The sequence below is a fragment of the Streptomyces sp. NPDC039430 genome, from assembly GCF_055639435.1.
Genome location: NZ_JBVKAK010000024.1, coordinates 1 through 57671 on the forward strand (window position 1 = coordinate 1; position 57671 = coordinate 57671).

Consider the following 57671-nt stretch of genomic DNA (forward strand, 5'->3'; position numbering starts at 1 on the left):
GAAACCAGACAACTACCTGGCCTTTCTCGGCCTTGCATCCGCTCTCTGCTGCTACAAACGGCTCCTCAAACTGACCATGTAGGACACGGTCTTAGACCACGGATTGACGGCGGGCTGGGGTGTCGGCGTCTCCACCGGGGCGGGGTGCTCGGCGGTGTGTCTTCCACGGGCGGGCAGCAGCAGCCGCAGCACCCACACCAGGGCACGGGCGATAACATCGCGCATACGTCGTTCAGCTCCTCAGAAAGCTGTTCGGTCGGAGCCCCGGCGGACCGGTCCTAAGCGGTCTGTCGGGGCGTTTCACGTTCGATGGTGATGAGAAGCCCCGCCCATGCGCCGGGGGTGACGCACGGACGGGGCCGCTGCCGGGGATGCTCAGGCAGAGCCCGCCTCCATCCCCCGCCCGTGCTGGCCGCCGTCCGTCCCCGTTGGAAGGGGGCGATCAGCACGGGGTTGTACCGTTCCCGCCGGGAAGCGCGAGGGCTGGGGCCCTGGTTCGGTTTTCAGCGGGAACGGAGTTCACGGGGTGTAGCCGGGGGCATTCACCACCACGCCCAATGCTCGGCAAGGGGCCCTGCGACGGGGAGCTTGTCGTGTTGCGGGTGTCGGCGGAGCAATCCCACGCAGTCGGTGACTGTGGTCTGGTCCCGAGATTCTTCGGCGGCCTTCTTCCTGGCTGTTAGTTCCGCGCACTTCGCGCACTCTCCGTCGCTCACTCTTCCCGGCCCTTTTTCGGTGGTGGACAGCCGAAGACGCTCTCGTAGAACGCCGCATCGTCCAGCTTCTGAAGATCAGTAAGAAGCAGTCGGGTATGCAACGGCTGTTGCTCTGCGAGTGCCTTCTCAATAGCTGTTTGCAGGGCACCGCAGCGCCGCTCAACTACTGCAAACTCTCTGACAGGATCGAATGGAGGTTTTCCGGTCACGACCAACGTCCCCCGTTGGCCTGGTGATTCTGCCTCTCCAGAAGGGGACGAAGGCGTTCCATGGTGGGACTGTTCGACCTGTCGTCGACACGTTCCGGCTCGTGGTCGCTCGTTCTCACCTGCGGTCGCTCGGCGCACGCGTCCCACGGACACTCACACGGAGGCCACTTGAGCGCCGACACGATCGGCGGGTTGCCGCCCTCAGGTACATCATGAGAACTCAGCATTCCTCACCGATCTCCGGCACAAGGCGATCAACAACGTTGTCGCAAGCCGTCGCAGTGGAAACCTCGCTGGCGTCGTAGAACCACCACGGGGCCCATGCCGCAGCGAGCCTCCAGAAGCCGCCGACCGCTATCAGCGCACACAACTCGTCGGCAACGCTCGTGGGTGCCCTTACTGGTGTCCCCTGGTGGTTCATGACCGCCCCGCCTCCTGAAGTGAGCTCGGCACGCTCTAGGCAACTTGACGACTACTCACAGCGCTACGCTTGTCACGGCGCGAAGACATAAGAGCCATAAGACCGGCTGTGAGGGGATGGGAACAGTGAGGGCACTGGAGCCGAACACAGCACTTGAACGGCTGTACCGCGAGAGCGGGTGGAGCATGCGCCAACTCGCCCAAGAGGTCAACCGCATCGGAACCGAACGCGGAACTCCTCTCAAGTACCAACAGCCGTCAGTCAGTCAGTGGCTGAAGGGACAGTTACCCAAGGAGGCGACGCGACCGATCATCTTGGAGGCGTTCGCCCGGAGGCTGCTCCGCCCGATCACACACGCCGAGGCAGGGTTTCCCGCGCCCCCGAAAGAGTCGAACGCCCATCCGGGTACGGTGGAAGGGCTGATCGACTTGGGGAGGCATGACGTGGATCCGTCCCGCCGTAGCGTTGTCGGAGCAACCCTATTCTCTGTCGCACTTACCGTCCCCAACTGGCCGGACGTTGTCGGTCGAATGGAAGCTGCCCAGACCGGAAAGACGCAACGCATAGGAATGGCCGAGGTTCAAATGGTTATCGCTATGACGGAGCGCGTATCCGAACTAGACGACCAATTCGGAGGTCGACATGCGCGGCCGATGGCAGCGGCATTCCTCTTGAACACGGTCGCGCCATACCTCAAAGCCGACGCCCCGGAGGAAGTGCGCAAAGCGATGATGTCGGCCGCCTCCGACTTGTGTTATCTCACGGGATACATGGCTGTTGATGAGGGGGTTCACGGGCTTGCCCAGCAGTACTATTTGAAGGCACTAGAGCTAGCTGGAGCGTCTGAGGACCATCTCACTTATTGCACCACACTGCGCGGAATGAGCGTCCAGGCTGTTGACCTAGGACACGGAAAGGCCGCAATGCGGCTCGCCAATGCTGCCGCAGCAGCTTCCCCGAAGGCCGGTCCACGAATGCGCGCGTTCCTTGCTGGGCAACAGGCTCATGCATCAGCGAAAGTCGGAGACCGCACTAACGCTCTTACGTATCTTCGGGAAGCCGAAGTGGCCATGGAGAAGGCCGAGTCACAAGCGACGACCTTCGGCTCTTACAATCCATCGTCGCTTACCTATCACGCCGGACAGGTCCGCTATGAACTAGGTGATATTCGCGGTTCGATCGAAGCGTTGCATGAGTCCGATAGACTACGACACCACTCCTTCAAGAGGAATCGCATTCGCTATCTTTCGATGCTCGCCGAACGCCAGCTCAAATTGGGTCATCTTGAGAACGCGTGCGAAACGTGGATAAAGGCTGTGGAAATCTATCCACAAGTACAGTCGGGACAATGCGATCAAAGCATCTCCAAAATGCATGCACACATTCGTCCATATCTCAAGAATCAGGCTGCCCGCAGCCTATATGAGCGCGCGCGCCTGGTTGCCCCCGCTTCGGTAACAGCCTAAAAACCAAGAAATCCCCCGTACCCGCCGCCCCGGTCAAGGGAGACGAGCACGGGGGCCCTGTGGAGCGGTCAGCCGTTCAGGACTCCGGTAAGGCGCGCGGCAGCCTTACCGCCGAACATGGCGAGTCCACAATAGAAATCAATCCGGGTTCGATAGACCGGCTTTTCGTGAGCCTCACCCAAATTGGTTGCCTGAATCCCGCCGTTGGTGAGACCGGTTACCCCGGTGTCCGCTTCGGAAGCGCCGAAACGGACGGCGTACATGTCGCTGGTCTCCTTACCGTCCTCACCAGTCGTAAGCGGGATCACTTCCGTACCGTCGAGATTCTGGCCGGCGTCCAGGAGGGGAATCCCGTTCCATGTGGGAGCAAGCTTTCCCCCGATCTCGCTCATGAGGAGTTCACTGCCGCCCAGTCGCCGGAATCCAGACTTGATCTTGGCGATTATCTCGCTGTTGGTATAGATGGCTCCGTTTGCTCCGCTGAGTCCGCGAACCCGACCGATCAGGGAATCCAGCGCATCAAAGAAGGCGTATCCATCCGCCACAGGGGACGTCCTCTCGGCGTCTATCACCTGTGATCCGATCAGTCTCTTTCGGAGACCGTCAAAACCCTTCGGGTTGACCATGATGTCACCGTTGAAGAACTGATCGGAGAAGTGAATTGATGCAGCCTTGATCTTCATGTGCGTGTGAATGGCGCGTTGCTCATTGAGATTGCTTCGCGTCTGGACAATGAACTTGTCGACATCCGCATCACCGCCGAGGATGGCAAGGGTTTCAATGCGCTGATTAACCGCGCCAACACTCTCCGGGTATGCCTCGTTCACAGCCCGGAAGGCAACACCCGGCAACTTGGACTCTTCGTTGTACCTGTACGCGCTCCCCTGAACGTCGATAAGCGGCAGCCGATCAAGGATCGGCGATTCCTGAATGAACATTTCGATTACGCCAAGCTTGAGCATGTCCTGAGTGAGCTTGGCTGATTCAGCGAGCGTAAGAGCCATAATTGATTCTCCTAGTTGTCTTCAATGTGGTTGACGAGTCGGTGATCAATCCCAGATATCCGAATCATCATCATCGGATTCCGGTGCTGTAATAGCGGCTCGCGCGCTCGGCGAAAGACCAAACTCCCGGATGTACCGGGCAAGCTGCGTCCGGTACTGCGCCGCAATTGTGGCTGCTCCGTTCTTCACCGTTCCGCGCTCTGCGGTCACCATGAGCCCGCGTTCCGAAAGGTCTCGCTCCGCCTGGTCGATACGGGCAACGCAGACGCACGTGTCCTTCACCGTGGTGTGGTCCACTTCGCCGATAGCGCCCACCGCTTCGAGGACGGGGACGATGCGGCGCCATTCCTGCGAGGCCACATCACGGCAGCGGACGTTTGCTGATTCGACAGCGGTATCGGGTGAAAATGGGAAGACTTCAACCCAGTCCGGTTCGGCCAGGATGGCGTGGGGAGCAACTACCCCTTCCGAGATACCTGCCTTTGAAGGATTCCCTTCGCGTGCCCACTGGATAGCGGGTCTTGGTCTGTATCTGTCGGCCATGCAATCTCTCTTTCTGGTCTTTCAGCGTTTCCAAAAATGGCCGCAGCTCCGGCGCGAGTTTTTTGCCTCCCCCACGTGCAATCTCAGGAGGGGAAGGGGGCACCCGCCCTGGTCAGAAAGGCGGACGCCGCTCGCCGGATTCACGACGGGAACGCGCTTCCGCAGCAAATCCGCCAGGTTGTTTGCGTGCGGTCTCGCGGTTATGGCACGACGTGCACAGCGGACGCAGATGTTTCGCAGCATCCGGATTTACAACTCCCTGCGCGATCAACTGCTTTCGCGACAGTGGGAAATGGTCGGCAACGGACGCGCCACGACCGCACAGCACACACCACGGGTTCGCGTACAGGTACGCGCGGCGGATACGCGGCCACAGGCGCCCGTACGCGCTCGTCCCCGGTGTCACACGCTGGCCGGTCGCTTCCCGCTCATGGGCCGCACACCGGCCTTCAGTGGTCAGCTCGGGGCACCCGGGGACACTGCAAGGGGGACGGGGTTTGCGTGGCATGGGGGCCACCTTCTGTCGAGCGGGAAAGTAAAACGCCGCACATTCGCCGTAGTTCGCCGATGGCAGTGCTCTGGCGAACGCGTCACGGCATCTGTAGGAATGACTGCTATGGCCCAGAGCGCAGAAACCAGAGAACCCCCGCAGTTCGAACTCCGCTGTGGCGGACTGCACTTGACGATCCAGCGCTTCCCCGTATGGATGGTCGCGCTCGTGACAACAAGCGTCGGAGCAGGCACCGCCTGGTGGACAAGCCGCTAGCCCGTCGCCCCAAACTCCGTGCCCGTCTTGAGCTGGTGGCAGTCGTGACACAGCACTTGCACATTGCTGTCTACGTCCTCGCCACCGAGGGCGAGCGGGCGCACGTGGTCCACGCCCACCCCGTCCGCGGGGAAGTCGCCCAAGCACCAGTCGCACCAGGCCGAGCCCCGTTCCTACACTCGCCGGCGGAGCCTCGCAGCAGTGTCCCGGCGGTTCGCCCCTCGCCTACCCTGTGCGCGTCGGGAACGGACACTCGGTCGCCCCTCGTACGCCCCGTGGTGAGCCTCGCAGCGGCCCCGATGGGTTGCGGGCTCGGTGCAGTCGATACAGCGCATGTGCGTCCCCCTGGTGGGTCGTTGTGGTGTGCCCGCCCCGAGACTCGAACTCGGGAACTCTGCGGAGTGCGTACGGATCACCCCGAGGGGGCCGGTACCGCGCATCTCTAGCCGTTGGGTCAGCGGGCTTGCACGTCCTCGCCGACACGGGGCCGGTCCGGACACGGTGGGGACCGCACGCGCTGACAACCCCTTTCGGCGCCCCCGGTCAAGGGGTGGTTACTGATGGGCGGTGCGGTCCCCGCGCGTTGCCTCACGACCTCAGCGGCCACCCGAGCAACGGGGGTGCGTGGTGCACGGGCAACGCTGAGAGAGCGCGGGTACTCAGTCCGCCGGTGTCTCCCTCGGGTGGGTGCGCGGTAATCCCGCTCTCGGTCCATGTGGAGAGCGAAGGTTTCCCGCGCCCTTTCGGACGGTCGGACCGTTCTCGCTCTCGGTATTAAGGGAGGGCGGAGGTTTCCCGAGCCCCGAGGGGCTTTGCGGGGCCGTCTCTGGTCCCCCTTCCACTCTGTACGGGAGAGCGAGGGTTTCCCGGAGTGCTAAGCCGTGGCGTTGTGCCGAACGGTGGCCCGGTCTCTCTTCTCTTATATTTTTTCTACGTGTTCTAAAAAAGTGGTGTAAACCGTCACTCCATCACCTCTCGCCCCGCTGTTGGTCAGTCGGCCGAGGGCGACCGGCGGGGCCCGGAGGGCAAGCAGCAGAGAGCCCCGGGCGGTCGTGGGACGTTCCGGGGCTGTCTCGGGCCGCACAGGGCTGTTACGCGGATTGCTCGAACTCGTCCGCGTGGGGCTCGGTCTCTCCTTGGTGCCCCAGTAGTGGGGACCGAAGGTTTCCCGAGGGGTGTCGGGGTGACGACAGAGACCCCGGTTTCTCTTCTCTATTGGTTTTTCTTGCTTTCCCTAAAAAGTGTCGAAGTTCGACACCCTCAACACCCTTTCGTTCCTCGCTGTGAAGCAGCCTCGTCCTACTGCGAGCCAGCAAGGGGCCCGGTACGGCGTGCTGCGGGCAGCAGAGAGCCCCGGTGATCACGGGGACGTTCCGGGGCTGTCTCGGGCCGCACAGGGCTGTTACGCGGCTTGCCCGAACTCGTCTGCGTCGGGCTCGGCGCCCTCGGGGGTTGCCCACACGATGGTCACGCGCTCGTAACCGTCGAACTTGCCACCCTGCTTGGGGGACTTGGTCACGGTCACGCTGTCGATGGCGAGGGCCAGGAGGTCTTGCCTCATACCGGGGTCAGCTGCCTCCCACACCTTCAAGGCGTGACCGTTGACGACGAACGAGACGTCGACCCGGGTGTCTCCGGTGAGTTCGCGGATGCGTTCCTCGGCAGCATCGAGGCGCTTTTCCGCAGCGACCTTGTGAGGGATGCGGTACCGCGCAGAGCGGCCGGTGTAGAAGTCTGCGGCATCGTCCGCATGGAAGGCGTCGAGTTTGGCTTGCGCGGCCTTGAGTTCCGCCCGCGCGTCCTTGATCTCCTGCGTCTCTTCGGGGCGGGTGAGTGCCTGCCAGCGTTCGGCAACGGCGATCATCAGTTCGTCGTCATCGTCCGCGCCGTGGAGACGTGCGGCCCACGCCTCAACGATGTACCGCTCCAACGGGGGACGGGAAGCAGACGCAGGCTTGTTGCAGGCTCCGCCACCCGAGTAGTACTGGCACTCGTAGGACCCGCCGCCGTACGACATTGCGTGCCCGCAGTCCGCGCACCGCAGCAGCCCGGTGAGCGGGTGGACCCGGCGCCCTGTCTGGGGCTCGGCGGTGTTGAACATCTGATGTCCGCTCACGAGCCGGCGGGCGCGTGCGGCGAGATCGGCGGGAATCATCTGCGGCAGGACATCGTCTGTGACGCAGCGGACCCGCTCGCCCATGCTGTTGAGGTAGTGCGCCGGGATCTTCCCCGCGTTCGTGAGGGTGAGCCACCCTTCGTAGACGGGGTGCACGAGGATGGCCCGGATGGTGGCACCGGTCCATGCCTTACCCGTGGCGGACACGATCCCTTCGGCGTTGAACGCACGGGATACGGCTCGCGCCGACATGCCCTCGGCGATCCCGTTGTAGATGCGCACGACTACCTGCCACGGCGTGATTTCCCGCTTCCTCTTGACCAGGCAGATGTAGGGGGTGTGGTCCGGGGAGAGCTTGCGCGTGGCGGGGTCGGCGACCAGGCCGAACGGGGCCCGCGCGAGCCAGCGTCCCTCGTTGCGCTGCTTGGCCTTGGTGCTGCGGACGTTGTGTGACAGACGCTGCGAGTACTCACGCGCGTTCTCCGCACGGTCGATGATCCATCGGCGGTCCCGCTCGTCCATGGAGTCAAGACGTTCGTAGTCGAAGATGACGCGGGCCTTGCCGAGGATCGGTACGACCGCTTCGGCGCCCTTGCGGCTGAACCTGTCGAGCGCGTACACCCACAGGGCCGGAACCTCACCGTTGAGTACGGCGTCCATGGCCGCGTCGTACTTCGGGCGCTTCACGTCCGACCAGGCAGACAGGTTTTCCTTCCACACCTTGCGGACCCGGTACCCGTTCTCGTCGGCCCATGCACGGCCCCGTTCTTCCTGTGCGCGGATGGAGAGGGCCCGTTCCCCCTCACGGACGACCTTGGACTTTCTGAGCAATAGGTCCACATGGGGCTGGTTGTCGAGTGTGCTCGGTACGTTGTCCATACCCTTACGGGAGAGCGAAGGTTTCCCGGTGCGCACCGCTGTAAGCATGTAGAACCCCTGTGACCTGCGGAAACGGTCCGCTACCCGAGCAAGTCCCAGAGTGTTGGACCTACTGGGGGAGGGGTCCCCGGGGAAGCTCCCTTGTTCCCGGGGACCGTTCCCGGCTTATTGGCCGGTGGGTGGTCTGCGCGGCAGTGGTGTGGGGTGGCCCGGCCTCGGCTCAGCGAGCCAGTGTGAGTGGGTGGTTGGGGGCGCATGCCCCGCTGGTGAGGACCCGTTGTCGGCTGCTCCTGTAGCCCAAGGCGGACGAGAGGGCCACTCGCCCCCTATGCCCCAGTTTGGCGGGCCTTTTGGAGGCTCCTTGGTCCGGTGAGGCGCCCTGTGTCCACTTAACCTGGCTCCACGACACATCACGGTCTCTCAGAGGCCCACTCACCGCCTCCCCCGTCACACCCGCCCCACCACCCACACATCGTCACCAGCGGGGCATGCGCCCCAACTACCCGCCCGCATCAGCTCGCTGAGCCGGGGCCGGGCCGCCCCACACCACTGCTGCGCAGCCCCGCAGGGCCCACCGAGCGGCGGTCGGCAACCGGACCCCCGCCACAAGGGAGCCTCCCCGGGGACCCCTCCCCCGGGCCGCCCCCCTCAAAGCTGCACTTGCGGTGGAGGGGCGGGAGTCAAGGGTGGGCGCAGCCCATCGGCTTGCCGACGCGACAAAGGAGCGCCCTTGACGCCCGACCCGGAGCCGCGACACTGAAACCTCAGGGGCGGCCCCCACCCGCCATCAAGCGCACCGGGTGAGCCCGGCTACCCCTCGGTCCTCACCCGCCGCCGAAGCCCACCCCCACCAGCGGGGCATGCGCCCCAACTACCCACCCGCATCAGCTCGCTGAGCCGGGACCGGGCCGCCCCACTCCACTGCCGCGCAGGTCGACGCCCCGCAGGATCTGGGGCCAGGAGACATGCTCGCCTTCGCCGGGGACGCGCCGCACTTCTACCGGACCGGCGCCGGCGAAGTGGACATCACCGTTGTCTTCGCGTCCCCCATCAGCACCTGAGACCAAGGAAGACCGCTCATGAGCGCCACCCTCGCCATCACCCCCGCCAGCCGTTCCTTCATGAGCGACAACATGGCCGGGGCGTCCCCGCGGATAGTCCAGGCCGTCACCGACGCGGCCACCGGGCAGGTCCCGCCGTACGGCAACGATCCCTTCACCGACAGCGCCCGCCGCAGACTGAGCGAGGTCTTCGAACGGGACGTCGATGTCTTCCCGGTCTCCACGGGGTCCGCCGCCAACGGCCTGAGCCTGGCAGCCCTCACCCCGCCGTGGGGCAGCGTGCTCTCCCACCCCGACAGCCACATCAACCACGACGAATGCGGCGCTCCGGAGTTCTTCACCGGCGGCGCCAAGCTCGTCGGTGTCCCGGGCCCCGACAGCAAGATCGCTCCCGAAGAGCTGCGGATGGCGGTACGCCGCCGGGCCGGTGACGTGCACAGCGTGCAGCCGTCCGTGGTGAGCGTCAGCCAGGCCACCGAGAGCGGCAGCGTCTACACGCTGGAGGAGATCCGCGGCCTGTCCGCCATCGCCAAGGACGCGGGACTGCGTGTCCACATGGACGGTGCGCGCTTCGCGAACGCCCTGGACCATCTCGGCGCCACCCCGGCCGAGATGACCTGGAAGGCCGGCGTCGACGTCCTGTCCTTCGGCGCCACCAAGAACGGCGCGATGACCGCCGACGCCATCGTCTCCTTCGACCCCGCGCTCGCCACCGAACTCGCCTTCCGCGCCAAGCGCGCCGGTCAGCTCGCCTCCAAGATGCGCTTCCACGCGGCCCAGATCGACGCGTACCTCACCGACGGCCTGTGGCTGCGCAACGCCCGCCAGGCCAACGCGATGGCCACCCGGCTCGGCGACGGCCTCAAGGCCATCCCCGGCGCCGGACTTCTGGCCACGCCGCAGGCCAACATTCTCTTCTGCCGCCTGTCCCAGCAGGTCACCGAAGGACTTCTCGCCGAGGGCTACGCCTTCTATCACGACCGCTGGGAGCCGGGGATCGTCCGGTTCGTCACGGCCTTCTCGCACAGCGCCGACGACATCGACCAGCTCCTCGACGCGGTCCGCCGCCACACCCGCTGAACGGCGGCCGGCGGAAACGTCTCGGTCGCATCGCGGCCTGGTCCGAGGCGTCTTCGAGGCGTCACCTTGGACCGGTCATACGAACTGGCCGTCCGGGCCGATCTGTGCGGGCGGGGATGGCAGGCTTGGTGGATGCGTTCGCTTCCGCCTCACCCCGGCCCGCGCGTTTCCGGTGCCGCCGCCACCGCCGGTGCCCTCGCCGCCCTACTGCTGACGACGGCCTCAGCGGTGGTGCTCGGGCCCGCCGCCACCCCCGCCGCGGCGGCCGACGGGGCGCCCGACCAGAGCTTCACGATCAAGGACCCGAGGATCACCGAGTCCAGCGGTCTGGCCGCCAGCCGGGCCCACCCCGGCGTCTACTGGACACACAACGACAGTGGCTATGGGCCCCAGATCTATGCCGTGGACTCCAGGACCGGTGAGACGGTCGCGACGCTCACCCTCGAAGGCGTCGGCAAGCCCCGGGATGTAGAGGCCGTCTCTATGGGGCCCGATGGGAATGTGTATGTCGGCGATATCGGCGACAACCTGAACGGCACCTGGGATCACGTGTGGATCTACCGCTTTCCCGAGCCCGAACAGCTCAAGGACGCGACGGTGCGCGCCACGCAGTTCACCGTGAAGTACGCCGACGGGCCGCGTGACGCCGAGTCGATGATGGTCGACCCCAGGACAGGGCGGGTCTACATCGCCTCGAAGAACGAGAACGGCGGCGGCCTGTACGAGGGCCCGGCCGAGCTGACCTCGTCCGGGACGAACACCTTCCGGCGGATCGACGACGTGCCGTGGGTGACGGACGGGGCGTTCTCGCCGGACGGCAAGGAGGTGGTGCTGCGTTCGTACTTCGGCGCGCGTGCCTACGCGTGGCAGAACGGTCGGCTGGGTACGGAGCGCCGGATCAGCGCGCCGTTCCAGCGGCAGGCCGAGTCGGTGACCTACACGGCGGACGGCAAGGCGCTGATGTTCGGCACCGAGGGCGAGCAGAGCGGGGTGGTGCGGGTGGAGCTGGCCAAGGACACCGGCGACGGCCCGGCGTCCGGCGGCAACTCGTCTTCCGGTGGCGGGAGTTCCTCGTCAGGCGGGGGAGGGGACGGCGGGACCGCCGGCGGTGCGGGCGACGGCGGTAAGCAGGGGAATGCCACCCTCGGCGCGATCATCGTCATCGGTGGGGCCGCGCTGGTCTTCGCCTTCAAGCGCATGCGCCGGAAGGGCTGAGGCGGAGCGCCGGCCGTCTCGCGGCGCCCGTCGTCGCACATCGGCGGGCCGCCCCGCGTCGGCCGGCCGGTGTGAGCCGGCCGTCCCGGTTCGCGTCATCCCGCCGTGCCCTGCTCCGCCCTGCCCGGCCGCGTCGTGCCCGACTCTGCCGCGCGCCGCTCGACCAGCACCTCCAAGCCGTCGAGGATCCGCTGGAGCCCGAAGGCGAAGTGATCGAACTCGGGGCCGAACGCCTCCTCGGACAGCGAGGCCATGACCGGATACACCCCGCTGATCATGGCCTTCGACAGAACGGGCTCCTGCGCCTGCCAGAACTCCGGGTCGGTGATGCCCGACTTCTTCTCCGCCTCGACGGCATGGACGTGCGAACGGGCGACCCCGGTGACATAGCCCTCGATCATGATGATCACTGAGATCAGCTCCGGGTCGGTCAATCCCATGCCTTTGATGGCGGCGAGCTTCCGCTCCAGCCCGCTGACCGAGTTCGGGCCGAGGACCGGCCTGGCCTGGTTCACCGAGAGCAGCCAGGGGTGGCGCTGATGGAGCGCGAGCGCGGCGTGCGCCATCGCCTCGGTGGCGGCGCGCCAGCCGGTGTCGGCGGCGGAGGCGGGGACGGTGCCGGTGTCTGAACCGGACTCTGAGCCGGACTCTGAGCCGGGGGTGGGGCTTTCGGCCGGCGCGGCCGTCTCGCCCTGTACCTGGTTCAGCATCAGGTCGATCAGCTCGGCCTTGCCCGGCACGTACCGGTAGAGGGACATGGTGCCCGTGCCCAGCTCGGTGGAGAGCCGGCGCATCGAGACCGCGTCGAGCCCCTCGGCGTCGGCGAGCGCGACGGCGGTCGTGACTATCCGGTCGAGCGTGAGGCCGGGTTTGGGGCCACGGCTGGGGCGTTCGCCCGATCCCCAGAGGAGTTCGAGACTGCGCGTGACATTGCCGCTGCCGGTTGATTCCGTCGGTGTCATGGGCTCAGCGTAATCCCCTGGAAAGAAAATGGGTACGGTGTACTCTCCTGTGGGTACGCTGTACTCAATTGATCGATGGCTTGCCTTGGAGGGGCTGTGAGCGACCATGCCGTGTTGGCGGAGGCGATCCAGAAGAGGTACGGGGAGCGGGGAGGGAAGTGCGCGCTCGACGGCTTCGATCTCGCCGTGCGCAGAGGCACCGTGCACGGACTGCTCGGGCCCAATGGCGCGGGCAAGACCACCGCGGTCCGCGTTCTGGCGACCCTGCTGCGGTTCGACGGAGGGCGGGCGGAGGTGGCGGGCGTCGATGTGGCGCGTGATCCCCGGGGGGTACGGAGCAGGGTGGGTCTCGCCGGGCAGTACGCGGCGGTCGACGAGATCCTGACGGGCCGGCAGAACCTGGAGATGTTCGGCCGTCTCTTCCATCTGGGCGGGCGGCGGGCGGCGCTGCGCGCCGGTGAGCTGCTGGAGCAGTTCGATCTGGTGGAGGCGGGCGGCAAGGGGGCCGGCGAGTACAGCGGCGGGATGAGGCGCCGTCTGGACCTGGCCGCGTCGATGATCCTCGCCCCGCAGGTCCTCTTTCTCGACGAGCCGACGACGGGTCTCGATCCGCGCGGCCGCGGTGAGGTCTGGGACGCGGTCCGGGCTCTGGTGGCGGGGGGTACGACCGTACTGCTCACCACGCAGTATCTGGACGAGGCGGACAAGCTCGCCTCGCGTATCACGGTCATCGACCAGGGGCGGGCGATAGCTGACGACAGCCCGGCGGAGCTGAAGAACACCGTGGGCGGTGACCGGATCGAGGTCGTGGTGGCGGAGGCCGCGGACATACCGGCGGCGGTCGAGGTGCTGGCGCGGGTGGCCGACGCGGCGGTGGAGACGGATGACGCGGCCCGCCGGGTGCACGCGGTGGTGAGCGACCGGGTGGCCGCGCTGACGGAGGTGGCGCGCACGCTCCAGGACCGGGGGACGGCGGTGGAGGACATCGGGCTGCGCAGGCCGAGCCTCGACGATGTGTTCCTCCGGCTGACAGGGCGCCGTACGGACGCGGACGGGGGCCCCGACGCGAAGGGGGCCGGGGACAAGGGCCGGGACGTGGCCGCGGGTGTGAAGGAGGGGATGGCGGCATGAGTGTCGCGTTGGATCTGGAGACCGGGAGCGACTACGGAAACAGCCATGGCCGCGCGTACTGGGCGGTGGCCGACTGCTGGAACGTCGTACGGCGAGGGCTCACGCACTACCAGCGCCAGCCGGTCTACATCCTCTGGCAGCTGGGCTTCCCGATCGTCTCCGTGCTGCTGTACGGATATGTCTTCGGCAGCGCCATGAAGGTGCCGGGCGGGGGCGATTACCGGGAGTTCCTGATGCCCGGGATGTTCGCGATGACGATGGCCTTCGGCTTCATGAACACGGCGGCGTCGGTGGCCACCGACAGCAGCAAGGGGGTCATCGACCGGTTCAGGTCGATGCCGATGGCCCCGTCGGCGGTGGTCACGGGCCGGGGGGTCGGCGATCTGCTCACGGCCGTCGCGGAGCTGCTGATCCTGGCCGTGACGGCGTTCGTGATCGGCTGGCGGTGGGACAGCGGGTTCCTGGGCGCGCTCGGGGCCTTCGGACTGCTGCTGCTCCTGCGCTTCTCGCTGATATGGGTGGGGGTCTGGCTGGGGCTGCTGGTGCCCGGCCCGGAGGCGGCGGGGAATCTCTTCGTGGTCGCCTTCCCGCTCACGATGATCTCCAGCGTCTTCGTGGCGCCCTCGCTGATGCCGGACTGGCTGGGCACCGTGGCCGCGTGGAACCCGGTGTCGTCGACGGTGACGGCGACGCGGGAGCTGTTCGGCAATCCGGTGGCGAGCGGCGGCAGCTGGCCCGAGGAGCACGCCCTGCTGCTGTCGGTGGCCTGGCCGGTGGCGCTGACGGCGGTGTTCGTACCGCTGGCGGTACGGCGGTTCCAGCGGCTGAGCAGATGACGCGGAGGGGCCGGCGGCCGGGCGGATGAGGCGAGGCCGGGGGCGCATGCGACGGGCCCCGGCGCGGTGTGCGTGCGCCGGGGCCCGGGAAGCGAAGCCGCGGATCGTCGGATACGAACCGTCAGGGACGGCTCAGGGACGGCTCCGGGGCGGCAGGGTCGTCAGAGGCGTTCGATCACGTAGTCGATGCACTCCGTCAGCGCCGTGATGTCCGCCGGGTCGATCGCCGGGAACATCGCCACGCGCAGCTGGTTGCGGCCCAGCTTGCGGTAGGGCTCGGTGTCGACGATGCCGTTGGCGCGCAGCGTCTTGGCGACGGCCGCCGCGTCGATCTCGTCCGCGAAGTCGATCGTGCCGATGACCTGCGAGCGCTTCGCCGGGTCGACGACGAACGGCGTCGCGTACTTGGAGGCGTCGGCCCATCCGTAGAGCGTGCGCGAGGAGGTGGCGGTACGGCGCACCGACCAGTCAAGGCCGCCCTGGGAGTTGAGCCAGGTGAGCTGCTCGTTGAGGAGGAAGAGGGTGGCCAGCGCGGGGGTGTTGTACGTCTGGTTCTTCAGCGAGTTGTCGATCGCCGTCGGCAGCGAGAAGAACTCGGGGACATGGCGTCCTGAGGCGTGGACGCGTGCGGCGCGCTCCAGCGCGGCCGGCGAGAAGACGCCGATCCACAGGCCGCCGTCGGAGGCGAAGGACTTCTGCGGGGCGAAGTAGTAGACGTCCGTCTCGGCGATGTCGACCGGCAGGCCGCCCGCGCCGGAGGTCGCGTCGACCAGGACGAGCGACCCTTCGTCGGCGCCCGCGACGCGCTTGACCGGGGCCGCGACACCGGTGGAGGTCTCGTTGTGGGTGAACGCGTAGACGTCGACGCCCGCCTCGGCCTGCGGGTCCGGGTGCGAGCCGGGGTCGGCGGAGATGACGGTCGGGTCGGCCAGCCACGGCGCGAGCTTCGCCGCCTTGGCGAACTTGGAGGAGAACTCACCGAAGGAGAGGTGCTGAGACTTGTTCTCGATCAGTCCGTGCGTCGCGATGTCCCAGAAGGCGGTGGAGCCGCCGTTACCCAGGATCACCTCGTAGCCCTCGGGAAGCTCGAAGAGGCTCCGTACGCCCTCGCGCACCGCGCCGACCAGGTTCTTGACCGGGGCCTGGCGGTGGGACGTGCCGAGGAGCGAGGTACCGGTGGCGGCCAGCGCGTCCACCGCCTCCGTCCGCACCTTGGAGGGGCCTGCGCCGAAACGGCCGTCGGCGGGCTTGATGTCAGCGGGAATCTGGATATCGGCCACGGGCCGGAGCGTAGTCCCTTACGTCACACGGCCGAAAACCGTGTCCGTCGGGTGAGACACCCGCGCGGGCTGCGGGGAGGCGGTGGGAAGGGGGTCACGGCGGCCCCGCGCGTGTCGCCGCACCCCCCGGTCTCCCGCCCCGGAGCTTCACCCGTACGGAGTATGACGGTCCTCAGGGAGACACCTCCGGGGCCGCCGCTCTCTTCTCGGACGCTCTCTTCTCGGCCGCTCTCTTCTCGGACAGGGCGTGGAGGTACTCGACGAGCGTGATCAGTACGTACTTGCTGGAGGAGCGGTCCCGCGCGTCGCACTCCACGAGCGGCACGTCCGGCGTCAGTACGAGCGCCGCGCGGATCTCCTCTTCGGTGTGGACGGGCCCGCCGAAGTCGTTGCAGGCCACCATGAAAGGGATGCCGTGGTGCTCCAGCCGGTCGATCGCGTACCAGGAGTCGGAGAGACGGCGGGTGTCGACGAGTACGACCGCGCCGAGTGTGCCGGAGAAGAGCCGGTCCCAGAGATACCAGAAACGTTCCTGCCCAGGGGCCCCGAAGAGATAGAGCACCGAGCGCGCGTCGAGGGAGATCCGCCCGAAGTCGAAGGCGACGGTGGTCGTGCTCTTCCGCTGGAGCCCGTCGAGCCCCGCGAGTTCGCCGATGTCCTGGCCCCCGCGCGTCATCGCCTCCTCGGTGTTGAGGGGACGGATCTCGCTGACGGAACGGACCATGGTCGTCTTGCCGACACCGAAGCCGCCGACGATGACGATCTTCAGGCCGTTGTCGGCGGTACTGGCCAGGTTCGGCCAGGCCGTTGACGGGTCGGTGGCCCGTTCGGAGGTTACGGAGTCCAACGCGCACCTGCTCCAGGATGTGGGGATCGGGAAGGCGGTCGGCCGCCCGGGCCGTCCGGGGATGAGGGGCGCGGGCGCTGTTGGATAGTGCTCAAACGGTGGCCACTATATGAGAATTGACGATCAGTTTGGGAGGTTCCTGTTTCCTTTCTTCGCTGTTCCGGGAGCGCCGAACCAGGAAAAACCGGGACGGTGAGTGCGACGGGGGCATGCTGGATTCATGGCTGAGCGCAAAACGCGGAATATGCGGGATACACGCAACGCACGAAAAGCGACGGCACGGACGAGAGGCGCGGCACCGGCCACCGAAGTGGCCGCGGCGCTGACGGCGGCCATGCGCGGCGAGGTGGACTTCGGCGCGGCGGCCAGAGCGCTGACGACCATGGACGCGTCCAACTACCGGCGGGTACCGGTCGGCGTCGTCGCCCCGTACGACGCGGCGGACGTGGCGGCGGCGCTGGCGGTCTGCCGTACGTACGGGGTGCCGGTGGTGCCGCGCGGTGCCGGGACCTCGATCGCGGGGAACGCCACGGGCCTGGGGGTGGTGCTCGACCTCACCCGCCATCTGCGGTCGATCGTGTCGGTGGACGCGGCGGCGCGCACGGCGGTCGTCCAGCCCGGCGTCGTCCTGGACGAGCTGCGCGAGGCCGTACGGCCCCATGGGCTGACGTTCGGCCCAGATCCGTCCACGCACAGCCGGTGCACGCTCGGCGGGATGATCGGCAACAACTCGTGCGGAGCGCACTCGGTGGCCTGGGGCACGACGGCCGACAACGTCCACGAGCTGTCGGTGACCACCTACGGCGGTGCGGCACTGCGCCTCGGCAGGGGCTGGGACGGCGCGCCCGCCGGGGTGCGCGAGCTGGTCGAGGGCAATCTCGCGCCGCTGCGCACGGGCTTCCCCGCCGGGCTGCCCCGGCGGATCTCCGGCTACGCGCTGGACGCGCTGCTGCCCGAGGCCGGCCCCGATCTGGCCCGCGCCTTCTGCGGCAGCGAGGGCACGCTCGGGGTCGTCACCGAAGCGACGGTACGGCTCGTCGAGTCGCCCCCGGCCCGCGCCCTGGCCGTCCTCGGCTACCCGGACGAGAGCGCCGCGGCCGAAGCCGCCGCCGGGCTGCTCCCGTACGGTCCGCTGACGGTCGAGGGCATGTCCGAGGACCTCGTACGGGTACGGGGCGACGGCGGGCACGGACTGCCGCGCGGCGGGGCCTGGCTGTTCGTGGAGACCGGCGGCGCGACGCCCGGCGAGGCGCGGGCCGCCGCCGCCACGGTCCTGCGCGCGGCCGACGCGCTGGACGGGGCGGTCGTCGCCGACCCGGCCGGACAGCGGGCGCTGTGGCGCGTACGGGAGGACGCCGCCGGGACCGCGACCCGGATGCCCGACGACACGGAGGCGTGGCCCGGCTGGGAGGACTGCGCGGTGCCGCCCGCCCGGCTCGGCGCGTATCTGCGCGACTTCCGCGCGCTGCTCGCGGAACACGGCCTGCGCGGCACGCCCTACGGGCACTTCGGCGACGGCTGCATCCATGTCCGTATCGACTTCGATCTGCTGACGGACGACGGCGTGCGGCGCTTCCGGGGCTTCTCGGAGGAGGTGGCGTCGCTGGTCGTCGCGCACGGCGGCTCACTCTCGGGCGAGCACGGCGACGGACTGGCGCGCTCGGAGCTGCTGCCGAGGATGTACGGGGACGAGCTGGTCGGGCTCTTCGGCCGGTTCAAGGACCTGTGGGACCCGGCGGGCGGGATGAACCCGGGCGTGCTGGCCCGCCCGGCACGGCTCGACGGGAATCTGCGCTTCGCGGTGCTGCCGCGCGAGCGCGTCGAGGTCGCGTTCGGCTATCCGCACGACGGGCCGGGAGGCGGGGACTTCTCGGCGGCCGTGCGCAGGTGTGTGGGCGTGGCCAAGTGCCGGGTGGGCGGGCCTGGTCCGGGAGCGGCAGCGGCAGCGGCTGCGGGTTCCGGGCAGGGTTCGGGGGCGGCTGCCGGTTCGGGGGCGGCTTCCGGATCGGGTTCCGGCGCGGCTTCCGCGGCGGGATCCGGATCGGGTTCGGGGGCGGGGGTGATGTGTCCGTCGTTCCGCGCGACGGGCGAGGAACAGCACTCCACGCGCGGGCGCGCCCGGCTGCTCCACGAGATGCTCGCGGGCGAGGTGGTGACGGACGGCTGGCGCTCGACGGAGGTCCGGGACGCGCTGGACCTCTGTCTGTCCTGCAAGGGCTGCCGCAGCGACTGCCCGGTGGGCGTGGACATGGCCACGTACAAGGCGGAGTTCCTGCACCACCATTACGCGGGCCGGATGCGGCCCGCCGCGCACTACGCGATGGGCCTGCTGCCGCGCTGGCTGCGGCTGGCGGCGCCGTTCGCGCGGGTGCTGAACGCGGCGGCGCGGGTGCACCCGCTGGCGGCGCTCGCCAAGAGGCTGGGGGGCATCGCCCCGGAGCGTACGATTCCGCGGCTGGCGCCCGAACCCTTCGGGCGGTGGCTGGGGCGGCATCTGAAGTCCCGTACGGAGGTCTTCGCGCGGAGCCGTTCCGCGATCCTGTGGCCGGACACCTTCACCGAGTATCTGACGCCGGCGGTGGGCCGGGCGGCGGTACGGGTGTTCGAGTCGGCCGGGATCGGTGTCGTGGCGCCGCCGCAGGGGGGCCGGATCTGCTGCGGGCTGACGTATGTCTCGACGGGCCAGCTCGACCGCGCGCGTACGGTCATGCGCCGCACGCTGGACCTGATGGAACCGCTGCTGGACGCCGGCCTGCCGGTCGTCGTCCTGGAACCGAGCTGCGCGGGCGCGCTCACCACGGACCTGCCGGAGCTGCTCGGCGACGACCCGCGCGCGGCGCGGCTTGCCGCGTCCGTAAGGACCTTCGCCCAGGCCCTGGAGGAGTGCGCGCCGTGGTGGCGGCCGCCCAGGCTCGACCGTCAGGTCACCGGCCAGACGCACTGCCACCAGCACGCGGTCCTGGGCGACGAGGCGGACCGCAGGCTGCGTGAACGCGCGGGCCTGACCGGCGAACTGAGCGGTGGCTGCTGCGGACTGGCGGGCAACTTCGGCTTCGAACGCGGCCATTACGACGTCTCGGTGGCCTGCGCGGAGGACCAGCTGCTGCCGTCGGTGCGGGCGGCCGGAAAGGGGACGGAGATCCTGGCGGACGGCTTCTCGTGCCGTACCCAGCTGGCGCAGCTGGGCGGCCACCGGGCACGGCATCTGGCGGAGGTGCTCGCGGAGGCGCTGGAGGAGGCGGAGCCGACGGAAGGGCCGGCCGAGGGGCGGTGACGGTGACGGGGGGGCGGTGACGGCGCCTTCGCGCCGTGAACCGTCCGGACCCGTCAGCCGGACCCGTCAGCCGGACCCGTCTCAACCGGACCCCTCGGCCGGATTCGGTGCTCCTGTGCGTGCTCCCGTGCCCCCGTGCTCCCGCGCTCGCGCTCCCGCGCCGCGGGTCAGCTCGCGGTGGGCCGGCGCCTGCGGGTCGCGGAGACCAGGCTCGCCCCCGCGATGACGGCGGCTCCGGCGACCCCGACGACGACTGACGGGGTGGGGCCCGTGGCGGCCAGCGTTCCGTCGGGCTCACCGCCCGCCGCCCGGGACCGGGCGGCATCGAGGATCAGGTCGGTGACGGCCCTGGGGTTGGCGAGCATGGCGAGGTGCGGGGCATTGATCTCGACGGTATGAGACCCGGCCCGCCTGGCCTCGAAGCGCTCCAGCTCGGGGGAGATGGTCTTGTCCTGGGTGGAGACGAGCGCCCAGGAGGGGATGGTCTTCCAGGCGGCCGGGCCGGCCGTGTCGGCGAACGCCTGGGCGGCGATGGGGCGCTGCGTCGCCGCCAGTACCGCTGTGGTGGCCTCCGGCAGCGAGGCGGCGAACACCGGCCTGAACCGCTCGGGCTTGATGTAGAGGTCGGTGGCGGTGGATCCGTCCGGCTGTGTGAACGGTACGGAGTTCGTGGCCGTACCGAGTTCGCTGCCCGGGAACTTCGCCGACAGGACGGAGAGGACCTCGCCCTTGTCGGGCATCAGCGCGTTGATGTAGACGAGCGCCTTGACGTGCGGATTGCCGACCGCGGCGCCGCTGATCACCGCGCCGGCGTAGGAGTGGGCGACCAGGACGATGGGGCCCTTGATGCTTCTGAGGACGCTGGCTATGTATGCCGCGTCGCCGTGCAGACCCCGCAACGGATTGGCGGGGGCCATGACGCGGTAGCCGTCGTTCTGGAGGTTCGGGACGACCTCGCCCCAGCTCGACGCGTCGGCGAAGGCGCCGTGCACCAGCACGATCGTCGGTTTGGCGGCGGTGACGCCGCGGCTTGCCGAGTGGTCGGCGGCAGCGGCTGCGTCGGCGGCGGGTATCGCGTTGACGAGCGCCGTCGCGGTGAACATCGCGGCGAGGGCGCACGCGTGGTGCGAACGTATCCGGGGGCCGGAACGTGAACCTCTCCTCGGGCCGGGACGCGAACGTGTCCGCCGCCCGCGAGTGGATGGCATGCCCATGTCTCTCTCTCCTCTGCTGAAACGGGTGAGGGCGAGTCGACATCAGTGTGTTCACCCCCTGTCGAGGGGGCGCGCGGTGGCGGGCATGCGGGTGAACGGGGCACGGGCGGGCGCGAACAGGCCCCGGTTGAACGCGGTCGGACGTGGCCGCGCTCGGTCACGCGCCCGAGGCCAGTTCGTGGGCCAGGGCCGCGAGATGGGGGATCGCGGGATGCGCGGCGCCCTCGCGCCGGACCAGGAAGACCTGGAGCGGCGGGGCGTCGGGCAAGGGGCGGTAGGCGACCCCGGGGTGGGGGTGCACGGCGGCCGTCGAGGCGCCTGTGACGCCGATGCCGCGCGCCGCGGCGATGGTCGTCAGCCAGTCGTCGGTGTTGGTGACCGTGACGGTGGCCGAGGGACCCGCGCCCGGCGGCCAGAGCGCCGGACTCGTCGTGCCCGAGACCCGGTTGACGATCAGCGGTTCCGCCACCAGGTCCGCGAGCGTCAGGGACGTACGCGCGGCCAGCGGTCCGTCGGCCGGGACCGCCGCGATCCGGGCCTCGGTGAAGAGCAGTTCCGCGACCAGCCCGGGGGTCTTCACCGGGCCGCGCAGGAGCGCCGCGTCGACCTCGCCCCGCGCCAGCCCGGCCGTACGGTCGTCGATCCGCAGCAGTTCGAGCGGCGTCCCGGGCCGCTCCCGCTCCCAGCGGCGCAGCAACGGCGTGGTGTACGGGCCGAAGGCCGACCACGCGTGGCCGAGCCTGAGCGGCCTGCGGCGCAGCCGCTCGGCGTCGAGCGCGTCGTCGAACGCGGCGACGGCCGAGGCCGCCCGCTCGCGGAAGGCGCGCCCCTCGGCGGTGAGGGCGAGATGGTGGGTGGAGCGCTCCGCGAGCCGTACGCCGAGATGCTTCTCCAGCGCGGCGAGGGTGCGGGAGACGGCGGGCTGTGTGAGATGCAGCCGGGCCGCCGCCCGGGTCACGCTGGACTCCTCGGCGATGGCGAGGAAGCAGCGGAGATGACGCAGCTCGATGCTCATGCGTCCGGAGCATAACGGCAGCCCAATCGGTATTTCACGGGGTGGGCGCCGGGCTCGTAGCGTGACCGCGGAAGGCACCCCGAATGGTAGTCGCATAAGTGCAGTACATTGGACCGCGAGTACATTGAAGCGAACTGTGGGAGGGATCCGATGGAAGAGCCGCGTACCGCTGCCGACGCCACCGCCGCGGCCGTCGGCGCGGCGGCCGTCGATGGCGCGGCCGTCAATGCCGCGGGCGCCGGGGTCGTCAATGCCGCGGGCGCCGACGCCGCGGTCGTCGACGCCGCCGCCGCTGTCTCGCTGCCGGAGGCCACCGGGTCCGTCCAGGCGGCACCTCACGGCGAGGCCGGATCCGGCCGCCCCGCGCGCGGCAAGCGGGCCCTCGGGCCCGTCGCCCTGGTCGTGGCGGGCGGGCTCTCCGTACAGTTCGGTGCCGCCGTCGCCGTGCTGCTGATGCCCAGGACCGGCGCCCTCGGTGTCGTCTCGCTGCGGCTCGCGCTCGCCGCGATCGTGCTGCTCGCGGTCTGCCGCCCCGCCCTGCGCGGCCACTCACGTGCCGACTGGGGCACGGTGATCGCCTTCGGCGCCGTCATGGCCGCCATGAACTGCCTCTTCTACCAGGCGGCCGACCGTATCCCGCTGGGCGCGGCCGTCACCCTGGAAGTCATCGGGCCGCTCGCGCTGTCCGTGATCGTCTCGCGGCGGCTGGTCAATCTCCTGTGGGCGGGGCTCGCGCTGGGCGGGGTGCTGCTGCTCAGCGGCGGCGGTTTCGACCGGCTCGACCCGTTGGGCACCGCGTTCGCGCTCGGGGCGGGCGCCATGTGGGCCGCGTACATAGTCTTCAGCGCGCGCACCGGACGGCGCTTCCCGCAGGCCGACGGGCTGGCGCTGGCGATGGCGGTCGGCGCCCTGCTCGCCCTCCCGCTGGGCATCGTGGAGTCCGGCGCGAAACTGCTGGTGCCCTCCACGCTCGGGCTCGCTCTCGCGGTCGCGGTGATGTCCTCCGTCCTCCCGTACACCCTCGAACTGCTCGCCCTGCGGCGGCTGCCCGCGCCGACGTTCGCCGTGCTGATGAGTCTGGAACCGGCCATCGCGGCGACCGCCGGGTTCCTCGTCCTTGACCAGGCGCTCTCCGCCACCGACGCGCTGGCGATCGCGCTGGTCATCATGGCGAGCATGGGTGCCGTACGGACCCAGATCGGGCGCGGGAACCCGAAGGCGAGCCCGAAGCCCGCGCCGGTGCCCACCCCCACGTCGGCCCCGGGCGACGCGGGGGAGGAGACCCTGTAACAGCAAAGCAAGCACGCTTGATTGTTTCTCCGGGCGCTGCCATGCTCCGGGGCACGCACACCGCCGTGTCCCGAGGGGAGCGCATCCGTGTCCGACTCCGGCTCTGCCGCAGTGCACGACGATCCGCCCAGCGACCCGCCGAGCGTTCCACGCGACGATCCGTACAGCGATCTGCTCAGCGATCTGCGCGGCGAGAGCGAGGAACTCGACCGGCTGGTCGCCCCGCTGGGGCCTGAGCGGTGGGTCCTCGCGACCCCGTCACCCGGTTGGTCCCTCGCCCATCAGATCGCGCATCTTGCCTGGACCGACGCCGCCGCGCTGCTCGCCGTGACCGACCCGGGCGCCTTCGCCGCCGAATCCGGCACGGCCCGCGCCGCCCCCGACACCTTCGTCGACGAGGGTGCGGCGGCCGGCGCGTTACTCCCGCCCGCCGAACTGCTCGCCCGATGGCGCGACGGCCGCGCGCGGCTGCACGAGGCCCTGCGCGGGGCGCCGCCCGGCGCGCGTTTCCCCTGGTACGGGCCACCGATGAGCGCCGCCTCCATGGCCACCGCACGGCTGATGGAGACCTGGGCACACGGGCAGGACATCGCGGACGCGCTCGGCGTACGGCGCGAACCGACCGCGCGGCTGCGGCATGTGGCGTGGATCGGCGTACGGGCCCGTGACTACGCCTATCTCGTCCGGGGCGAGTCCCCGCCCGCCGAACCCTTCCGCGTCGAACTGACCGGTCCCGGCGGGGAGTTGTGGACGTACGGCCCCGAGGACGCCGCCCAGCGGGTGACCGGGCCCGCGCTCGACTTCTGTCTGCTGGCGACCCAGCGGGCGCACCGCGCGGATCTCGCCGTACGGGCCGAAGGCGCCGACGCCGACGCGTGGCTGGACATCGCGCAGGCATTCGCCGGACCGGCGGGCCCCGGCCGCGCGCCCAGGGGGGCCTGATGGCGCCTCTTCATTCTCCCGAGTCCCAGCCCCGAGTACTGCGGATCGGGAACGCCTCCGGCTTCTACGGCGACCGGTTCGACGCGCTGCGCGAGATGCTCACGGGCGGCCCGCTCGATGTCCTCACCGGTGACTATCTCGCCGAGCTGACCATGCTCATCCTCGGCAGGGACCGGCTGAAGAACCCGGACGCCGGCTATGCGAAGACGTTCCTGCGGCAGCTGGAGGAGGGTCTCGGACTCGCCCACGAACGGGGCGTCAGGATCGTCACCAACGCGGGCGGACTGAACCCGGCCGGCCTCGCCGCCGCCGTACGCGCGCTGGCGGAACGGGTGGGCGTGCCGGTACGGGTCGCCCACGTCGAGGGGGACGATCTCCTCGCCCGCGGCGGCTGGGGCGACGGCGTCCTCACCGCCAACGCCTACCTCGGCGGCGCCGGGATCGCCGCCTGCCTGCGCGCCGGAGCCGATGTCGTGGTCACCGGGCGCGTGACGGACGCGGCGCTCGTGACCGGGCCCGCCGCCGCGCACTTCGGCTGGGACGCCGCCGACCCCGACCGCCCCGGTGATCTGCACGCGCTGGCGGGCGCGGTCGTCGCCGGGCATGTGCTGGAGTGCGGTACGCAGGCGACCGGCGGGAACTACTCCTTCTTCACCCGGCACGACGTACGGCGGCCGGGCTTCCCGCTCGCCGAGATCCACGCCGACGGCTCGGCGGTCATCACCAAGCACGACGGCACGGGCGGGGTGGTCGACCTCGGTACGGTCACCGCGCAGCTGCTGTACGAGACCGGCGGCGCCCGGTACGCGGGACCCGACGTCACCGCGCGCCTCGACACCGTACGGCTCGACCAGGAAGGCCCCGACCGCGTCAGGATCTCCGGCGTACGGGGCGAGCCGCCGCCCCCGGCCCTGAAGGTCGGCCTCAACCGGCTCGGCGGCCTGCGCAACGAGATCGTCTTCGTCCTCACCGGCCTCGACATCGACGCCAAGGCCCGGCTGGTGCGCGGTCAGGTGGAGGACGCGCTCGCCGGACGGCGCCCCGCCGAGGTCCGCTGGGAGCTGGCCCGTACGGACCGGCCGGACGCGGACACCGAGGAGACCGCCAGCGCCCTGCTGCGCCTCGTCGTGCGCGACAGCGATCCGGAGGTGGTGGGCCGGGCGGTCAGCGGGGCGGCGGTCGAGCTGGCGCTCGGCAGCTATCCCGGGTTCCATGTGACCGCCCCGCCGGGCAAGGGCGTGCCGTACGGGGTCTTCGAGGCGGCGTACGTGGACGCGTCCGAGGCCGCCCACACGGCCGTGCTCCCCGACGGGCGGCGCGTAACCGTGCCCGCTCCCTCACATACCAAGGCACATGAGCCGGTCCCGGCGCCCCCGCTGCCCGCACCGCTGCCCGCCGGCCTGCCCACCCGTCGCGCGCCCCTCGGCCTCGTCGTGGGCGCCCGCAGCGGCGACAAGGGCGGCGACGCCAACGTCGGTGTCTGGGCGCGGAGCGAGGACGGCTGGCGCTGGCTCGCCCACGCGCTGACGACCGAGAAGTTCCGGGAACTGATCCCGGAATGCCGGGAGCTGACCGTCGTCCGCCATCTTCTGCCCCGGCTGCGCGCCGTCAACGTCACCGTCGAAGGGCTGCTCGGTGAGGGCGTCGCCGCGCAGGCCCGCTTCGATCCCCAGGCGAAGGCGCTCGGCGAGTGGCTGCGCGCCCGGCACGCCGACATACCGGAGGTCCTGCTGTGACCGTGCTCCCCTCGGCCCTCGACACCGCGTCCGCCGACTACGCCGCCCACCGCGCCGCCATGCTCGGCAAACTCGACGAGCTGGCCGTGGAACACGCCAAAGCCCTGGCGGGCGGCGGGGAGAAGTACGTCGCGCGGCACCGGAAGCGCGGCAAGCTGCTCGCGCGCGAGCGGATCGAGCTGCTGCTCGACCCCGACACCCCGTTCCTCGAACTGTCCCCGCTCGCCGCCTGGGGCAGTGACTATCCGGTCGGCGCGTCCATGGTCACCGGGATCGGCGTGGTCGAGGGCGTCGAGTGCCTGATCACCGCCAACGACCCGACCGTACGCGGCGGCGCCTCCAACCCCTGGACGCTGAAGAAGGCCCTGCGCGCCAACGAGATCGCCTTCGCCAACCGGCTGCCCGTCATCAGCCTGGTCGAGTCGGGCGGCGCCGATCTTCCCTCCCAGAAGGAGATCTTCATCCCCGGCGGCGGGCTCTTCCGCGACCTCACCCGGCTCTCCGCCGCCGGTATCCCCACCGTCGCGGTCGTCTTCGGCAACTCCACGGCGGGCGGCGCGTACGTCCCCGGGATGTCCGACCACACCGTCATGATCAAGGAACGGTCGAAGGTCTTCCTCGGCGGACCGCCCCTGGTGAAGATGGCCACCGGCGAGGAGAGCGACGACGAGTCGCTCGGCGGCGCCGAGATGCACGCCCGTACGTCCGGGCTCGCGGACCACTACGCGCTGGACGAACAGGACGCGATCCGGCGTGCGCGGCGGATCGTCGCCCGGCTCAACTGGCGCAAGGCGCACCCCGATCCGGGCCCGGCCGAGCCGCCGAAGTACGACGAGGACGAACTGCTCGGCATCGTTCCCGGCGATCTGAAGATCCCCTTCGATCCGCGCGAGGTCATCGCCCGGATCGTGGACGGCTCGGACTTCGACGAGTTCAAACCGCTGTACGGGCCGAGCCTGGTGACCGGCTGGGCGCGGCTGCACGGCTACCCGGTGGGGGTGCTCGCCAACGCGCAGGGCGTGCTGTTCTCCGCCGAGTCGCAGAAGGCGGCGCAGTTCATCCAGCTCGCCGATCAGCGCGACATCCCGCTCGTCTTCCTGCACAACACGACCGGCTACATGGTCGGCAGGGAGTACGAACAGGGCGGCATCATCAAGCACGGCGCGATGATGATCAACGCGGTCTCGAACTCCCGCGTCCCGCACTTGTCCGTGCTGATGGGCGCCTCGTACGGGGCCGGGCACTACGGCATGTGCGGTCGCGCGTACGACCCGCGCTTCCTCTTCGCCTGGCCGAGCGCCAAGTCGGCGGTGATGGGCCCGCAGCAGCTCGCCGGGGTCCTGTCGATCGTGGCGCGGGCCTCGGCGGCGGCGAAGGGGCAGCCGTACGACGAGGAGGGTGACGCCGCGCTGCGCGCGATGGTGGAGCGGCAGATCGAGTCCGAGTCGCTGCCGATGTTCCTGTCAGGGCGGCTGTACGACGACGGGGTCATCGACCCGCGCGACACCCGTACGGTCCTCGGCCTGTGCCTGTCCGCCGTCCACACCGCCCCGGTCGAGGGTGTGCGGGGCGGCTTCGGTGTCTTCCGGATGTGAGGTTGAGGTCCAGATGATCGAGTCCTTGCTCGTCGCCAACCGGGGCGAGATCGCCTGCCGGGTCTTCCGGACCTGCCGCGAACGGGGGATCGCCACCGTCGCGGTCCACTCGGACGCCGACGCGGGCGCGCTGCACGTACGGGAGGCGGACGCGGCCGTACGGCTGCCGGGGGCCGCGCCCGCCGACACCTATCTGCGCGGCGACCTGATCGTGAAGGCGGCGCTCGCGGCGGGCGCCGACGCGGTGCATCCCGGGTACGGCTTCCTCTCCGAGAACGCGGAGTTCGCGCGGGCCGTGCTGGACGCGGGTCTCGTCTGGGTCGGGCCGCCGCCGGGCGCGATCGAGGCGATGGCGTCCAAGACCCGGGCCAAGGAACTGATGGCGGCGGCGGGGGTACCGCTGCTGGCGCCGGTGGATCCGGCCACCGCCACCGGGGCCGATCTGCCGCTGCTGCTGAAGGCGGCGGCGGGCGGCGGCGGCCGCGGTATGCGGATCGTGCGGGAACTCGCCGTACTGGACGAGGAGCTGAAGGCCGCGTCGGCGGAGGCGGCGTCCGCGTTCGGGGACGGGGAGGTCTTCGCCGAGCCGTATGTGGAACACGGCAGGCATGTGGAGGTGCAGATCCTGGCGGACGCGCACGGCACGGTGTGGGCGCTGGGCACCCGGGACTGCTCCCTCCAGCGCCGCCACCAGAAGGTGATCGAGGAGTCCCCGGCGCCCGGCCTCCCGGACGAGCCGCGCGCCGTCCTGTGCGAGGCGGCCGTGGCAGCGGCGAGGGCCGTCGGCTACCGGGGCGCGGGCACGGTCGAGTTCCTGCTCTCGCCGCAGGGGCGGCCGTACTTCCTGGAGATGAACACCCGCCTCCAGGTCGAACACCCGGTGACGGAAGAGGTGTTCGGGCTGGATCTGGTCGCCCTGCAACTCGCCGTCGCGGAAGGAGCGGCGCTTCCGGCGGAGCCGCCGGCCGCCCATGGGCACGCGGTGGAGGCACGGCTCTACGCGGAGGACCCGGCGGCGGGGTGGGCGCCCCAGACGGGGCGGCTGCACGCGCTGGAGGTGCCGGGGGCCGGGGGCGAGGCGCCGGGGGACACGTCGCGGCTGGTGCCGGGGGCCGCTTCGGGGCTCCTACCGGTGGGCCCTTCCGCGCCACGTCTGCGCGTCGACACCGGTTACGCGCACGGCGACACCATCGGGGTGCACTACGACGCCCTGCTCGCCAAGGTCATCGCCTGGGCCCCCACCCGCGCCGAGGCGCTGCGCGCGCTCCGGCACGCGCTGCGGCGCGCCCGGGTGCACGGCCCCGGCACCAACCGGGAGCTGCTCGTACGGTCGCTCGGCCACCCCGATGTCGTCGACGGGCGGTTCGACACCGGGTTCTACGAACGCCATCTGGACGCGCTCACCGCCCCCGCCCCCGGCGAGCGGCACGCGGCCGTCGCCGCCGCGCTCGCCGACGCGGCGGCACGTGCCACCGGCGACACGCTCCCCGCGCGGCTCGGCGGCTGGCGGAACATGGCCGCCCCCGCGCAGCGCAAGACGTACGGGGAGCACGAGGTGCGCTACCGGGCCACCCGCGACGGGTTCGTCGTGGAAGCCGTGGAAGGCAAGGGAGGCAAGGGAGGCACGGGAGGCGAGGGAGGCAAGGGAGGCGAGGGAGGCGAGGAAGCCGACGAGGTGCGGGTGGTCGCCCTCTCCCCCCACCGCGTCAGCCTCGAAATCGGCGGTGTCGTCCGGCACTTCGACGTCCGTACGTACGGCGACGAGGTCCATGTGGACAGCGCGGGCGGCGCGTACCGGCTGATCGCCCGGCCTCGGTTCAGCGAGACCGGCCACCGCCCCCCGCCCGGATCACTGCTCGCGCCGATGCCCGGAACCGTCGTACGGCTCGCCGCCGGACTGGCCGAAGGCGCCCGGGTCACCGCCGGGCAGCCGCTCATCTGGCTGGAGGCCATGAAGATGGAGCACCGCGTCACCGCTCCCGCCTCCGGCACGCTCACCGCGCTCCATGCCGCCCCCGGCCGCCAGGTCGAGGTCGGCGCCCTGCTCGCCGTTGTACAGGACGCTCAGGACGCCCAGGAGGAATCCTCACCATGAGCCGAAGCACCGGAAGTGGCCACAGCGGCATCATCGAGAGCGAAGAGCACACCGCACTGCGCGCCGCCGTCGCCGCCCTCGGCCGGCGCCACGGACGCGGATACGACCGCGAAACCCTCTGGCGTGAGGCCGGCAAGCTCGGCTATCTCGGCGTGAACCTCCCGGAGGAGTACGGCGGCGGAGGCGGCGGGATCGCCGAACTCTCCCTCGTACTGGAGGAGTTGGGGGCAGCCGGCTGCCCGTTGCTGCTGATGGTCGTCTCGCCCGCCATCTGCGGCACCGTGATCTCCCGCTTCGGTACGGACGAGCAGAAGCGGCAGTGGCTGCCCGGTCTCGCCGACGGCTCCCGCACCATGGCCTTCGGCATCACCGAACCCGACGCCGGCTCCAACTCCCACCGGATCACGACCACGGCGCGCAGGGACGGCGACGACTGGGTGCTGAACGGCCGCAAGGTCTTCATCTCCGGTGTCGACCTCGCCGACGCGACGCTCATCGTCGGCCGTACCGAGGACGCGCGGACCGGCAGCCTCAAGCCGTGCCTGTTCATCGTCCCCCGCGACACGGAGGGCTTCCACCGCTCGCCGATCGAGATGGAACTCCAGGCCGTGGAGAAGCAGTTCGAGCTGGTCCTCGACGACGTACGGCTGCCCGCCGACGCGCTGGTCGGCGACGAGGACGCGGGGCTGCTCCAGCTCTTCGCCGGGCTCAACCCCGAGCGCGTCATGACCGCCGCCTTCGCCCTCGGCATGGGCCGCTACGCGCTGGACAGGGCCGTCGAGTACGCCAGGACCCGCCAGGTGTGGAAGGAGCCGATCGGCGCCCACCAGGCGATCGCGCACCCGCTCGCCCAGGCCCATATCGAACTCGAACTCGCGCGCCTCATGATGCGGAAGGCCGCCCACCTCTACGACGCGGGCGACGACACCGGCGCGGGCGAGGCCGCCAACATGGCCAAGTACGCCGCGGCGGAAGCCTGCGTCAGGGCCGTCGACCAGGCCGTACACACCCTCGGCGGCAACGGGCTCACCCGTGAGTACGGTCTGGCGTCGCTCATCACCGCCGCCCGCGTGGCCCGGATCGCGCCCGTCAGCCGGGAAATGATCCTGAACTACATATCCCATCAGTCCCTGGGTCTCCCCAAGTCCTACTGACACGGAGGATCCTGTCTCTCCCAGTACGTCCAGTACGTCCACGCGTCGAAGGGGCCGTCATGGTGTTCCACAGCGAGTACGCGGATGTCCCGGCCGTCGAACGTCCCATCCACGAGGCCGTACTCGGCCGCGCCGCCGAGTACGGCGACACCGTCGCCCTCGTCGACGGTGCGACCGGCACGAGCATGACGTACGCCGAGCTGGACGCCGTCCACCGGCGGATCGCCGCCGCGTTCACCGACGCCGGGGTACGCAAGGGAGACGTCCTCGCCCTGCACAGCCCGAACACCGTGATGTACCCCGCCGTCTTCTACGCCGCCACCCGCGCCGGCGCCTCCGTCACCACCGTCCATCCCCTCGCCACGCCCGAGGAGCTCGCCACCCAGCTGCGCGACTGCTCCGCCCGCTGGATCGTCACCGTCGCGCCGCTGCTCGACGCGGCCCGCAGATCGGCCGAACTCGTCGGCGGCATCGAGGAGATCTTCGTCTGCGACCGGGCGGAGGGGCACCGCTCGATCCTCGACCTGGCGCGGTCGACGGCCCCCGAGCCCGAGATCGCCATCGACCCGGCCGAGGACATCGCGGCCCTGCCGTACTCCTCGGGCACCACCGGCGTCCCCAAGGGCGTCATGCTGACCCACCGTTCGATCGCCACCAATCTCGCGCAGCTCGAACCGGTCGTGCCCATGGGGCCGGGCGACCGCATCCTCGCCGTCCTGCCGTTCTTCCACATCTACGGGCTGACCGCCCTGATGAACGCGCCGCTGCGGTACGGCGCGACGGTCGTCGTCCTGCCCCGCTTCGACCTCGACCAGTTCCTCGCCGCCATCGAGAAGCACCGCATCAACGGCCTGTACGTCGCCCCGCCCATCGTCCTCGCGCTGGCCAAGCACCCGGCCGTCGCCCGGTACGACCTGTCCTCGCTCGACTACATCCTGAGCGCCGCCGCCCCGCTGGACGCCCGGCTCGCCGCCGCCTGTTCGGCCCGGCTGGGGCTCCCGCCCGTACGCCAGGCGTACGGCATGACGGAGCTGTCACCCGGCACCCACGCCGTGCCGCTGACCGCCCGGAACCCGCCGCCGGGCGCCGTCGGCAAGCTGCTGCCCAGCACGGAGATGCGCGTCGTCGCCCTGGACGACCCGGAGAAGGACCTCGACCCGGGCGCCGAGGGCGAGATCCTCCTGCGCGGCCCGCAGGTCATGAAGGGGTATCTGGGACGGCCCGACGCCACCGCCGAACTGATCGACGGCGCGGGCTGGGTGCACACCGGCGATGTCGGCCGGGTGGACGCCGACGGCTGGCTCTTCGTCGTCGACCGGGTCAAGGAGCTGATCAAGTACAAGGGGTTCCAGGTCGCCCCCGCCGATCTGGAGGCGCTCCTGCTCACCCATGAGCGCATCGCGGACGCGGCGGTGATCGGCGTCCTCGACGAGGACGGCAACGAGGTGCCCAAGGCATACATTGTTCGCCAGTCGGGTGCGGACGTGCTCACGGAGCAGGACGTCATGGCGTTCGTCGCCGAACGCGTCGCCCCGTACAAGAAGGTCCGCCGGGTCGAATTCGTCGGAGGCGTACCCCGCGCCGCCTCCGGAAAGATCCTCAGACGTGAACTGAGAGACCGGGAAGCGCGGGACCGCGAGAGGAAGAACACGTGACGCAGACGCAGCCACCGGCGTCCAAGCCCGTGCTGGTCACCACGGCGCACGAACGGGGCATCACCACTCTGACCCTGGACTCACCGGCGAACCGCAACGCCCTGTCGGCGCGGCTCGTCGACGCGCTCGGCGACGCCCTCACGGCCTGCGCCGGGGATCCCTCCGTACGGGCCGTGCTGCTCACGCACACCGGCACCACCTTCAGCGCGGGCGCCGACCTGAAGGAACCGGCCAATCCGTACACCTTCATCGCCCTCATGCGGCAGATCGTCGAGCTGCCCAAGCCGGTCGTCGCGCGCGTCAGCGGCCATGTCAGGGCCGGCGGCATCGGGCTCCTCGGCGCGTGCGACATCGCCGTCGCCGACCGTACGTCCGACTTCGCCTTCACGGAGGTACGGATCGGAGTCGCCCCGGCCGTGATCTCGCTGCCGCTCCTGCCCCGCGTCGAACCACGCGCCGCGGCCCGCTACTTCCTCACCGGCGAGCGCTTCGACGCCGAGCGCGCCGCGACCGCGGGGGTGATCACCGAGGCCGCGGACGACGCGGACGCCGCGCTCGCGCCCGTACTCGACGGACTGCGCAGGGCCTCGCCGCAAGGGCTCGCCGAATCCAAGAAGCTGCTGACGGTGGGCGTACTGGACGCCTTCGAGCGGTACGCGGAGGATCTCGTCCAGCGCTCCGCCTCGCTCTTCGTGACGGCGGAGGCGCGCGAGGGCATCACCGCGTTCCTCGAACGGCGGGACGCCTCGTGGGTGCGATAGGGCCCGCCGGCACCACGTCCGCATCCGCCGGCACCACGTCCGAATCCGCCGGCGGTGCGCCCGAATCCGCCGGCGGCGCTCCCGCATCCGCCGGTACGGCTCCCGCGTCCGCCGGTGCCGCCGATGCCGCGCCCAGAACCGGCAAGACCGCCCCCAAGCAGGACCGCAGCCGTGCCACCCGGCGCAGACTGCTGGAGGCCGCCGTTGCCTGCCTCGCCGAGTACGGCTGGGCGGGCTCCACCGTCGCCGTCGTCGCCGAGCGCGCGGGCGTCTCGCGCGGGGCGGCGCAGCACCACTTCCCGACCCGCGAGGACCTGTTCACGGCGGCCGTCGAGTACGTGGCGGAGGAGCGGTCGACGGCGCTGCGCGCCCTGGTCCCGGCCGGGCCCGCGCACCGCCGCGCGGCGGTCGAGGGCATCGTCACGCTCTATACGGGCCCGCTGTTCCGCGCGGCGCTGCACCTCTGGGTCGCGGCCTCCGACGAGGAGCAACTACGGCCCCGCGTCACCGAACTGGAGGCCCGGGTCGGCCGTGAGTCCCACCGGACCGCGGTCGAACTGCTGGGCGCCGACGAGTCCGTGCCCGGCGTACGCGAGACCGTGCAGGGGCTGCTCGACATGGCGCGCGGCCTGGGCCTGGCGACGCTGCTGACGGACGACGCGCGGCGGCGGGAGCGGGTGGTGGCGCAATGGGCGCGGATCCTGGACGGCGTGCTCGGCTGAGGGCCGCGTGCACCCCCCGTCCCGGCGGGGCTGTACGCGACGGGAGCCGCATCGCGACGAGGCGGACGTTCCGCCCGTCGCGCTCTCAGCTCAGCTCAGCTCGGCTCCGCTCAGCTCGCGATCGCGTCGTACCCCTCGATCTCACGCGGGCTGCGCGTCCCCGGACCCACATAGCGGGCCGAAGGCCGCACCAGCCGGCCCGTGCGCTTCTGCTCCAGGATGTGCGCCGACCAGCCCGCCGTACGGGCGCAGGTGAACATCGACGTGAACATGTGCGCCGGGACCTCCGCGAAGTCCAGCACGATCGCCGCCCAGAACTCGACGTTCGTCGCCAGCACCCGGTCGGGCCTGCGCGCGTGCAGCTCGTCCAGCGCGGCCTTCTCCAGCGCCTCCGCCACCTCGAACCGCGGCGCGGCCAGCTCGCGCGCCGTACGCCGCAGCACTCGCGCCCGCGGGTCCTCGGCCCGGTAGACGCGGTGCCCGAAGCCCATCAGCCGCTCGCCCTGGTCCAGGGCCCGCTTGACGTACGCCGTCGCGTCGCCCGTGCGCTCGATCTCCTCGATCATGCCGAGGACCCGGGAGGGCGCGCCGCCGTGCAGCGGCCCCGACATCGCGCCGACGGCGCCCGACAGGGCGGCCGCGACATCGGCGCCCGTGGACGCGATGACCCGGGCGGTGAAGGTGGAGGCGTTCATTCCGTGCTCGGCGGCCGATGTCCAGTAGGCGTCCACGGCGCGCACGTGCCGCGGGTCGGGCTCACCGCGCCAGCGGATCATGAAGCGCTCGACGACGGACTCGGCCTTGTCGATCTCCCGCTGCGGCACCATCGGCAGCCCCTGGCCGCGGGCCGACTGGGCGACGTACGAGAGCGCCATCACCGCGGCACGCGCCAGATCGTCACGGGCCGTCCGCTCATCGATGTCGAGGAGCGGTTTCAGCCCCCAGACGGGCGCGAGCATGGCCAGCGCGGACTGCACATCGACCCGGATGTCACCGGAGTGGACCGGGATCGGGAACGGCTCGGCGGGCGGCAGACCGGGCGCGAACGCCCCGTCGACCAGCAGCCCCCACACATTGCCGAAGGAGACCTGGCCGACCAGATCCTCGATATCGACGCCGCGGTAACGCAGCGAGCCGCCCTCCTTGTCCGGTTCGGCGATCTCCGTCTCGAACGCGACGACTCCTTCGAGTCCGGGGACGAACGAGGGGTCCAAGGAGGTGTCGGAAGCGGACATCAGGCGGCTCCTCTGAGGTGGGGGTGGACTTCGGCGGCTCGGTCACCCCGGTGGACGCCCCCCGAGGCAGCGGTCAGGGAGACGGGACGGTCCGGGAGGCAGGAACGATAGCCCCTGGTGTACGAAGGCCACAGTGGTCTGCCTCAAGATTTTGGCGGGTTCCTCCGATGCGGGGAAGCGTGATAACCGGCACACTGCCAGACTTTCTCCCCGGGGGATTAGCGGCACCCGGTGCCGGGGAAACTGCCCCTGCGGCAGGATGACCGCGTGCCCTATGAGACCCCGGATTCCGTCGATCCCGCCGACCCTGACGACCCCGCCGCCATGCGTGAGCAGTACCGCACCACTCCGCTTCTGGAGAAGGACCTCGCGCCCGCTCCGGCCGACCAGTTCGCCCGCTGGTTCAAGGAGGCCGTGGCCGGTGACCTCCACGAGCCGAACGCGATGGTCGTCTCGACGGCCACGCCCGACGGCCGGCCCTCGGCGCGTACGGTGCTGCTGAAGGCGTACGACGACCGGGGCTTCGTCTTCTTCACGAACTACACGTCCCGCAAGAGCGGCGAGATCGAGTCGAATCCCCACGTCTCACTGCTCTTCCCCTGGCACCCCATGGCCCGCCAGATCATCATCACGGGCACCGCCGCGCGCACCGGCCGCGACGAGACAGCGGCGTACTTCCGCACCCGCCCCCACGGCTCCCAGCTGGGTGCCTGGGCCAGCGACCAGTCCAGCCCGATCGCCTCCCGTGAGGAACTGCTCCACCGCTACGACGAGCTGGTGTCCCGCTACCCGGAGGGCGAGAGCGTGCCGGTGCCCCCGGGGTGGGGCGGCTACCGCGTCACGCCGGAGACCGTCGAGTTCTGGCAGGGCCACGAGAACAGGCTTCACGACCGGCTGCGCTACGTACGCGAGGGGGGCGGCTGGCGGGTGGAGCGGCTCTGCCCGTAGGCCCTCTGCCCGTAGGCCGTAGGTCCGTAGGTCCCGGGGGAAAGCCCTTGGGAAACGCAGAACCCCGCGGGCTCGGGTTCCTCCGAAGAGGAGCCGGCCGGACGTACCGGCGAGCCCGCGGGGCGGTGACTGCTGTGGATTGGGCCGGCGGTTACCGGCTCCGCACTGAGTGCGACAACGGGCCGTCAGCCCGCAGCCACCTCACGAGTCCGGAAAGAAATCACTTCCGAATCACCTCCTTTCAGTGTGTGTCACACCTTAGGAGGGCCCCCGGAGACTCTCAAGCGAATTTAGGGAGGGAGATTGGCGAGGATTTCCGGTACGCGCTCAAAGGAAGCCGGGTACGCTCGTATGCGTGTTCCGCGTCAGAACCCTTGATCGCTTGTCCACGGCGTGTGGTAGCCGGTGTGCGGGACTGCTTTTGGGGTGCGACGATTTCGGGGAACCTTGTGTGTGCTGAGTCACGTTCGAGTTGAATGATCGGACGTGCGTCAGCACAGGCGGAGACGCCCTGCAGGGGGTGCCAGGATGAGTGCTTCTCGGAGTGAGACCACCGATCCGCGCGGGCCGGACGAGCCGGAGCCCGGTCACGAATCGGAGAGCGGTGCCGCGGTCGGCGCCGGTGCGGACGGCGGGGGCGGGGCGGAGCGGGACGGAGCCGGTGCCGATCTGCTCGCGGCGCTGCTCGACGGTATGGACGCGGCCCTGTGCGCCTTCGACGCGCACGGCGTGATCACCCACTGGAACCGCGAGGCCGAGCGGATACTCGGCTGGTCCGCCGAGGAGGCCGTCGGGCGGCAGGGCTTCGCCGGATGGGCCGTGCGGACCGCCGACGCGGACGAGGTGCAGGCGCGGCTGATGGCCGTGATGGATACGCCGGGGCGGCAGGTGGACGAGTTCGCGCTGCTGCGCAAGGACGGCGGGAGGGTGCTGATTCGGACCCAGTCGTCCGGGATGCGCGGGGCGGACGGCAAGCCCGCCGGGGTCTACAGCGCCTTCAGCGAGGTCCATGAGCAGATCGATCTGGAGCGGTCCATCGCGCTCAGCGAGGCGCTCTTCGACGACGCGTCCTGGGGTGTCGTCCTCGTGGACGTCGATCTGCGGCCGACCGTCGTCAACGGCTACGCGGCGCGCGCGTTCGGTTCCGGGCGTGGTTCGGTGCTGGGCCGGCCGCTGGGCGAGCTGCTCACGCAGGGCGTCGAGGAGCTGGAGGCCGCGCTCCACCATGTGCTCGCGGAAGGGGCGCCGAAGTCGGCCGCCGAACTGTGGGTGTCGGTCAACGCGGCGGACGGGGAGCGGCGGCGCTGCTGGCGCAGCGGCTTTTTGCGGCTGGCGTCTCCGCTGGCGGAGGAGCCGGTGCCGCTGGGCGTGGGATGGATGTTCCAGGACGTGACCGAGTCGAAGCTGGCGGCGCAGGAAGCGGACCGGCTGCGGTTCCGGTCGAGCCAGCTGTACCGGTCGGGGCGCGCGGCGGCGGAGTGCGAGGACCCGATGGAGGCGGCGACGGTCTATCTGGATTTCGCGCTGGCGGGTTTCGCGGATCACGCGCTGATCGATCTGGTGGCGGGGGAGAGGCCGGACGGGGCGGCGGCTCCCGTACGGCTGGTGCGGGTGGCGGAGACGCCGTCCGGTGGCGGGTCGGGGCCGAGTATGACCGTCGAGTCGGGCGGGATACCGGTGCGGTACATGACCGGGCATCCGGCGCTCCAGGCGATGGACCGCAACGGTTCGGTACGGGCGAGCGCTCCTGGTACGTCCGGCGCCTCCGCGGGCTCTGGTTCAGCAGCCCCCGGTGCCTCCGGAGGTCCGGCCGGTCCGGCCGGTCCGGCCGGTCCCGCGTCGGGGGCCGTTCCCTCTCCGGCCTGGGCGACCTCGCGGCAGTGGCCGCCGGACTCGGTGCACGCCCTGTGCACGGTGCTGCGCAGCCGGGGCCGGTCGCTGGGCGTGGTGACGTTCCTGCGGGGAGCGAGCCGGGCAGCCTTCGAACGGCCGGACGCGGTGTACGCGGAGGATGTGACGATCCGCGTGGCGGCGGCCCTGGATCTCGCCGGGGTTCTGTCCGACTGACGGCCCGACGGCCGACGGTGTCACCGAGGACAGACGCCGTGCCGCACGGGCCACACGGACGGGGCAGGCGACACGGACAGCGCGGGCAGCACGGGCGGCACCGGCGGCTTCCCGCACATGCCGCCGCGCGCCGCCCGCCACTGACGCAACGTCAGGACGCGCCCGCCTTGGGGCCCGTCGCCGGACCGCCTTCCCGGAGGGACACCGCCTCCGGGGGCAGCATCCTGACCGGTTCCGTCTCCGCGTCGTTGTGCCGCATCGCCCAGTTCTCCAGGGCGATCCGGCACGCGTGGTCGACATGGCGCAGGCCGGACAGGTCCAGCTCGATGGGACGGTCCTGCGGCAGCGCCTCCAACTGCTCCATGATGCGCGGCAGTCGCAGGAACGTCGCGTTGCCGGTGACCGACACCACCATCCTGCCGCCGGTGAGTTCATGGACGTCGACATGGAGATGGGAGATCTCCCACGCGGTCTTGACCACCGCGAGCAGCAGTCCGAGAACCACACCCTCGAAGAGGTTCGTGACCAGGACCGCCAGCGCCGTGATGGCGAGGATCACCGCTTCGCCGCGGTGCTCCCGCCACAGCGGGCGCAGTTCCTTGACCGGTACGAGCTTGCAGCCCGCGTGCACCAGGACACCGGCGAGCGCCGCGAGCGGGATGACGCCGATCGCCGCCGGCAGCAGCGCGGCGAACAGCAGCAGCCACAGGCCGTGCAGGATCCGGGAGAGCGGGGTCCGCGCGCCCGCCTGGACGTTGGCGGCGCTGCGTACGATGACCGCGGTCATCGGCAGCGCGCCGAGCGCGCCGCAGACCGTGTTCCCCACGCCCTGCGCCATGAGTTCCTTGTTGTAGTCCGTGCGCGGGCCGTCGTGCATACGGTCCACCGCCGCGGCGCTGAACAGGCTCTCCGCCGAGGCGATCAGGGTGAACGCCAGAACGGTGCCGAGCGCGGCCACGCTCGCCAGGCCCCCGAACTCGTCGAGGCCGGGCGGGCGTATGGACTCCAGCAGGCCCTGCACCTCGACCTTGGCGACGGGAAGGTCCAGCAGGAAGGCCGCGCCGGTGGCCAGGGCCACGGCTGCCAGCTGGCCGGGAACCACCCGGGCTCGGGCCGGGAGCCGGGGCCAGAGCACCAGTACGGCGATGGTCCCCGCCCCGATGAGGAACGCGGTCAGCGCCGTGCCGTTGGTGAGGATGTCGCCGGCCAGTCCCGGCAGTCCGGCGATCTTGCCGACCCCGCCGGACGGCTGCGCGGTGTCGGCCATGGCGTACACCTGGCCCAGGACGAGCACCAGGCCGATGCCGGCCAGCATTCCCTGGACGACGGCGACCGAGATGGCCCGGAACCAGCGGCCGAACCCGAGGGCTCCGAGGGCCAGTTGCAGCAATCCGGACACCAGGACGATGGCACCGAGCGTACCGAGGCCGAATTCTTTGACGGCTTCGTATACGAGGACCGTGAGACCGGCTGCGGGGCCGCTCACCTGAAGCGAGCTGCCGGGCAGACAGCCCACGACGAGTCCGCCGACGATACCGGTGACCAGACCGAGTTCGGCGGGGACGCCGGAGGCGACCGCCACCCCCACACAGAGGGGTAGGGCGACGAGGAAGACGACGAGGGACGCGAGTATCTCGCGCCGAAGGACACGCTGGTCCTTCAGAAGTGGGAGGGAGAGCATGACGGGTTGTCCTAGCTGTGCGGTCCGCGAGCGGACGGAAGGTGGGGAGAGGTCGATATCGAGGCCGCTGTCACAGCGGTCTGAACTCCCCGCCCAGCTCGGGCCGGTGGACGCTGATCGCGCCCGTGTCCACTTCGTAGTACCAGGCGTGCAAGGAGAGGCGGCCGTCCGCGAGGCGTTCCCGTACGGCGGGATAGCCGCGGAGGGTGTCGAGTTGCGCCGCCGCGTGGTGCCGTACGGCGTGGGCGAGGCCGTGCGCCGCCGGAAGCTTGGAGGCGCGGAGGCCGAGCCAGCCGCGCACGGCGGGAACGGCCGACAGGTCCTCGCCGCGGACCATGGCGCCGACGGCGCCGCAGTGTGAGTGACCGCAGACGACGATGTCACGGACGTCGAGCACGCGCAGCGCGTACTCGATCGTGGCGGTCTCGCCGCTGGGGCGGTCCCGGTCGTACGGCGGGACGATGTTGCCCGCTGTACGCAGCTCGAACAGCTCGCCGGGGCGGGCGCCGGTGATGAGGGAGGGGATGACACGGGAGTCCGAGCAGGTGATGAAGAGTGCTTGCGGCGACTGCCCTGCCGCGAGATCTCGGAACTCTTCGGGGCGTTCCGCCACCTGCACGGAGAAGGAACGGGCGTTGTCGATGAGGGATTTCATGATGGCCTGCCTCCTGCACTCCCGGGCTTGCCGGGGCGCGGTGTGGTCGGGTCAGTGGGGGGTGAAACGGATGTGCGTGAACTGCGGGTCGAGCCATGAGGGTTGAGCGTGTTGTGGGTCGAGCATGGGGGTTGAGCGTGTGGGTTGAGCATGGGGTTGAACGTGCAGGTCGATCGTGAGGGTGAGGACTGAGGGTGTGGACGTGAGGGCCGCACCGTGGGGAAAGGGGCGAGCGTCAGGGATGTCCTGGCTCTCACGGGGTGCCATGCGGGCGTCGCGCCCTGCCGGATCGCGGCAGTTCGGGAGGCCGGCGTGGCGGCTGCCGTGTGGTGGTCCGGGCGGCCGGCGTCAGGAAGCGGTCGTCCCGCGTCTGACGGTGGACTCGCGGTCCAGTCGGATTCTCACAGCTCGCCCTTTCCGTCTTTCGGTCTTTCCGTGGTGCCGTGCGGGCACGGCAGTACGCGCCGACATGTCGTCAGCTCCGATGATGCCGCACCGCAGCCTCACCTACTTTGCCTGAACATTACTTCTCTGTGAAAGATCAAAATTCCGCCAAGTGCCCCCTTGGTGACGCAAAGTGGTGGTTCGCGGGTGCGAAAACGTGCTGGGGCCTGCGGGAGTGCGCCCCGCAGGCCCCAGATGTCACTCTCGGTATCCGCTGTTACGTGTGTCGCATTTTTGTCTTCGGCCGCGTCGCTTTACCCCGGCCGCCGCAGCCCGTCGCCGTTCGCGGAAGCGTTCTAGTGCCGGTAGAAGATTCGATCGCCGTACTCGGTCATGACGCGGCCGTTCCACTCGGTACCGCCGTCGACGTTCCCCGAGCGCAGCAGCGGGGGTTCGATTCCGCGTTCGGCGAGTTCTCCCGCGGCCGCGGCCATCATGGCCTGCATCAGGGCGCTGGTGACGACGGTGGAGGCGGGCGCGAAGGGCGCCTCGATGCCGTCGGCCGTCAGTTCCGCGTCACCGACCGCGATCTTGCTGTCCAGCACGATGTCGCAGTGGTCCTTGAGGTAGGTCCCGGTGAGGTGGCGTGACGTCGTCTCCGTCGCGTACGCCACGGACGTCACACCGATGACCTTCAGCCCCAGCGCCCGCGCGTTCATCGCCATCTCGACGGGCAGCGCGTTGCGTCCGGAGAGGGAGATGATCACCAACAGGTCGCCGGCGCGGGCGGGGCTGGAGTCCAGGACCGCTCCCGCCAGCCCGTCGACCCGCTCCAGCGCGGAACCGAGGGTGGCCGGCATGACGTCGACGCCGACCACGCCTGGCACGGTGAGCAGATTCATCACGGCGAAGCCGCCGGCCCGGTAGACGACGTCCTGCGCGGCGAGCGAGGAGTGCCCGGCGCCGAAGGCGAAGAGCCGGCCCCCGGCGGCGACGGTGTCGGCGATGGCGGTTCCGGCGGCGGCGACGTTGGCGGACTCCTCGTCGCGTACCCGCTGGAGCAGGCCGATCGCCGCATCGAAGAACTGACCGGCCAGCTTGCTCTCGCTCATCGAGGAGGCCCTTCCAGGGTGGGGGATCAAGGGCGGAACAGGAGGGTGGTTCAGGGCTGGTCGAGGGGCTGGAACAGGGGCGGACCGTGCGCGGATCAGGGCGGGATCCAGCGGTTGACCAGGACTGGAACCACGGGCGGGGCGGGCACCGGGAATGTCTGTGCCGCGGATCACGTTGAGGTCTGGACCATTGCTCTGTCAATACGGCGACCCGACATGGCTGTCCCGCCGCATCCGGGTTCCGCCCCTTCCGCTCTCCACGGCACGGCACGGTTGTCGGTGGTATGCGTCAGAATTGAGTCAGGGCCAGCGCACGATTTATCGAGGGGCATGTATGTCCGGACTGATCGACACGACGGAGATGTACCTCCGCACCATCCTTGAGCTGGAAGAGGAAGGTGTGGTCCCGATGCGGGCCCGGATCGCGGAGCGGCTCGACCAGAGCGGGCCGACGGTCAGCCAGACCGTGGCCCGTATGGAGCGCGACGGACTGGTGCAGGTCGCGGGTGACCGGCATCTGGAGCTGACGGAGGAAGGACGCCGGCTGGCGACACGCGTCATGCGCAAGCACAGGCTCGCCGAGTGTCTCCTGGTCGACGTGATCGGCCTGGAGTGGGAGCAGGTGCACGCGGAGGCGTGCCGCTGGGAGCACGTGATGAGCGAGGCGGTGGAGCGGCGCGTGCTCGAACTGCTCCGCCATCCGACGGAGTCGCCGTACGGCAACCCGATCCCGGGCCTGGAGGAGCTGGGCGAGAAGGCCGAGGCGGATCCGTTCCTGGACGTGGGGATGGTGAGTCTCGCCGAGCTGGACCCGGGCGCCGAGGGCAAGACGGTCGTGGTGCGGCGGATCGGCGAGCCCATCCAGACCGATGCCCAGCTGATGTACACGCTGCGGCGCGCGGGCGTTCAGCCCGGGTCCGTGGTGAGTGTGACGGAGTCTCCCGGCGGGGTGCTGGTCGGGAGCAGTGGCGAGGCGGCGGAGCTTCAGTCCGAGGTGGCGTCGCACGTCTTCGTCGCCAAGCGCTGAGGCACCGGGGCCCGTAGCCGGAGGAGCGCCGTCCGCCCAGGGGGGCGGGCGGCGCTTCGGCGACCGCGAGGTGTGCGTACGGGGCCGGGCGTGCGGGGTGTGCGCAGGGCGTGTGCGTACGGGGTGTGTGTACGGGGTGTGCTGAGACCTCCGGACAGCGGAGTGACTCAGGGGAACGTCACGTGGCCGGACTGTATGCGCTTTCCGGCGGGAGGGGGCGACGGCTGGGCGTTCGCGTGCCAGTCTGTGGCAGAGGCATATGACCTGAGGTGCCGGCGCGGGGATGCGGCTCCGGGTCGGTCCGAGTCCGGGGAGGGAGCAGGGTGATGCGCCTGTGCGGGGGTGTGCACTGTGTGTCGCGTCTGCGGTACGGCGCGTATGCCCTGCGGCTGTCCGGACCGGGAGGCCTGTGTGATCCGCGAGGGGGCGGCTCCGGTGCCTTTCGGCACCGGAGCCTGTCCTCCCCTGCGCTGACCCGGAGCCCCGAGCTCCCAGGGTCGTTCCCCTCGGACCGTCATCCCCGAGCGGCCCGCCTCCCGGAGAAGATCTCCCCAGGGCCGCGTCCGGCAATCCTGGGGCGTGGTCACTCGAACGAGCGGTGTTGCGTGCGGGAATCAGTTTTTCGAATGGGAGTTCGATAGTCTGACGTGGCTGGACGCATCGGAACGGGGCCATGGCGAAAGCCGACTCGACCACTCAGGACCGAAGGGGGTGCCGGGACGCATGGTGCGGCGCATCGATGTGACCGGAGCGGACGGTGTACGTCTCGCTGCCTGGGAGTTTGCCGACCCGCCCAAGCGGCGGGAGGACGCGGCGGGGGCTTCCGGTGTCTTACTGCTGCACGGCCTCATGGGCCGCGCCTCGCACTGGGCCGCCACGGCGCGCTGGCTCTCGGAGCGGCACCGCGCGATCGCGCTCGACCAGCGCGGCCACGGCCGCAGCGACAAGCCGTCCGAAGGCCCGTTCACGCGCGAGGCGTACGTGTCCGACGCCGAGGCCGCGATCGAACAGCTCGGGCTGGCGCCCGTCACGCTCATCGGTCACTCGATGGGCGCGCTCACCGCCTGGCAGCTCGCCGCCAAGCGGCCCGATCTGGTCCGGGCCCTGATCATCTGCGACATGCGGGCATCGGCGCTGGGGGCGGCGTCCCAGCGGGAATGGGCGGACTGGTTCCACGCCTGGCCGGTCCCGTTCGCCACGCTCGCGGACGTACGGAAGTGGTTCGGCGAGGACGACCCCTGGGTGGAACGTCCCACGCCGGCGCGGGGCGAGTTCTTCGCCGAGGTGATGGCGGAGAGCGCGGACGGCTGGCGCCCGGTCTTCTCACGCCGCCAGATGCTGACGTCCCGGGAGACCTGGGTCCATGACGCGCACTGGGAGGAGCTGGCGCACGTCCAGTGCCCCACCCTGGTGGTCCGCGGCCTGGACGGCGAGCTGGGCCGTGCGGAGGCCCAGGAAATGGTGCGGGTGCTGCCGCGCGGCCAGTACGCGGAGGTGACGGACGCGGGCCATCTCGCCCACTACGACCAGCCGGAAGCCTGGCGGGCGGCGATCGAACCGTTCCTGGACGGCGTGCTGACGCCCTGACGCGCCGGGACCAATGACGCGCCCGCCGGGCCGCCTTGGCGCGAGGGGACCAATGACGCGCCCGCCGGGCCGCCCTGACGCGACGGGACCCGGTGGCGCGGGACGGAAGCCCCTGACGTCATGCGATGCCTGACGCGACCGGCCGCCCCGACGCGACCGGCCGCCCCGTCATGACCGGGCTCCCCCGGGCTTCCTCGGGGGCTCCCCGGCTTTCCCGGGCGCCCTGTCCGCCGGGCCGTCAGCCCTTGCTGACCGCCGCGAGGATCTCCGGCAGGCGCGCCGCCGTCCGCGGGGCCGCCAGGCGGAGGCCGCCCGCCGCCGCCAGGGCGCCGTACGCCGTACCGACCGGGAGCAGCAGCCACGCCCATTCGTCCGCGCCCGACACATGGATCCAGATCGTCAGCGCGAGCACCGGCGCACACAGCAGCGCGGCGCCGAGCATGCCGCCGAAGATCGAGATCCAGGCGAGACCGGCCTGGCCGGGGGCGACGTTCTTGTAACCGCTGTCCTGCGGTATCGAGTACGGGAAGCGCGCCGAGGCGACCGCGCCCGTCGCCAGCATCGCGCCGAGCAGCGCGAAGGACAGCCCGAGCGCCTCGGGCAGCGCCCCCCAGTCGCCGAGCAGCGCCGCCGTGGCCACGGTCACCAGCGCCGAGTACGGCAGGGTGATCACCAGCAGTGCCAGCGCACGCGCGCGCAGTTCGAGATAGGCGTCCCGCGTCGAGGAGATCGTCAGCGCGACCATCCAGAAGGCCGAGGTGTCCTGGCCGAACTGGTTGTACATCTGGATGCCGAGCATGCCGGCCGCGAAGCACGCGAAGTAGATCGTTCCCCTGCCCTGGAGCGCGTTGAGCAGCGGCACGATCAGGCCGATGGCCAGCGAGGTCACCCAGGCCGCCTTGGTCTTCGGGTCGCGCCACACGTACCGCAGGCTGCGCAGCATCACCGTGCCCGTACGCCCCTCGGGGAGCAGCCGCCCCGGCTGCCACACCGACTCCTTGCGCGCCGGTTCCGACGCCGCGAGCGTCGAGCCGTCCGGGGCGGTCATCAGCTTCACCAGCGACCGCTGCCACGCGTACAGCAGGGCCGCCAGCGCGGCCACCGTCAGCAGCAGCTGGGCCGCGGCCCGCCCGTACGCGCCCTCGCTCACCGACTCCACCGCGCCCATCGCGGACGCCGGCGGGAGCCACCGTACGATCCGCGCCGCCGGGTCGAGCGCGGAGAGCCCGCCCGCGTCGCCGAGCCGCTGGACGCCGAAGTTGACGACCTGGATGCCCACCGCGATCACCAGACCGCTCAGAACGGCCAGGTCGCGTCCCTTGCGCGAGGTCAGCAGCCGGATATTGGCCGTCGCGACCGCGCGCGCCAGGGCCACGCACACGAGCAGGACCAGCGCCACGGCCAGGACCGAGACGGCCACGGCCGCCGCGCCATGCGCCGTCGCCGCCGCCGAGCCGACCGCCAGACAGAGCGTGAACAGCGGCCCGATCCCCACCAGCGAGGCCGCGAGCAGCGCCCCGACCAGTGAGCGCGGGCGCAGCGGCAGCATCACCAGCCGGGTCGGGTCGAGGGTCTCGTCGCCGCTGGGGAAGAAGAGCGGCATCACGGCCCAGCCCAGCGCCAGCAGGGCGGTCAGCAGCACGACCAGCGTGCCCGCGTGGGCGTTTCCGCGCAGCAGGAGCAGACCGAGGAGCTGCGCCGCCGCGAGGAGCAGCGCGAAGACCGCCGACGCGATGTACGCGACCGCCCGGCCCGACGACTGCCGCAGCCCGTTGCGCAGGAGGGAGAGCTTCAGCCGTACGAGGACGGGCGTGAGCGGGACGGACGGGGGCTGGGCGGTCGCCGACGGGGCGGGCCCCGGCGAGGGGGGCGTGAGCGGGACGGACGCTGTCGGGGCGGGGTTGTTCTCGGCCATCTTCATCGCGCGCCGCCCAGCCAGTCCAGCGACTCCCCGGCGCCGTGGCCCTGGGCGCCGACCAGTTCCAGGAAGGCGCTCTGGAGGGTGGGCGCGTCACCCCGTACCTCTTCGAGGGTGCCCTGAGCGCGGATACGGCCCGCCACCATCACGGCGACCCAGTCGCACAGCGACTCGACCAGTTCCATGACATGGCTGGAGAAGACGACGGTCGCGCCCGAGCCCGTATAGCGCTCCAGGACGCCGCGGATCGTCTGCGCGGAGACCGGGTCGACGCCCTCGAACGGCTCGTCCAGGAAGAGGACCTGCGGGTTGTGGAGCAGGGCCGCCGCGAGGCCGATTTTCTTTCGCATGCCTGTCGAGTAGTCGACAACGAGTTTGTGCTGCGCGCCCGCCAGGTCCAGTACGTCGAGAAGCTGGGTGGCCCGTTTGTCGACCTCGGCGCCCGGCAGCCCCCGCAGCCGCCCGGTGTAGCCGAGGAGTTCCCGCCCGGAGAGCCGCTCGAAGAGGCGCAGCCCCTCCGGCAGGACCCCGATCCGCGTCTTGACCTCGACGGGGTCCCGCCAGACGTCGTGGCCGGCGACCCGTACCCGTCCCTGGTCGGGCCTGAGGAGGCCGGTGACCATGGACAGGGTCGTGGTCTTGCCCGCGCCGTTCGGTCCGACCAGGCCGATGAACTGGCCCGCGGGCAGTTCGAGGTCGATACCGGCGACGGCGATGTGTTCGCCGAACCGCTTCCACAGCCCCTCGACCCGAACGGCGGGCTCGGCGTGCGGGCGGATCTCCGTGCCGGTGGCCGCCGCGCTCGTGGTCTCCGCGCCGGTGGTCGGCGGTATCGGCCGTACCCCGCCGGCCCCCTCGGCCCCACTGGCCCCCTCGGCCCCGCCGGCCCCCTCCGCCGGTGTCCGATCCCGTGCCTGGTCCCGTGCCTGGTCCGGCATCGCGCACCGCCTTTCGTGTCTCGTACAGATGTCCCCGTATATCTACGGGGGGCCCACCTTATGTACGGGGCGCCGGACAGGAGCCGCGCCGGACAGGACGGCCTAGGCGCGGCGGGCCCGCTCCTCGGCCGCCTCCCGCCCGCACGCGTACGCGAGGGGGCTCATCAGCTCCTCGACATCGGGCAGCCAGCGGTTGGCCCGCGTGGGCCGGCGCGCCCACTGCACCGCGCCGCTGCCGCCGATCCGCGTCGGCGGGGCCGCCACGTAGTCCCCCTCGCCACGCGTGACCAGGTCGATCGCGCCGGGACTCCAGCCCAGCTTCCGTACGAGGTCGTCCACCTTGACCGCGGCGCCCGGCAGGACGAAGAACAGCATCCGGCGGTCCGGGGTGCGGGTGACCGGCCCGAGCGTCAGGTCCATCCGCTCCATCCTGGCCAGTGCCAGGAAGCCGGCCGACTCCGGTACGTCGAGCGCGTCGAAGGTGCGTCCCGTCGGCAGCAGGATCGACGCCCTGGGCTGTTTCGACCACAGTCTGCGCGCCGCGACCGCGCTGCCCGTCGCCTGCGCCGCCCAGTCGGGACCGGCCGCGTGCGCCCCCGGCGCCGGGCAGTCCTGCCGGTCGCACGAGCAGGTCTCCCGGCCGTCCGCCGCCTCCAGCCAGGTACCGGGGAACACGTCCCAGTGCCGCTCTTCCACGTACCGCACCGCGCTGTCCAGCAGCAGGTCGCCCCGCTGCTGAGGGATGTGCGCGGCGTCCGTCACTCCGATGGTCTCTTCCACGAACAGCACAACTACCGCCACCACCACGGGTTACGGGGTGCCCGTTGCCACGCCGGGGAACGCCCGCCCCGCATATGGGGCGCATGGATGCATGGGTGGGGGCGCGCGGGAAGGGGTGGAGCGGTAAGGGGGTAGCCACCCTCGGGGGTCCGACAACATATGGGCAACGCGGGAGGCATGCGGACGAGCCTCGCCGTGTTTACCGAAGCTTTCTGAAATTCCTCGAATTTTTCCGTTATCACCGAACATGTGCATTCTTCGCATATGTGCCGGGCAGTGTTCAGTGAGCTGATCACTGCGGCCACAGGGGGTATCCATTGGCAGCCAGACCACTCGTCGCGCGCCAGCCGAACGAACGGCTCCAGGCGCTCATCCAGGAGGCGGGGTGTTCCAACGCCGGGCTCGCCCGGCGCGTCAACATGGTGGGCGCGGAGCGCGGGTTGGACTTGCGCTACGACAAGACCTCGGTGGCGCGCTGGTTACGCGGACAGCAGCCGCGTGGCCGGGCCCCGGGCGTCATCGCCGAGGCGCTGGGGCGGAAGCTGGGCCGTACGGTCACGATCGACGAGATCGGGATGGCGAACGGCAAGAATCTCGCCTCGGGCGTCGGTCTTCAGTTCTCGCCCACCGTCATGGGCGCGATCGAACAGGCCTGTGAGCTGTGGCGCAGTGATGTCGGCCGCCGTGACTTCCTGTCCGGCTCGGCGGTGGCGTCCTCGGCGCTCGTCGAGCCCAGCAGGGACTGGCTGATCACCGGCGCGGACCCGGCCGTCGCACGCAACACCGGTGCGCGGGTGGGGGATTCGGATGTCGAGGCGGTACGGGCCATGACCGCGGCCCTCATCGACCTGGACCACCGTTTCGGCAGTGGCCATGTCCGTCCCGTCGTCGTCCACTACCTGAACAGCGTGGTGTCGGGCCTGCTTTCCGGTTCGTACCGTGAGGCGGTCGGCCGGCGGCTCTTCGCGGCGGTCTCCCGACTGACCGAGCTGGCCGGCTACATGGCGATCGACACCGGTCAGCCGGGGCTCGCCCAGCGCTACTACATCCAGGCGCTGCGGCTGGCCCAGGCGTCCGGGGACCGCGGGTACGGCGGCTATGTGCTGGCCGCGTCGATGAGTCATCTGGCGGCGCAGCTCGGGAATCCGCGTGAGATCGCGCAGTTGGCGCGCGCGGCGCAGGAGGGAGCGCGCGGGCAGGTGGCGCCGAGGGCGCAGGCCATGTTCTACGCGGCCGAGGCCCGGGGCCACGCGCTGATGGGCGACGCCCGTACCTGCGAGGCGGCCGTCGGCCGGGCGGTCACCGCGCTGGAGCAGTCGGGCGACGCCTCGGGCGACGACCCGGACTGGATCGCGCATTTCGACCAGGCCTATCTCGCCGACGAGTTGGCGCACTGCTACCGCGACCTGGGCCGGCCGGAGGAGGCGGCCCGGCACGCCGAGGACTCGCTCGCGGGCCATCCCGAGTCCCGGGCCAGACGGCGGGCGATCGGGCTCGTCCTGCTCGCCACGTCCCAGGTCCAGCAGCGGGAGGTCGAGGAGGCCTGCCGTACGGGCACGCGCGCGGCGGAGCTGCTGGGCGCGCTGCGCTCCAGCCGGGGGGCGGAGTATCTCGACGATCTCCAGCAGCGGCTGGAGCCGTACGCGAACGAGCCCGCGGTGCGGGAGTTCACGGCGCGGCTGGAGATCCAGGCGGCGTGACGGCGCTCACTCCCCGCGCTTCCAGGTCCTGTCCGGTCGGTCCTCGTGACGCACGAGGACCGACCGGACAGGACCTGGCGGAGCCCTGTGCGCGGTGAGGGCCGTGGTGGTGCTGTGTGGGCGTCGTGGGGGTGGCGTGAGGGTGATCAAGTCCGGGACGGGATGGGCGAATTCGGACGCGTTATCAGCGTCTTGAGGGGGCGAGTTGTTACAGGGCCCACGCGCGTGGCAGCGGTCGCGATTCACCCGGTAGCGTGAACCGACGATTCGGTAGGTCCACACGTTCCACACGTAGGAGTCCCGGTGACGCAGAGCGGACAAGGGGATGAGCCGCAGCACCCCGCCGCGCGCCCCGCGCACGAAGGCGTGGTGCTGCCCAGCGACGGCAGCGGGCCCTGGATTCCCGGCACGGCCGCGGACCAGGACCGGGCCGTGCCGGCCGGCGGGCAGCCGTGGGGGCAGCCCTGGGGCCCGCAGGACAGCCACCAGGACCAGCAGCCGGGGTACGGGGGCGGCGCGCCGTCGGCCCCGCAGGGGCAGGGCGTACCGCAGTCGTACGGACAGACCTACGAACAGACCTACGGGCAGTCGTACGAGCCGCGGCAGGGCGGTCAGTCGTACGGCGCTCCGCTCCCGCCTGCCCAGGGACAGCCGTTCACGGGACAGCAGGCCGAGGGGCAGCCGTACGCGCCGTACCAGCAGTATCCGCAGTATCCGCAGGGGCAGCAGCTTCCGCCGGCCCAGTCGCAGCCCTTGCCGCAGCCGCTGCCTCCGGCGCGGCCCCACGCGCAGCCTCTGCCGCTGCTCGCGGAGGCGTCCGCGCCGGGAAGCGCGGACGCGACGCAGTATCTGCCGCCGGTGCCCGCGATGGGGGACTCGGACGCCACGCAGTTCATCGCCCCGGTCCCGCCGGGACAGCCGGGCCCCGGCATGCTGCCGCCGGAGAACTCCGCGGAGGCCACGCAGTACCTGCCGTCCACCGCGCCCCCTCCGCAGGGCGCGGACTCGGACGCCACGCAGTTCATCGCGCCCGTCCCCGCCCAGGGTGCCCCGGCCGCGCCCTCCGGAGCCCCGTACGGCATCCGCCCCGGCGCCCCGGGCGACCGCCAGCCGCCCGCGGAGTTCGACAACCTCTTCCGTACGGACGGGCCGGGCGGGGGACAGGGCGCGGAGTCGACGCAGCAGATGCCCCCGATCGGCGCGGGCCGGGGGCCGCAGCCGCCGCAGCAGCCCCAGCAGCCCCAGCAGCAGCGCGGACCGTACGGTCAGCAGCCCGCCGCCTACCAGCAGCCGGCCGCCGCGTACCAGCAGCCGCCGGCACGGCAGGACCCGGCGGGCGGCGGCCGTGGCGCGGCACGCCGCAAGCCGTCACGCGTGCCGGTGATCGCGGCCGTGGTCGTCGGCTGCGCCGTCCTCGGCCTGGGCGCGGGCGCGCTGATGAGCGGCGGCGACGCGCCCAAGGACGACAGCAAGACGGTGGGCTCGGCGAGTTCACCCAGCACCGAACCCTCCACCCAGGCCGCCGCCCCCGACCCGGTGAAGCGACAGGCCGAGGCGCTCGACAAGCTCCTCGCGGACAGCAACGACAGCCGCTCGGCGGTCATCAGCGCGGTCGAGAACATCAAGTCCTGCGACAGCCTGGACCAGGCGGCCACCGATCTCCACGGAGCGGCCGAGCAGCGCCGGGGCCTGGTGACCCAGCTGGAGGGCCTGACCCTCGACAAACTGCCGAACCACGCCGCGCTCATATCCGCCCTCACCGACGCCTGGCAGGCCTCCGCCTCGGCGGACGACCACTACGCGCAGTGGGCGAAGCAGACCAAGGGCAAGAAGGGCTGCAAGGACGGCCGCGCCCGCACGACCTCGCAGGCGGCCAAGGCGAACCAGGCGAGCGGCGAGGCCACGGCGGCGAAGCAGAAGGCATCGGGCCTGTGGAACAGCATCGCGACGAAATACGACCTGACGGAACGCGCCCCGACCCAGCTGTAGCCCGCGTGGCCCGGCGGGCCCCGGGGGCCGGGGCCGGGCGATCTACGGCGCGTCGTCGGCCACGTCAGAAAGCGGCCGGTCACGCGGTACATACGCGGTCGAGGGGGCGGGGCACGGGGACAGGTCGTCCCGCGTGACCGGATCTCCGTGCCACAGCAGAGTCACTCCGTGCTCGTGGCAGTAGGCGCCGGTCTCGTCCTCGTACGGGAAGTCGTGCCCGCCCGTGACGCATCTGGTCACCGCGTCGGGTCCGCTCCGGCCGGGTCCGGGGCGTAGTGCTCCAGCAGCCACTGACAGTCGAGCGCGAGCAGCCGCACGTGAACGTGTGCCGTCAGAACTCCGGTGCCGAGTCCTCGCGCGGCGTGGCGCTGGATGCTGTCCAGGCGGGCGGTCAGCCGGTACCAGTCGGTGCCGCCACGCCACAGCCGGCCGGCCTCGACGCGCGCGGTGGGGAGCAACTCCGCGATGTGGCCGCGAAGCGCCGCGGCCAGCTCGGACAACTCGTCGCGACTGCGAGTTCCGGAGGTGACCTGCCGAGCCTGGTCGATGCTGCTCTGCCATCGGGCGATGGCCGCTTCGGTCTCTGCGTTGGCGTCCACAACTTCCCCTGTCGGTCCGGTTCGGTATGTGCCGCAACGGTTTCAACTCTGGGCGTCTGAGTCGCGGGCAGCCGTGTCCAATTTTCTTGGCACCGCCACTGGCCTGTGATCTGCGGCAACTCCGGCTTCCGGATGGCGAAGTGGACGGCTTGTGCCTCCAGCGCGTTACGGTTCCGCTCTACGGCGAGCGCAACGATCGCTACCTTGAGTGAATCCACGCGTACTCAGGGAGAACGATGATTCCGTCGCCGAAGCCGGGAGCAAAGGCGGATCGTGATGCCTTGCGTCATGAGATGTCGTCAGCCGGGTGCAGCACGCCAGAAATCGCCATTGAGATGCGTGTCCGCTTCCGGATACGGCCTCGCGAGGCGTGGCGCCATGCCCTTGGGTGGACTCTGCAGGGGACAGCGGAGCGCATCTCCTCGTGCCCCGGCTCCGCTGTCGCGGCGGACGCCTCTCTCGTAGGGAAATGGGAGAAGTGGCCCGGCCCGTCGAGCCGTCGGCCAACACTCCACGTTCTGGTCGTCCTGGCCACCGTCTACGGCTGCGATGTCGAAGACCTTCTCGATATCGCGGACCGTCGTGCCCTGCCGGACAGTGACCTGAGGATTATTCGAAGCCGGACTCCCGAGCAGGCGATCACGGCGACGACAGATGGTGCCGTGATCACGCCGGAGGCCGAATCGGACCGAGTGGTTGCCGCCGCCACCGAGTCCGCCACGTGGGCGCAGTGGGCCGAAGCTACGAACGTTGGCGATATCGCCCTGGAGCAGGTCTTTGCCGATGTACGGACACTCGCCTGTCAGTACTTGAACGGCGACGCCGTCGTTCTCTTCAATCGCACGCGGAGACTCCGTGATCGCGTCTTCGCGCTCCTCGAAGGACATCAGCCGCCACGCCAGTCAGCTGACCTCTACGTGTCCGCCGGCTACCTTTGCGGGCTGCTCGCCTGGATCTCCAGTGACCTCGGCAACCTGCGCGCGGCGGACACTCAGGGACGCACGGCGTGGCTGTGCGCAGAAATGGCCGGACACAGTGAGCTGAGCGCCTGGGTCGCGTCCACCCGCTCGAAGATCGCGTTCTGGGACGGGCGGTTGCGAGACGCCATCAACTACGCCCGACGCGGGACCGCATGCCGTCCGCGGGGCAGCGTGGGTGCGCTCCTCGCATGCCAGGAGGCCGATGCCTGGTCCAAGCTGGGCGCTGCTGAGGAGACCCGGTCCGCACTGCGGCGTGCCGCCGCGGCACGCGAGGCCATAGTGGGAAGCGACGAGATCGGCGGCCTGTTCTCCTGCAACCCCGCCCGACAGGAAAACTACGCTGCTGCCGCGCACCTGCGGATCGGTGCCTATCACGAGGCGCTGCGCGAAGCCGACACAGCGCTTGGCCACCTCGCCGCGCATTACCCGCGCGCAGGTGGTACAGCGGCGCAGATCCACGTCAGCCGGGCTACGGCTCTGACCGGCATCGGCCATCCGGATGCGGTCATGGAGGCCCTCGCTCCGGTGCTGGCCCTGCCCCCGGAGCTGCGGTTCGCCCCGATCACCGAACGGATGCGTGATCTTGGTGAATTGATGGCCGCGGTACCGTCAGCCACGAGCCCTGTGCCCGCCGCGGCACGGCGTGCACTCAACGAATGGTGCCTTGACTCAGCACCACGGCGCTTTGCCCTCTCGTCAGGGGATGGCACTGCTGATTGGATCTCAGGTCATGACCACTCGACCTGAGCACCTGCGTAACCATTGGTGGTGGCGTCCCGGATGGGCTACCGGGCGGCGCTTCTACACCTGGCACCTGGTCTTCGACGGGCAGCCGGACGTTCATCGATTCGCCGGTCAATACCGTTCCGCGCTGGCCGGGGTAGACGGACTGGACCTGATTCCGGATCGGTGGCTGCATCTGACCATGCAGGGAATCGGCTTCGTTGATGAGGTCGATCAAGCGGATGTGGACGCCGTCGTCGAGGCCGCCCGTGTTCGCCTGGCCGCCGTGCCGGCCTTCGACATCACGCTCTCCGCGCCGACAGTCGATCCAGAGGCGATCCTCTTCCCTGTGCGGCCCGAAGAGCCGCCGCGGGCCGTCCGCGATGCGATTCGGGCGGCGATCGGAGATGTTCTCGCCGAAGTGCCGGAGAAGCCCGAGGGGTTCCGGCCCCACGTCTCAGTGGCGTACAGCAACAGCGACGGCCCTGTGGACGCCATCCTGGAGACCCTCGGCGCGGCCAGCGTTCCACCGGTCAACGCGCGTATCGGGTCAGCAGAGTTGATCGTGCTGCACCGCGACAACCGTTTGTACGAATGGCAGCCGTACGCCACTGTGGAACTTGGCTGAGTCTCTGAGGTCCGCCACGTGCTGCCCGGCTAGTGCGTGCCGCTGAGGGTTTTGCCGACGTTCGCGAAGCCCTTCGTCTCCGCCACCAGCCTTCCGTCGCGCACCACTTGGAACGTCACGTTCCCGTTCACGATCCGGGGGAAGCCCGGCGTGCCCAGCATGTCCTGGTAGCGCCAGCGCAGTGGTGGGGTCAGGCCGCCCGTGTCGACGCGTACGCCGCGGTCCAGGCTGTCCGCGATCTTGCCGGAGGTGATCACATCGCTGTTGACCGACTCGATGACCGCCTTGAGGGCGGTGTACGCGATCCAGGTGGTCTGGGCGCCCGGGTCGGTCGGGTCGATGTCGTTGTCGCCGAAGGCGTACTTGTCGATCACGTCGCGCATCGGCTTCCACGCCGGGTCGCTCGCCACCGGGTACCAGCCGGTGAGGTACGCGCCCTCGAAGGGGCCGTCCTTGCCTCCCGTGCGGTTGATCAGCGGCTGGCCGACGCTGCCGAGGACCGACGAGACGCGGATGTCGCGGCCGTCCTCGGGGAGGCGGCGGTAGGAGTCGAAGAAGGTCTCCGTGCGGTCGCCGAGGACCGCGGTGACACAGCCGCCGTCCTCGGCGCCTTCGCGGGCACGGGTGGACGCCTTGGTGTAGTCGGTGGCGTCCTCCGCCGCGCGGATGTCGATGGCCGGGCCGCGGTCGCCCTTGGCCAGACCGGAGTTGAGCAGCTCGGGTTGGTCGTCGCCGGTGATCGTGTCGGGCCGTACCAGCGCGGTCTTCTCGCAGTTGCGGGCCAGCTGGAGGCCGTTGCCCGCGAGGAGCGTGGCCTGGCCGCCGTTGACGGGGTACGAGAGGAAGCTGGTGAACTCCTCCTCCGTGACGCCGTATCCGCCGAGGTACGGGATCGACGCGGCCTCCAGCGGTGCCATGAACTCGCGGCCGTGCTGGCTGTACGAGCCGACGACCGCGACGGCCTTCTCCTTCACCGCCCGGCGCGCGCACTCGGCGGCGCCCGCCGTGTCGTTGCGTTCGTTGCAGGTCAGGACGCGCAGCTCATGGCCGTCGATGCCGCCGGACGCGTTGACCCAGCGGGCGTACGCCTTGGCCATGGCGGGCATACCGGGCAGATTGGTGGCGTTGGTGCCGACCGGCGCCCAGGTCATGACCGTGACGGGCTCTCTGGAGCCCCCCGAGCCGCCAGGGAGCACCCCGCAGCCGGTCAGAAGGGAAAGAAGCGAAGCCCCGGCCGCCGTCATACAGAGAGCGCGGACCGCACTGGACTGGACTGGGCGGGGGGAGGTGGAGCATCGCCAACCGGTCATAGTCCTGCACACTCGCGCCTTACGCGTAACACCTGAGTGAGCGGGGACCAATGTTCGGTGTCCTGGAGGTGAATTACGGGGGCCCGGCCGGACGTCCCCGGGCGGAACGTAAAGTCGTGGACTGTGCAGCAAGGTTCCGAGAACTCTTCCCGTCGTGCCCGTCGCTCCCCCACCATGGGCGGCATGCCGCTCAATGACATGCCGTGGTGGCGCTGGCGCAGCAATGTGCGCTCGGCGCTGCACATGCTTTCCGATCCCGTCTTTCACCAGGAGTACTGGCTGGCCGGCCTGGAGGGGTACGGCGACGTCACCGACGCCGTCTACCGTCTCGTCGAGGACACCTGGCTGGACAACTGGTCCGCCGAGAAATACGTCGGCACGATCTTCCGCGACTCGGGCGAGGCCGCCCTCGTCGATCTCGCCGTGCTCCGGGTGCTGCGCATCATGCACCAGGTCGGCGCGGACGCCCCCGTCTCCGCCTATCTGGAGCATCATGGCTGGCCGGAGGCGGTACGGGCGGCCCGCGAGGCGCACGTACGGCTGGCGACGAGCGACGGCGACGACCCGGATGTGGTGCCGACCTCGCTGGATGTGCTGCGGATCATGACGCGGTCCGCCTGACGCCGCTGTGGCATCGTGAGGTCACCCGGAGTGATCGGCGCGATGTCCCCGTGCTTCATGTCCCCGTGCTTCATGTCCACGTGCGTCAGGTCCATGTACGCAATGTCCACGTACTGGCCGATTCCGGGGCGCGCGGGACAGATGTGGGATCCTCTGGGGTCATGACCACCGCCACGCCGCCACCCGCCGCCCCGCCGTCCGCCGCCTCCGATCAGTACGTCCTGACGCTGTCGTGCCCGGACAAGCAGGGCATCGTGCACGCCGTGTCGAGCTATCTCTTCATGACCGGCTGCAACATCGAGGACAGCCAGCAGTTCGGGGACCACGACACGGGTCTGTTCTTCATGCGGGTGCACTTCTCGGCGGACGCCCCGGTGACCGTGGAGAAGCTGCGGGCGAGCTTCGCCGCCATCGGTGACTCGTTCCGGATGGAGTGGGCGATCCACCGCGCGGACGAGCGGATGCGGATCATCCTCATGGTCAGCAGGTTCGGCCACTGCCTGAACGATCTGCTCTTCCGGGCCTCCACCGGCGCGCTGCCGGTGGACATCGCCGCGGTCGTCTCGAACCATACGGACTTCGCCGATCTGGCCGCCTCGTACGACATCCCGTTCCACCACATCCCGGTGACCAGGGACACCAAGGCGGCGGCCGAGGCCGAACTGCTGGAGCTGGTGCGCGCGGAGCGGGTGGAGCTGGTCGTGCTCGCCCGCTATATGCAGGTCATCTCGGACGATCTGTGCAAGCAGCTGAACGGCCGGCTCATCAATATCCACCACTCCTTCCTGCCGAGCTTCAAGGGCG

46 protein-coding genes and 1 pseudogene (1 of these 47 running past the window's edge) are annotated in these 57671 nt (G+C 70.4%); 25 read left to right on the top strand and 22 right to left on the bottom strand.

What is annotated here, in order from left to right; genetic code table 11:
- Positions 1–51: 51 nt before the first annotated feature.
- Positions 52–225 carry a hypothetical protein gene (locus ACZ7LS_RS34340; RefSeq protein WP_471066232.1) on the bottom strand — a complete coding sequence of 58 codons (174 nt, stop codon included), beginning with the start codon at positions 223–225 and terminating at the stop codon, positions 52–54.
- 487 nt (positions 226–712) lie between these two features.
- On the bottom strand, positions 713–925 hold the full coding sequence (locus ACZ7LS_RS34345; protein ID WP_365748023.1) for a hypothetical protein: 213 nt from the start codon (positions 923–925) through the stop codon (positions 713–715).
- Between the two features lie 537 nt (positions 926–1462).
- Here ACZ7LS_RS34345 and ACZ7LS_RS34350 point away from each other — a divergent pair.
- Entirely contained in the window at positions 1463–2812 is a 1350-nt protein-coding gene (locus ACZ7LS_RS34350; RefSeq protein ID WP_385136533.1) for a tetratricopeptide repeat protein, read from the top strand.
- A 68-nt stretch (positions 2813–2880) separates the two neighbouring features.
- Here the strand turns inward: ACZ7LS_RS34350 and ACZ7LS_RS34355 are convergent, their stop codons facing one another.
- The 4 genes from ACZ7LS_RS34355 to ACZ7LS_RS34370 all read right to left on the bottom strand — a co-directional run bounded on the left by ACZ7LS_RS34355 (position 2881) and on the right by ACZ7LS_RS34370 (position 8120).
- Positions 2881–3816, bottom strand: a complete 936-nt coding sequence (locus ACZ7LS_RS34355) for a major capsid protein (RefSeq protein ID WP_385136536.1) — start codon at positions 3814–3816, stop codon at positions 2881–2883.
- Between the two features lie 45 nt (positions 3817–3861).
- Positions 3862–4359 (bottom strand): phage terminase small subunit P27 family, encoded by a 498-nt coding sequence (locus ACZ7LS_RS34360; RefSeq protein ID WP_385136539.1) that lies wholly within the window; start codon positions 4357–4359, stop codon positions 3862–3864.
- A 762-nt stretch (positions 4360–5121) separates the two neighbouring features.
- Complete coding sequence (locus ACZ7LS_RS34365) at positions 5122–5268, bottom strand: HNH endonuclease (protein WP_385136541.1); 147 nt, start codon at positions 5266–5268, stop codon at positions 5122–5124.
- Between the two features lie 1259 nt (positions 5269–6527).
- On the bottom strand, positions 6528–8120 hold the full coding sequence (locus ACZ7LS_RS34370; RefSeq protein ID WP_385136544.1) for a recombinase family protein: 1593 nt from the start codon (positions 8118–8120) through the stop codon (positions 6528–6530).
- A 1079-nt stretch (positions 8121–9199) separates the two neighbouring features.
- On the opposite strand from ACZ7LS_RS34370, the gene ACZ7LS_RS34375 reads away from it, so the two are divergent.
- Both ACZ7LS_RS34375 and ACZ7LS_RS34380 read left to right on the top strand, forming a co-directional pair.
- A complete protein-coding gene (locus ACZ7LS_RS34375) occupies positions 9200–10261 on the top strand; it encodes a threonine aldolase family protein (protein WP_382877415.1) in 1062 nt (353 codons plus the stop codon).
- A 132-nt stretch (positions 10262–10393) separates the two neighbouring features.
- Positions 10394–11476: a WD40 repeat domain-containing protein gene (locus ACZ7LS_RS34380; RefSeq protein ID WP_382527270.1), complete on the top strand. Its 1083-nt coding sequence runs from the start codon at positions 10394–10396 to the stop codon at positions 11474–11476.
- A 95-nt stretch (positions 11477–11571) separates the two neighbouring features.
- Here ACZ7LS_RS34380 and ACZ7LS_RS34385 read toward each other — a convergent pair whose 3' ends face one another.
- Entirely contained in the window at positions 11572–12438 is an 867-nt protein-coding gene (locus ACZ7LS_RS34385; RefSeq protein WP_385136548.1) for a TetR/AcrR family transcriptional regulator, read from the bottom strand.
- A gap of 75 nt (positions 12439–12513) precedes the next feature.
- Between ACZ7LS_RS34385 and ACZ7LS_RS34390 the strand changes: the two genes are divergently transcribed.
- The gene (locus ACZ7LS_RS34390) at positions 12514–13569 is read left to right on the top strand and encodes an ATP-binding cassette domain-containing protein (protein WP_385136551.1); all 1056 of its coding nucleotides are present in this window, start codon (positions 12514–12516) and stop codon (positions 13567–13569) included.
- Positions 13566–14405, top strand: a complete 840-nt coding sequence (locus ACZ7LS_RS34395) for an ABC transporter permease (RefSeq protein WP_382666693.1) — start codon at positions 13566–13568, stop codon at positions 14403–14405. Before ACZ7LS_RS34390 ends, ACZ7LS_RS34395 begins: the two co-directional genes overlap by 4 nt.
- 161 nt (positions 14406–14566) lie before the next feature.
- On the opposite strand, the gene serC is transcribed toward ACZ7LS_RS34395, so the two are convergent.
- From serC to ACZ7LS_RS34410, 3 genes and pseudogenes are all read right to left on the bottom strand, one after another.
- Positions 14567–15685: a phosphoserine transaminase gene (gene serC / locus ACZ7LS_RS34400; protein WP_382527258.1), complete on the bottom strand. Its 1119-nt coding sequence runs from the start codon at positions 15683–15685 to the stop codon at positions 14567–14569.
- 172 nt (positions 15686–15857) lie between these two features.
- Entirely contained in the window at positions 15858–16532 is a 675-nt protein-coding gene (locus ACZ7LS_RS34405; protein ID WP_385136555.1) for a GTP-binding protein, read from the bottom strand.
- Positions 16516–16602, bottom strand: a pseudogene (locus tag ACZ7LS_RS34410) (DUF742 domain-containing protein); the annotation flags it as partial. The gene ACZ7LS_RS34405 and the pseudogene ACZ7LS_RS34410, both read right to left, overlap by 17 nt.
- Before the next feature lie 264 nt (positions 16603–16866).
- Between ACZ7LS_RS34410 and ACZ7LS_RS34415 the strand changes: the two are divergent.
- Positions 16867–19806: an FAD-binding and (Fe-S)-binding domain-containing protein gene (locus ACZ7LS_RS34415; protein WP_385136580.1), complete on the top strand. Its 2940-nt coding sequence runs from the start codon at positions 16867–16869 to the stop codon at positions 19804–19806.
- A gap of 167 nt (positions 19807–19973) precedes the next feature.
- Here the strand turns inward: ACZ7LS_RS34415 and ACZ7LS_RS34420 are convergent, their stop codons facing one another.
- Both ACZ7LS_RS34420 and ACZ7LS_RS34425 read right to left on the bottom strand, forming a co-directional pair.
- A complete protein-coding gene (locus ACZ7LS_RS34420) occupies positions 19974–20909 on the bottom strand; it encodes an alpha/beta fold hydrolase (protein ID WP_385136558.1) in 936 nt (311 codons plus the stop codon).
- 268 nt (positions 20910–21177) lie between these two features.
- Positions 21178–22035 (bottom strand): LysR family transcriptional regulator, encoded by an 858-nt coding sequence (locus ACZ7LS_RS34425; protein WP_382527249.1) that lies wholly within the window; start codon positions 22033–22035, stop codon positions 21178–21180.
- A 150-nt stretch (positions 22036–22185) separates the two neighbouring features.
- Here ACZ7LS_RS34425 and ACZ7LS_RS34430 point away from each other — a divergent pair, with 150 nt between their 5' ends.
- From ACZ7LS_RS34430 to ACZ7LS_RS34470, 9 genes are all read left to right on the top strand, one after another.
- Positions 22186–23325: an EamA family transporter gene (locus ACZ7LS_RS34430; RefSeq protein ID WP_385136562.1), complete on the top strand. Its 1140-nt coding sequence runs from the start codon at positions 22186–22188 to the stop codon at positions 23323–23325.
- 171 nt (positions 23326–23496) lie between these two features.
- On the top strand, positions 23497–24267 hold the full coding sequence (locus ACZ7LS_RS34435; RefSeq protein ID WP_382871933.1) for a TIGR03084 family metal-binding protein: 771 nt from the start codon (positions 23497–23499) through the stop codon (positions 24265–24267).
- Entirely contained in the window at positions 24267–26003 is a 1737-nt protein-coding gene (locus ACZ7LS_RS34440) for an acyclic terpene utilization AtuA family protein (protein ID WP_382666675.1), read from the top strand. Before ACZ7LS_RS34435 ends, ACZ7LS_RS34440 begins: the two co-directional genes overlap by 1 nt.
- On the top strand, positions 26000–27598 hold the full coding sequence (locus ACZ7LS_RS34445) for an acyl-CoA carboxylase subunit beta (protein WP_382666672.1): 1599 nt from the start codon (positions 26000–26002) through the stop codon (positions 27596–27598). The genes ACZ7LS_RS34440 and ACZ7LS_RS34445 overlap by 4 nt, the downstream gene beginning before the upstream one ends.
- Positions 27599–27611: 13 nt before the next feature.
- Positions 27612–29693 carry an acetyl/propionyl/methylcrotonyl-CoA carboxylase subunit alpha gene (locus tag ACZ7LS_RS34450; protein ID WP_385136566.1) on the top strand — a complete coding sequence of 694 codons (2082 nt, stop codon included), beginning with the start codon at positions 27612–27614 and terminating at the stop codon, positions 29691–29693.
- A complete protein-coding gene (locus tag ACZ7LS_RS34455; RefSeq protein ID WP_385136567.1) occupies positions 29690–30847 on the top strand; it encodes an acyl-CoA dehydrogenase family protein in 1158 nt (385 codons plus the stop codon). The genes ACZ7LS_RS34450 and ACZ7LS_RS34455 overlap by 4 nt, the downstream gene beginning before the upstream one ends.
- Before the next feature lie 59 nt (positions 30848–30906).
- Positions 30907–32502, top strand: a complete 1596-nt coding sequence (locus ACZ7LS_RS34460) for a 4-coumarate--CoA ligase family protein (protein ID WP_385136569.1) — start codon at positions 30907–30909, stop codon at positions 32500–32502.
- Positions 32499–33263, top strand: coding sequence for an enoyl-CoA hydratase family protein (locus tag ACZ7LS_RS34465; RefSeq protein ID WP_382527229.1), 765 nt, complete (start codon positions 32499–32501; stop codon positions 33261–33263). Before ACZ7LS_RS34460 ends, ACZ7LS_RS34465 begins: the two co-directional genes overlap by 4 nt.
- Entirely contained in the window at positions 33251–33985 is a 735-nt protein-coding gene (locus tag ACZ7LS_RS34470; RefSeq protein ID WP_385136571.1) for a TetR/AcrR family transcriptional regulator, read from the top strand. The genes ACZ7LS_RS34465 and ACZ7LS_RS34470 overlap by 13 nt, the downstream gene beginning before the upstream one ends.
- Before the next feature lie 110 nt (positions 33986–34095).
- Here ACZ7LS_RS34470 and ACZ7LS_RS34475 read toward each other — a convergent pair whose 3' ends face one another.
- Positions 34096–35220: a citrate synthase 2 gene (locus tag ACZ7LS_RS34475; RefSeq protein ID WP_382527226.1), complete on the bottom strand. Its 1125-nt coding sequence runs from the start codon at positions 35218–35220 to the stop codon at positions 34096–34098.
- Positions 35221–35544: 324 nt separating this feature from the next.
- Here ACZ7LS_RS34475 and pdxH point away from each other — a divergent pair, with 324 nt between their 5' ends.
- Together pdxH and ACZ7LS_RS34485 are read left to right on the top strand one after the other, a co-directional pair.
- A complete protein-coding gene (pdxH, locus tag ACZ7LS_RS34480; RefSeq protein WP_382527386.1) occupies positions 35545–36168 on the top strand; it encodes a pyridoxamine 5'-phosphate oxidase in 624 nt (207 codons plus the stop codon).
- A gap of 528 nt (positions 36169–36696) precedes the next feature.
- A complete protein-coding gene (locus ACZ7LS_RS34485; protein WP_385136573.1) occupies positions 36697–38235 on the top strand; it encodes a PAS domain-containing protein in 1539 nt (512 codons plus the stop codon).
- Between the two features lie 151 nt (positions 38236–38386).
- Here ACZ7LS_RS34485 and ACZ7LS_RS34490 read toward each other — a convergent pair whose 3' ends face one another.
- The 3 genes from ACZ7LS_RS34490 to ACZ7LS_RS34500 form a co-directional block, all read right to left on the bottom strand.
- Positions 38387–39916, bottom strand: a complete 1530-nt coding sequence (locus ACZ7LS_RS34490) for a SulP family inorganic anion transporter (protein WP_382527220.1) — start codon at positions 39914–39916, stop codon at positions 38387–38389.
- A gap of 70 nt (positions 39917–39986) precedes the next feature.
- Positions 39987–40571: a carbonic anhydrase gene (locus tag ACZ7LS_RS34495; RefSeq protein WP_382527217.1), complete on the bottom strand. Its 585-nt coding sequence runs from the start codon at positions 40569–40571 to the stop codon at positions 39987–39989.
- A 740-nt stretch (positions 40572–41311) separates the two neighbouring features.
- Positions 41312–42067, bottom strand: coding sequence for an SIS domain-containing protein (locus ACZ7LS_RS34500; protein WP_382527214.1), 756 nt, complete (start codon positions 42065–42067; stop codon positions 41312–41314).
- A 334-nt stretch (positions 42068–42401) separates the two neighbouring features.
- Here ACZ7LS_RS34500 and ACZ7LS_RS34505 point away from each other — a divergent pair, with 334 nt between their 5' ends.
- A complete protein-coding gene (locus ACZ7LS_RS34505) occupies positions 42402–43094 on the top strand; it encodes a metal-dependent transcriptional regulator (protein ID WP_030351277.1) in 693 nt (230 codons plus the stop codon).
- Between the two features lie 723 nt (positions 43095–43817).
- Positions 43818–44681, top strand: coding sequence for an alpha/beta fold hydrolase (locus ACZ7LS_RS34510; protein ID WP_382527211.1), 864 nt, complete (start codon positions 43818–43820; stop codon positions 44679–44681).
- A gap of 238 nt (positions 44682–44919) precedes the next feature.
- Here ACZ7LS_RS34510 and ACZ7LS_RS34515 read toward each other — a convergent pair whose 3' ends face one another.
- The 3 genes from ACZ7LS_RS34515 to ACZ7LS_RS34525 form a co-directional block, all read right to left on the bottom strand.
- Positions 44920–46602, bottom strand: a complete 1683-nt coding sequence (locus ACZ7LS_RS34515; protein WP_385830190.1) for a transporter — start codon at positions 46600–46602, stop codon at positions 44920–44922.
- Complete coding sequence (locus tag ACZ7LS_RS34520; RefSeq protein ID WP_385136578.1) at positions 46599–47537, bottom strand: ABC transporter ATP-binding protein; 939 nt, start codon at positions 47535–47537, stop codon at positions 46599–46601. The genes ACZ7LS_RS34515 and ACZ7LS_RS34520 overlap by 4 nt, the downstream gene beginning before the upstream one ends.
- 102 nt (positions 47538–47639) lie before the next feature.
- Positions 47640–48326 (bottom strand): bifunctional DNA primase/polymerase, encoded by a 687-nt coding sequence (locus ACZ7LS_RS34525; RefSeq protein ID WP_382667184.1) that lies wholly within the window; start codon positions 48324–48326, stop codon positions 47640–47642.
- A gap of 308 nt (positions 48327–48634) precedes the next feature.
- Between ACZ7LS_RS34525 and ACZ7LS_RS34530 the strand changes: the two genes are divergently transcribed.
- Positions 48635–50017 (top strand): tetratricopeptide repeat protein, encoded by a 1383-nt coding sequence (locus ACZ7LS_RS34530; protein WP_382527202.1) that lies wholly within the window; start codon positions 48635–48637, stop codon positions 50015–50017.
- A gap of 303 nt (positions 50018–50320) precedes the next feature.
- A complete protein-coding gene (locus ACZ7LS_RS34535; protein ID WP_385136647.1) occupies positions 50321–52006 on the top strand; it encodes a hypothetical protein in 1686 nt (561 codons plus the stop codon).
- A gap of 42 nt (positions 52007–52048) precedes the next feature.
- On the opposite strand, the gene ACZ7LS_RS34540 is transcribed toward ACZ7LS_RS34535, so the two are convergent.
- Together ACZ7LS_RS34540 and ACZ7LS_RS34545 are read right to left on the bottom strand one after the other, a co-directional pair.
- Positions 52049–52246, bottom strand: a complete 198-nt coding sequence (locus ACZ7LS_RS34540) for a hypothetical protein (protein WP_382529360.1) — start codon at positions 52244–52246, stop codon at positions 52049–52051.
- Positions 52243–52605 (bottom strand): DUF6415 family natural product biosynthesis protein, encoded by a 363-nt coding sequence (locus ACZ7LS_RS34545; protein WP_382529362.1) that lies wholly within the window; start codon positions 52603–52605, stop codon positions 52243–52245. The genes ACZ7LS_RS34540 and ACZ7LS_RS34545 overlap by 4 nt, the downstream gene beginning before the upstream one ends.
- 236 nt (positions 52606–52841) lie before the next feature.
- Between ACZ7LS_RS34545 and ACZ7LS_RS34550 the strand changes: the two genes are divergently transcribed.
- Positions 52842–54332: a helix-turn-helix domain-containing protein gene (locus ACZ7LS_RS34550; protein ID WP_382874862.1), complete on the top strand. Its 1491-nt coding sequence runs from the start codon at positions 52842–52844 to the stop codon at positions 54330–54332.
- The gene (locus ACZ7LS_RS34555) at positions 54316–54936 is read left to right on the top strand and encodes a 2'-5' RNA ligase family protein (protein ID WP_382675247.1); all 621 of its coding nucleotides are present in this window, start codon (positions 54316–54318) and stop codon (positions 54934–54936) included. Before ACZ7LS_RS34550 ends, ACZ7LS_RS34555 begins: the two co-directional genes overlap by 17 nt.
- Before the next feature lie 29 nt (positions 54937–54965).
- Here ACZ7LS_RS34555 and ACZ7LS_RS34560 read toward each other — a convergent pair whose 3' ends face one another.
- Complete coding sequence (locus tag ACZ7LS_RS34560) at positions 54966–56246, bottom strand: ABC transporter substrate-binding protein (RefSeq protein WP_385136644.1); 1281 nt, start codon at positions 56244–56246, stop codon at positions 54966–54968.
- Positions 56247–56420: 174 nt separating this feature from the next.
- Between ACZ7LS_RS34560 and ACZ7LS_RS34565 the strand changes: the two genes are divergently transcribed.
- Together ACZ7LS_RS34565 and purU are read left to right on the top strand one after the other, a co-directional pair.
- Positions 56421–56867: an SCO4402 family protein gene (locus ACZ7LS_RS34565; RefSeq protein WP_030351269.1), complete on the top strand. Its 447-nt coding sequence runs from the start codon at positions 56421–56423 to the stop codon at positions 56865–56867.
- Between the two features lie 161 nt (positions 56868–57028).
- On the top strand, positions 57029–57671 hold the 5' portion of the coding sequence (purU, locus tag ACZ7LS_RS34570) for a formyltetrahydrofolate deformylase (RefSeq protein WP_382529373.1). Its footprint extends 251 nt past the window's final position; only the first 643 of its 894 coding nucleotides appear in the window; the start codon lies at positions 57029–57031; the stop codon falls past the right edge of the window.

Excerpts from the sequence above, each read along its gene's own strand:
- ACZ7LS_RS34430 (WP_385136562.1), top strand. The coding sequence starts at position 22,186 with ATGGAAGAGCCGCGTACCGCTGCCGACGCCACCGCCGCGGCCGTCGGC.
- ACZ7LS_RS34385 (WP_385136548.1), bottom strand. The coding sequence starts at position 12,438 with ATGACACCGACGGAATCAACCGGCAGCGGCAATGTCACGCGCAGTCTC.
- ACZ7LS_RS34375 (WP_382877415.1), top strand. The coding sequence starts at position 9,200 with ATGAGCGCCACCCTCGCCATCACCCCCGCCAGCCGTTCCTTCATGAGC.
- ACZ7LS_RS34555 (WP_382675247.1), top strand. The coding sequence starts at position 54,316 with ATGACCACTCGACCTGAGCACCTGCGTAACCATTGGTGGTGGCGTCCC.
- ACZ7LS_RS34455 (WP_385136567.1), top strand. The coding sequence starts at position 29,690 with ATGAGCCGAAGCACCGGAAGTGGCCACAGCGGCATCATCGAGAGCGAA.
- ACZ7LS_RS34340 (WP_471066232.1), bottom strand. The coding sequence starts at position 225 with ATGCGCGATGTTATCGCCCGTGCCCTGGTGTGGGTGCTGCGGCTGCTG.
- ACZ7LS_RS34550 (WP_382874862.1), top strand. The coding sequence starts at position 52,842 with ATGATTCCGTCGCCGAAGCCGGGAGCAAAGGCGGATCGTGATGCCTTG.
- ACZ7LS_RS34360 (WP_385136539.1), bottom strand. The coding sequence starts at position 4,359 with ATGGCCGACAGATACAGACCAAGACCCGCTATCCAGTGGGCACGCGAA.
- ACZ7LS_RS34495 (WP_382527217.1), bottom strand. The coding sequence starts at position 40,571 with ATGAAATCCCTCATCGACAACGCCCGTTCCTTCTCCGTGCAGGTGGCG.
- ACZ7LS_RS34490 (WP_382527220.1), bottom strand. The coding sequence starts at position 39,916 with ATGCTCTCCCTCCCACTTCTGAAGGACCAGCGTGTCCTTCGGCGCGAG.
- ACZ7LS_RS34355 (WP_385136536.1), bottom strand. The coding sequence starts at position 3,816 with ATGGCTCTTACGCTCGCTGAATCAGCCAAGCTCACTCAGGACATGCTC.
- ACZ7LS_RS34440 (WP_382666675.1), top strand. The coding sequence starts at position 24,267 with ATGGCGCCTCTTCATTCTCCCGAGTCCCAGCCCCGAGTACTGCGGATC.
- ACZ7LS_RS34420 (WP_385136558.1), bottom strand. The coding sequence starts at position 20,909 with ATGTTCACCGCGACGGCGCTCGTCAACGCGATACCCGCCGCCGACGCA.
- ACZ7LS_RS34460 (WP_385136569.1), top strand. The coding sequence starts at position 30,907 with ATGGTGTTCCACAGCGAGTACGCGGATGTCCCGGCCGTCGAACGTCCC.
- ACZ7LS_RS34515 (WP_385830190.1), bottom strand. The coding sequence starts at position 46,602 with ATGAAGATGGCCGAGAACAACCCCGCCCCGACAGCGTCCGTCCCGCTC.
- ACZ7LS_RS34475 (WP_382527226.1), bottom strand. The coding sequence starts at position 35,220 with ATGTCCGCTTCCGACACCTCCTTGGACCCCTCGTTCGTCCCCGGACTC.
- ACZ7LS_RS34390 (WP_385136551.1), top strand. The coding sequence starts at position 12,514 with ATGGCTTGCCTTGGAGGGGCTGTGAGCGACCATGCCGTGTTGGCGGAG.
- ACZ7LS_RS34380 (WP_382527270.1), top strand. The coding sequence starts at position 10,394 with ATGCGTTCGCTTCCGCCTCACCCCGGCCCGCGCGTTTCCGGTGCCGCC.
- ACZ7LS_RS34450 (WP_385136566.1), top strand. The coding sequence starts at position 27,612 with ATGATCGAGTCCTTGCTCGTCGCCAACCGGGGCGAGATCGCCTGCCGG.
- ACZ7LS_RS34565 (WP_030351269.1), top strand. The coding sequence starts at position 56,421 with ATGGGCGGCATGCCGCTCAATGACATGCCGTGGTGGCGCTGGCGCAGC.
- pdxH (WP_382527386.1), top strand. The coding sequence starts at position 35,545 with ATGCGTGAGCAGTACCGCACCACTCCGCTTCTGGAGAAGGACCTCGCG.
- ACZ7LS_RS34370 (WP_385136544.1), bottom strand. The coding sequence starts at position 8,120 with ATGGACAACGTACCGAGCACACTCGACAACCAGCCCCATGTGGACCTA.
- ACZ7LS_RS34505 (WP_030351277.1), top strand. The coding sequence starts at position 42,402 with ATGTCCGGACTGATCGACACGACGGAGATGTACCTCCGCACCATCCTT.
- ACZ7LS_RS34350 (WP_385136533.1), top strand. The coding sequence starts at position 1,463 with ATGGGAACAGTGAGGGCACTGGAGCCGAACACAGCACTTGAACGGCTG.
- ACZ7LS_RS34395 (WP_382666693.1), top strand. The coding sequence starts at position 13,566 with ATGAGTGTCGCGTTGGATCTGGAGACCGGGAGCGACTACGGAAACAGC.
- ACZ7LS_RS34560 (WP_385136644.1), bottom strand. The coding sequence starts at position 56,246 with ATGACCGGTTGGCGATGCTCCACCTCCCCCCGCCCAGTCCAGTCCAGT.
- ACZ7LS_RS34520 (WP_385136578.1), bottom strand. The coding sequence starts at position 47,537 with ATGCCGGACCAGGCACGGGACCAGGCACGGGATCGGACACCGGCGGAG.
- ACZ7LS_RS34510 (WP_382527211.1), top strand. The coding sequence starts at position 43,818 with ATGGTGCGGCGCATCGATGTGACCGGAGCGGACGGTGTACGTCTCGCT.
- ACZ7LS_RS34500 (WP_382527214.1), bottom strand. The coding sequence starts at position 42,067 with ATGAGCGAGAGCAAGCTGGCCGGTCAGTTCTTCGATGCGGCGATCGGC.
- ACZ7LS_RS34485 (WP_385136573.1), top strand. The coding sequence starts at position 36,697 with ATGAGTGCTTCTCGGAGTGAGACCACCGATCCGCGCGGGCCGGACGAG.
- ACZ7LS_RS34425 (WP_382527249.1), bottom strand. The coding sequence starts at position 22,035 with ATGAGCATCGAGCTGCGTCATCTCCGCTGCTTCCTCGCCATCGCCGAG.
- ACZ7LS_RS34415 (WP_385136580.1), top strand. The coding sequence starts at position 16,867 with ATGCGCGGCGAGGTGGACTTCGGCGCGGCGGCCAGAGCGCTGACGACC.